The 55,655-nt window shown below is 72.5% G+C and carries 51 protein-coding genes and 9 tRNA genes (2 of these 60 cut by a window edge); 42 read left to right on the top strand and 18 right to left on the bottom strand.

The genetic code is table 11. From position 1 onward, the window contains the following. The 4 genes from argB to ACH427_RS25645 all read left to right on the top strand — a co-directional run. Positions 1-277, top strand: partial view of an acetylglutamate kinase gene (gene argB / locus ACH427_RS25660; RefSeq protein WP_398872938.1) — the final stretch only. Its footprint begins 668 nt before the window's first position; the window shows 277 of its 945 coding nt (coding positions 669-945); its start codon lies beyond the left edge, outside the window; the stop codon is at positions 275-277. Continuing rightward, positions 274-1,458, top strand: a complete 1,185-nt coding sequence (locus ACH427_RS25655; protein WP_398872936.1) for an acetylornithine transaminase — start codon at positions 274-276, stop codon at positions 1,456-1,458. The genes argB and ACH427_RS25655 overlap by 4 nt, the downstream gene beginning before the upstream one ends. A 68-nt stretch (positions 1,459-1,526) precedes the next feature. Then, entirely contained in the window at positions 1,527-2,069 is a 543-nt protein-coding gene (locus ACH427_RS25650; RefSeq protein ID WP_398872934.1) for an arginine repressor, read from the top strand. A 162-nt stretch (positions 2,070-2,231) separates the two neighbouring features. Continuing rightward, positions 2,232-3,404, top strand: coding sequence for an amidohydrolase family protein (locus ACH427_RS25645; RefSeq protein WP_398872932.1), 1,173 nt, complete (start codon positions 2,232-2,234; stop codon positions 3,402-3,404). A gap of 85 nt (positions 3,405-3,489) precedes the next feature. On the opposite strand, the gene ACH427_RS25640 is transcribed toward ACH427_RS25645, so the two are convergent. Then, a tRNA-Pro gene (locus ACH427_RS25640) sits at positions 3,490-3,563 on the bottom strand. Between the two features lie 179 nt (positions 3,564-3,742). Between ACH427_RS25640 and ACH427_RS25635 the strand changes: the two genes are divergently transcribed. The 5 genes from ACH427_RS25635 to ACH427_RS25615 all read left to right on the top strand — a co-directional run bounded on the left by ACH427_RS25635 (position 3,743) and on the right by ACH427_RS25615 (position 9,718). Then, complete coding sequence (locus ACH427_RS25635) at positions 3,743-4,936, top strand: argininosuccinate synthase (protein ID WP_398872930.1); 1,194 nt, start codon at positions 3,743-3,745, stop codon at positions 4,934-4,936. Positions 4,937-5,024: 88 nt separating this feature from the next. Continuing rightward, complete coding sequence (gene argH / locus ACH427_RS25630) at positions 5,025-6,461, top strand: argininosuccinate lyase (protein ID WP_398872928.1); 1,437 nt, start codon at positions 5,025-5,027, stop codon at positions 6,459-6,461. A 73-nt stretch (positions 6,462-6,534) separates the two neighbouring features. Beyond that, on the top strand, positions 6,535-7,083 hold the full coding sequence (locus ACH427_RS25625) for a TetR/AcrR family transcriptional regulator (protein WP_398872926.1): 549 nt from the start codon (positions 6,535-6,537) through the stop codon (positions 7,081-7,083). Beyond that, positions 7,080-8,657, top strand: a complete 1,578-nt coding sequence (locus tag ACH427_RS25620; protein WP_398872924.1) for an MFS transporter — start codon at positions 7,080-7,082, stop codon at positions 8,655-8,657. The genes ACH427_RS25625 and ACH427_RS25620 overlap by 4 nt, the downstream gene beginning before the upstream one ends. Positions 8,658-8,890: 233 nt before the next feature. Beyond that, complete coding sequence (locus ACH427_RS25615) at positions 8,891-9,718, top strand: alpha/beta fold hydrolase (RefSeq protein WP_398872922.1); 828 nt, start codon at positions 8,891-8,893, stop codon at positions 9,716-9,718. 29 nt (positions 9,719-9,747) lie between these two features. Here the strand turns inward: ACH427_RS25615 and ACH427_RS25610 are convergent, their stop codons facing one another. Beyond that, positions 9,748-10,425 carry a lysophospholipid acyltransferase family protein gene (locus ACH427_RS25610; RefSeq protein WP_398872920.1) on the bottom strand — a complete coding sequence of 226 codons (678 nt, stop codon included), beginning with the start codon at positions 10,423-10,425 and terminating at the stop codon, positions 9,748-9,750. 232 nt (positions 10,426-10,657) lie between these two features. On the opposite strand from ACH427_RS25610, the gene ACH427_RS25605 reads away from it, so the two are divergent. From ACH427_RS25605 to ACH427_RS25595, 3 genes are all read left to right on the top strand, one after another. Next, positions 10,658-11,857 (top strand): glycerophosphodiester phosphodiesterase, encoded by a 1,200-nt coding sequence (locus ACH427_RS25605; RefSeq protein ID WP_398872918.1) that lies wholly within the window; start codon positions 10,658-10,660, stop codon positions 11,855-11,857. Between the two features lie 105 nt (positions 11,858-11,962). Further along, a complete protein-coding gene (locus ACH427_RS25600) occupies positions 11,963-12,487 on the top strand; it encodes a sigma-70 family RNA polymerase sigma factor (protein ID WP_398872916.1) in 525 nt (174 codons plus the stop codon). 82 nt (positions 12,488-12,569) lie between these two features. Then, complete coding sequence (locus ACH427_RS25595; RefSeq protein ID WP_398872914.1) at positions 12,570-13,067, top strand: GNAT family N-acetyltransferase; 498 nt, start codon at positions 12,570-12,572, stop codon at positions 13,065-13,067. Positions 13,068-13,135: 68 nt separating this feature from the next. Here ACH427_RS25595 and ACH427_RS25590 read toward each other — a convergent pair whose 3' ends face one another. Together ACH427_RS25590 and ACH427_RS25585 are read right to left on the bottom strand one after the other, a co-directional pair. Beyond that, positions 13,136-13,567: a hypothetical protein gene (locus ACH427_RS25590; RefSeq protein ID WP_398872912.1), complete on the bottom strand. Its 432-nt coding sequence runs from the start codon at positions 13,565-13,567 to the stop codon at positions 13,136-13,138. Between the two features lie 2 nt (positions 13,568-13,569). Further along, the gene (locus tag ACH427_RS25585; protein ID WP_398872910.1) at positions 13,570-13,929 is read right to left on the bottom strand and encodes a hypothetical protein; all 360 of its coding nucleotides are present in this window, start codon (positions 13,927-13,929) and stop codon (positions 13,570-13,572) included. A 614-nt stretch (positions 13,930-14,543) separates the two neighbouring features. Between ACH427_RS25585 and ACH427_RS25580 the strand changes: the two genes are divergently transcribed. From ACH427_RS25580 to ACH427_RS25545, 8 genes are all read left to right on the top strand, one after another. After that, the gene (locus ACH427_RS25580) at positions 14,544-15,593 is read left to right on the top strand and encodes a methionine ABC transporter ATP-binding protein (RefSeq protein WP_398872908.1); all 1,050 of its coding nucleotides are present in this window, start codon (positions 14,544-14,546) and stop codon (positions 15,591-15,593) included. Next, the gene (locus ACH427_RS25575) at positions 15,590-16,372 is read left to right on the top strand and encodes a methionine ABC transporter permease (RefSeq protein ID WP_398872906.1); all 783 of its coding nucleotides are present in this window, start codon (positions 15,590-15,592) and stop codon (positions 16,370-16,372) included. Before ACH427_RS25580 ends, ACH427_RS25575 begins: the two co-directional genes overlap by 4 nt. 88 nt (positions 16,373-16,460) lie before the next feature. Next, entirely contained in the window at positions 16,461-17,327 is an 867-nt protein-coding gene (locus tag ACH427_RS25570; protein WP_398872904.1) for a MetQ/NlpA family ABC transporter substrate-binding protein, read from the top strand. 190 nt (positions 17,328-17,517) lie between these two features. Continuing rightward, entirely contained in the window at positions 17,518-18,159 is a 642-nt protein-coding gene (locus tag ACH427_RS25565) for a GNAT family N-acetyltransferase (protein ID WP_398872902.1), read from the top strand. Positions 18,160-18,322: 163 nt separating this feature from the next. Beyond that, positions 18,323-19,576: a precorrin-6y C5,15-methyltransferase (decarboxylating) subunit CbiE gene (cbiE, locus tag ACH427_RS25560; RefSeq protein WP_398872900.1), complete on the top strand. Its 1,254-nt coding sequence runs from the start codon at positions 18,323-18,325 to the stop codon at positions 19,574-19,576. 218 nt (positions 19,577-19,794) lie between these two features. Next, positions 19,795-23,643, top strand: a complete 3,849-nt coding sequence (gene cobT / locus ACH427_RS25555) for a nicotinate-nucleotide--dimethylbenzimidazole phosphoribosyltransferase (RefSeq protein WP_398872898.1) — start codon at positions 19,795-19,797, stop codon at positions 23,641-23,643. A 528-nt stretch (positions 23,644-24,171) separates the two neighbouring features. After that, the gene (cobA, locus tag ACH427_RS25550; RefSeq protein ID WP_398872896.1) at positions 24,172-25,422 is read left to right on the top strand and encodes a uroporphyrinogen-III C-methyltransferase; all 1,251 of its coding nucleotides are present in this window, start codon (positions 24,172-24,174) and stop codon (positions 25,420-25,422) included. A gap of 31 nt (positions 25,423-25,453) precedes the next feature. Further along, the gene (locus ACH427_RS25545; protein WP_398872894.1) at positions 25,454-26,272 is read left to right on the top strand and encodes a TrmH family RNA methyltransferase; all 819 of its coding nucleotides are present in this window, start codon (positions 25,454-25,456) and stop codon (positions 26,270-26,272) included. A gap of 16 nt (positions 26,273-26,288) precedes the next feature. Here ACH427_RS25545 and ACH427_RS25540 read toward each other — a convergent pair whose 3' ends face one another. Then, the gene (locus ACH427_RS25540; protein WP_398872892.1) at positions 26,289-27,569 is read right to left on the bottom strand and encodes a protein kinase; all 1,281 of its coding nucleotides are present in this window, start codon (positions 27,567-27,569) and stop codon (positions 26,289-26,291) included. 611 nt (positions 27,570-28,180) lie between these two features. On the opposite strand from ACH427_RS25540, the gene ACH427_RS25535 reads away from it, so the two are divergent. Beyond that, on the top strand, positions 28,181-28,387 hold the full coding sequence (locus ACH427_RS25535; protein ID WP_398872890.1) for a hypothetical protein: 207 nt from the start codon (positions 28,181-28,183) through the stop codon (positions 28,385-28,387). Between the two features lie 211 nt (positions 28,388-28,598). Here ACH427_RS25535 and ACH427_RS25530 read toward each other — a convergent pair. The 6 genes from ACH427_RS25530 to ACH427_RS25505 all read right to left on the bottom strand — a co-directional run bounded on the left by ACH427_RS25530 (position 28,599) and on the right by ACH427_RS25505 (position 29,131). Further along, positions 28,599-28,670, bottom strand: a tRNA-Val gene (locus tag ACH427_RS25530). A gap of 23 nt (positions 28,671-28,693) precedes the next feature. Next, a tRNA-Val gene (locus ACH427_RS25525) sits at positions 28,694-28,765 on the bottom strand. 14 nt (positions 28,766-28,779) lie between these two features. Continuing rightward, positions 28,780-28,851: transfer RNA gene (locus tag ACH427_RS25520), tRNA-Val, on the bottom strand. Positions 28,852-28,871: 20 nt separating this feature from the next. After that, a tRNA-Val gene (locus ACH427_RS25515) sits at positions 28,872-28,946 on the bottom strand. 1 nt (position 28,947) lies between these two features. Next, positions 28,948-29,021, bottom strand: a tRNA-Cys gene (locus ACH427_RS25510). A gap of 37 nt (positions 29,022-29,058) precedes the next feature. Beyond that, positions 29,059-29,131, bottom strand: a tRNA-Gly gene (locus tag ACH427_RS25505). A 175-nt stretch (positions 29,132-29,306) separates the two neighbouring features. On the opposite strand from ACH427_RS25505, the gene ACH427_RS25500 reads away from it, so the two are divergent. The 3 genes from ACH427_RS25500 to ACH427_RS25490 are packed head-to-tail and all read left to right on the top strand — an operon-like array spanning position 29,307 to position 32,036. Next, positions 29,307-30,350, top strand: coding sequence for a chorismate-binding protein (locus tag ACH427_RS25500; RefSeq protein WP_398872962.1), 1,044 nt, complete (start codon positions 29,307-29,309; stop codon positions 30,348-30,350). Further along, positions 30,347-31,168 carry an aminotransferase class IV gene (locus ACH427_RS25495; protein ID WP_398872888.1) on the top strand — a complete coding sequence of 274 codons (822 nt, stop codon included), beginning with the start codon at positions 30,347-30,349 and terminating at the stop codon, positions 31,166-31,168. The genes ACH427_RS25500 and ACH427_RS25495 overlap by 4 nt, the downstream gene beginning before the upstream one ends. Positions 31,169-31,208: 40 nt before the next feature. Then, positions 31,209-32,036, top strand: a complete 828-nt coding sequence (locus tag ACH427_RS25490; protein WP_398872886.1) for a GNAT family N-acetyltransferase — start codon at positions 31,209-31,211, stop codon at positions 32,034-32,036. Between the two features lie 251 nt (positions 32,037-32,287). Here ACH427_RS25490 and ACH427_RS25485 read toward each other — a convergent pair whose 3' ends face one another. Further along, positions 32,288-32,803 (bottom strand): DsbA family protein, encoded by a 516-nt coding sequence (locus ACH427_RS25485; RefSeq protein ID WP_398872884.1) that lies wholly within the window; start codon positions 32,801-32,803, stop codon positions 32,288-32,290. Between the two features lie 190 nt (positions 32,804-32,993). Between ACH427_RS25485 and ACH427_RS25480 the strand changes: the two genes are divergently transcribed. Next, on the top strand, positions 32,994-33,455 hold the full coding sequence (locus ACH427_RS25480; protein ID WP_398872882.1) for a hypothetical protein: 462 nt from the start codon (positions 32,994-32,996) through the stop codon (positions 33,453-33,455). 173 nt (positions 33,456-33,628) lie between these two features. Here ACH427_RS25480 and ACH427_RS25475 read toward each other — a convergent pair whose 3' ends face one another. Continuing rightward, a complete protein-coding gene (locus ACH427_RS25475) occupies positions 33,629-34,195 on the bottom strand; it encodes a CGNR zinc finger domain-containing protein (protein ID WP_398872880.1) in 567 nt (188 codons plus the stop codon). A gap of 199 nt (positions 34,196-34,394) precedes the next feature. Continuing rightward, positions 34,395-34,808: an SsgA family sporulation/cell division regulator gene (locus tag ACH427_RS25470; protein ID WP_003959770.1), complete on the bottom strand. Its 414-nt coding sequence runs from the start codon at positions 34,806-34,808 to the stop codon at positions 34,395-34,397. Positions 34,809-35,000: 192 nt separating this feature from the next. On the opposite strand from ACH427_RS25470, the gene ACH427_RS25465 reads away from it, so the two are divergent. The 4 genes from ACH427_RS25465 to ACH427_RS25450 all read left to right on the top strand — a co-directional run bounded on the left by ACH427_RS25465 (position 35,001) and on the right by ACH427_RS25450 (position 36,284). Continuing rightward, positions 35,001-35,468 carry a TIGR02611 family protein gene (locus ACH427_RS25465; protein WP_398872878.1) on the top strand — a complete coding sequence of 156 codons (468 nt, stop codon included), beginning with the start codon at positions 35,001-35,003 and terminating at the stop codon, positions 35,466-35,468. Positions 35,469-35,528: 60 nt separating this feature from the next. Then, positions 35,529-35,600 (top strand) — tRNA-Val (locus ACH427_RS25460). A 67-nt stretch (positions 35,601-35,667) separates the two neighbouring features. After that, positions 35,668-36,150 (top strand): SRPBCC family protein, encoded by a 483-nt coding sequence (locus ACH427_RS25455; protein WP_398872876.1) that lies wholly within the window; start codon positions 35,668-35,670, stop codon positions 36,148-36,150. 62 nt (positions 36,151-36,212) lie between these two features. Then, positions 36,213-36,284 (top strand) — tRNA-Val (locus ACH427_RS25450). Positions 36,285-36,372: 88 nt separating this feature from the next. On the opposite strand, the gene ACH427_RS25445 is transcribed toward ACH427_RS25450, so the two are convergent. Further along, positions 36,373-37,095 (bottom strand): 3'-5' exonuclease, encoded by a 723-nt coding sequence (locus ACH427_RS25445; RefSeq protein ID WP_398872874.1) that lies wholly within the window; start codon positions 37,093-37,095, stop codon positions 36,373-36,375. A gap of 169 nt (positions 37,096-37,264) precedes the next feature. On the opposite strand from ACH427_RS25445, the gene ACH427_RS25440 reads away from it, so the two are divergent. The 6 genes from ACH427_RS25440 (at position 37,265) to ACH427_RS25415 (ending at position 44,006) form a co-directional block, all read left to right on the top strand. Continuing rightward, positions 37,265-37,915, top strand: coding sequence for a DUF4365 domain-containing protein (locus tag ACH427_RS25440; protein ID WP_398872872.1), 651 nt, complete (start codon positions 37,265-37,267; stop codon positions 37,913-37,915). Then, positions 37,915-39,096: a hypothetical protein gene (locus tag ACH427_RS25435; protein WP_398872870.1), complete on the top strand. Its 1,182-nt coding sequence runs from the start codon at positions 37,915-37,917 to the stop codon at positions 39,094-39,096. The genes ACH427_RS25440 and ACH427_RS25435 overlap by 1 nt, the downstream gene beginning before the upstream one ends. 121 nt (positions 39,097-39,217) lie before the next feature. Continuing rightward, positions 39,218-41,194 (top strand): threonine--tRNA ligase, encoded by a 1,977-nt coding sequence (thrS, locus tag ACH427_RS25430; RefSeq protein ID WP_398872868.1) that lies wholly within the window; start codon positions 39,218-39,220, stop codon positions 41,192-41,194. Positions 41,195-41,330: 136 nt separating this feature from the next. Next, positions 41,331-41,894 carry an HIT family protein gene (locus ACH427_RS25425; protein ID WP_398872866.1) on the top strand — a complete coding sequence of 188 codons (564 nt, stop codon included), beginning with the start codon at positions 41,331-41,333 and terminating at the stop codon, positions 41,892-41,894. Between the two features lie 103 nt (positions 41,895-41,997). After that, complete coding sequence (locus ACH427_RS25420) at positions 41,998-42,786, top strand: polysaccharide deacetylase family protein (RefSeq protein WP_398872864.1); 789 nt, start codon at positions 41,998-42,000, stop codon at positions 42,784-42,786. Beyond that, complete coding sequence (locus ACH427_RS25415; RefSeq protein WP_398872862.1) at positions 42,783-44,006, top strand: hypothetical protein; 1,224 nt, start codon at positions 42,783-42,785, stop codon at positions 44,004-44,006. Before ACH427_RS25420 ends, ACH427_RS25415 begins: the two co-directional genes overlap by 4 nt. Before the next feature lie 57 nt (positions 44,007-44,063). Here the strand turns inward: ACH427_RS25415 and ACH427_RS25410 are convergent, their stop codons facing one another. Beyond that, the gene (locus ACH427_RS25410; protein ID WP_398872860.1) at positions 44,064-45,716 is read right to left on the bottom strand and encodes a hypothetical protein; all 1,653 of its coding nucleotides are present in this window, start codon (positions 45,714-45,716) and stop codon (positions 44,064-44,066) included. A gap of 165 nt (positions 45,717-45,881) precedes the next feature. Next, the gene (locus ACH427_RS25405; RefSeq protein WP_398872858.1) at positions 45,882-48,089 is read right to left on the bottom strand and encodes an elongation factor G-like protein EF-G2; all 2,208 of its coding nucleotides are present in this window, start codon (positions 48,087-48,089) and stop codon (positions 45,882-45,884) included. Positions 48,090-48,393: 304 nt separating this feature from the next. Here ACH427_RS25405 and pgsA point away from each other — a divergent pair, with 304 nt between their 5' ends. The 3 genes from pgsA to ACH427_RS25390 are packed head-to-tail and all read left to right on the top strand — an operon-like array spanning position 48,394 to position 51,163. Then, a complete protein-coding gene (gene pgsA / locus ACH427_RS25400) occupies positions 48,394-49,065 on the top strand; it encodes a phosphatidylinositol phosphate synthase (protein WP_398872856.1) in 672 nt (223 codons plus the stop codon). Then, positions 49,062-49,994: a phosphatidylinositol mannoside acyltransferase gene (locus ACH427_RS25395; RefSeq protein WP_398872854.1), complete on the top strand. Its 933-nt coding sequence runs from the start codon at positions 49,062-49,064 to the stop codon at positions 49,992-49,994. The genes pgsA and ACH427_RS25395 overlap by 4 nt, the downstream gene beginning before the upstream one ends. Continuing rightward, positions 49,991-51,163: a glycosyltransferase family 4 protein gene (locus ACH427_RS25390; protein WP_398872852.1), complete on the top strand. Its 1,173-nt coding sequence runs from the start codon at positions 49,991-49,993 to the stop codon at positions 51,161-51,163. The genes ACH427_RS25395 and ACH427_RS25390 overlap by 4 nt, the downstream gene beginning before the upstream one ends. Positions 51,164-51,222: 59 nt before the next feature. Here the strand turns inward: ACH427_RS25390 and ACH427_RS25385 are convergent, their stop codons facing one another. Continuing rightward, positions 51,223-51,900, bottom strand: coding sequence for a VC0807 family protein (locus ACH427_RS25385; protein WP_398872850.1), 678 nt, complete (start codon positions 51,898-51,900; stop codon positions 51,223-51,225). Between the two features lie 171 nt (positions 51,901-52,071). Here ACH427_RS25385 and ACH427_RS25380 point away from each other — a divergent pair, with 171 nt between their 5' ends. The 4 genes from ACH427_RS25380 to ACH427_RS25365 form a co-directional block, all read left to right on the top strand. After that, a complete protein-coding gene (locus tag ACH427_RS25380; protein ID WP_398872848.1) occupies positions 52,072-52,614 on the top strand; it encodes a hypothetical protein in 543 nt (180 codons plus the stop codon). An 896-nt stretch (positions 52,615-53,510) separates the two neighbouring features. Beyond that, positions 53,511-54,422: a pyridoxal 5'-phosphate synthase lyase subunit PdxS gene (pdxS, locus tag ACH427_RS25375; protein WP_361522429.1), complete on the top strand. Its 912-nt coding sequence runs from the start codon at positions 53,511-53,513 to the stop codon at positions 54,420-54,422. A gap of 77 nt (positions 54,423-54,499) precedes the next feature. Then, entirely contained in the window at positions 54,500-55,147 is a 648-nt protein-coding gene (gene pdxT / locus ACH427_RS25370; RefSeq protein WP_398872846.1) for a pyridoxal 5'-phosphate synthase glutaminase subunit PdxT, read from the top strand. A gap of 86 nt (positions 55,148-55,233) precedes the next feature. Beyond that, a protein-coding gene (locus ACH427_RS25365; RefSeq protein ID WP_398872844.1) for a YebC/PmpR family DNA-binding transcriptional regulator crosses the window boundary here: on the top strand, positions 55,234-55,655 show its 5' portion. The gene runs 331 nt beyond the window's last position; the window shows 422 of its 753 coding nt (coding positions 1-422); its start codon is at positions 55,234-55,236; the stop codon falls past the right edge of the window.

Here is a 55,655-nt window from a genome sequence, read left to right as displayed (position 1 = left end):
GGTCCTCACCGATGTCGAGGGTCTCTATGAGGACTGGCCCCACAGCGACGAGGTCATCAGCCGGCTCACCGCGAGCGAGCTGGAGCGGCTGCTGCCCGAGCTGACCAGCGGCATGGTCCCCAAGATGGAGGGCTGTCTGCACGCCGTGCGCAACGGCGTCACCACCGCCCGCGTCATAGACGGACGGGTCCAGCACTCCATCCTGCTGGAGATCTTCACCGACGAGGGCATCGGCACCATGGTCGTAGCCGACGAGCCCCAGGAGAGGGAAGCATGAGCAACGCCGAGCTCACCCGGCGCTGGCAGGGCGCCCTGATGGACAACTACGGCACCCCCCGCGTCCCGCTCGTGCGCGGCGCGGGCAGCACCGTCTGGGACGCCGACGGCCGGGCCTACCTCGACCTCGTCGGCGGGATCGCCGTCAACGCCCTCGGCCACGCCCACCCGGCCGTCGTGCGCGCGGTGTCCGAGCAGATCGCCACCCTCGGCCACGTCTCCAACCTCTTCACCGCCGAGCCCACCGTCGCCCTCGCCGAGCGCCTGCTGGGCCTCGCCGGCCGCCCCGGCCGCGTCTACTTCGCCAACTCCGGCGCGGAGGCCGTCGAGGCCGCGTTCAAGATCGGACGGCGTACGGGCCGTACGCACACGGTCGCGGCCGCCGGCGGCTTCCACGGCCGCACCATGGGCGCCCTCGCCCTCACCGGGCAGCCCGCCAAGCAGGAACCGTTCCTGCCGCTGCCGGGGGACGTCACGCATGTGCCGTACGGGGACACCGAGGCGCTCCGGGCCGCGGTCACCACCGACACCGCGCTCGTGGTGCTGGAGCCGGTCCAGGGCGAGAACGGCGTCGTCGTGCCGCCCCGGGGCTATCTGGCCGCCGCCCGCGAGATCACCCGGGCCACCGGGACGCTGCTCGTGCTGGACGAGATCCAGACAGGTATCGGCCGCACCGGGCACTGGTTCGAGCACCAGGCGCAGGGCGTCGAGCCCGATGTGGTCACCCTCGCCAAGGGGCTCGGCGGCGGTCTGCCGATCGGCGCGACCCTGGCCTTCGGCCCGGCCGCCGACCTGCTGACGCCCGGTCAGCACGGCTCGACCTTCGGCGGCAACCCCGTCGCCTGCGCCGCCGCCCTGGCCGTCCTGGACACCCTTCGGACCGAGGGAATCCTGGACCGGGTGAAGCGCACGGGGGAGCGGCTGCGTGACGGGATCGCTGCGCTCGCGCACCCCCTCGTCGACCACGTCCGTGGCTCCGGCCTGCTGCTGGGTATTGTCCTTTCCGAGCCACTCGCACCGAAGGTGCAGCAAGCGGCACAGGACACCGGGCTCCTGGTGAACGCGGTCGCACCCGACGTGGTGCGGCTGGCCCCACCGCTGATCATCACCGAAGATGAGGTGGAAACGTTCCTCCGGGCCCTGCCCGGGGTCCTGGACACCGCCGCCGGCGGCGGTGCCTGACGCGGGGCGACACGTGCGGCCGGCCGACGGGGGCCAAGGGAACGACGAATGCGGAGACTGACGAGACGATGACCGAGGCGCAGCAAGCCGAGCCGTTCCACGGCGGACAGGCCGTACCGCAGACCCGCACCGCCCGCCACCGGCGGATCGTGGACATCCTGGGCAGGCAGCCGGTGCGGTCGCAGAGCCAGCTCGCGAAGCTGCTCGCCGACGACGGACTGTCCGTCACCCAGGCGACCCTCTCCCGGGATCTCGACGAGCTGGGCGCCGTGAAGATCCGCAACACCGGCGGTGAGCTGATCTACGCGGTCCCCTCCGAGGGCGGCGACCGCACCCCCCGCGCCCCGCTGGGGGAGTCCGCGACGGAGGCCCGCATGGGCCGCCTGGCGGGCGAGCTGCTGATCTCGGCGGAGGCGTCCGCCAACCTCGTCGTGCTGCGCACCCCGCCGGGCGCCGCGCAGTTCTTCGCCTCGGCCATCGACCAGGCCGGCGTGCACGAGATCATCGGCACCATCGCGGGCGATGACACGGTCATGCTCATCAGCCGGGACCCCAAGGGCGGCCAGGCCCTGGCGGACCACCTGTTGAGGCTGGCGCAGAAGGAACGCTGACGCGAGCACTGACGCGAGCGCTGACGTGAAGGAGCGCGGGCCAATCCGCCGGCCCGCGCTCCTTTGTGCCCGGCCGGGGAAATCTTGCTGACGTCCGGCGTAACGGCGTGCTGCCGCAGGGAAGCTGATGGTGGGTCACCCATCACCCTGACAGGAGGAGCCATGCTCGCCTTGCGCGCACGCACGCTGTTCGACGGGGTCGGGCCGGAGCTCGTGGAGCGGCCGCTGGTGCTGGTGGAGGGCGGGCGCGTCGTCGACGTCCGCGCGGGCGGCCGGGCGCCCGCCGGCGCCGAGCTGATCGACCTCGGCGCGGTCACGCTGCTGCCCGGCTTCGTGGACACCCACGTCCACCTGGCCTTCGACGCGAGCGACGACGTGGTGGGGCGGCTGCGGAGCGCCGACGACGAGGAGCTGCTGACGCGCATGCGGGCGGCGGGCCGGGCCGCGCTGGCGGCCGGCGTGACGACCGTACGGGACCTCGGCGACCGCGGCTACCTCGCGCTGCGGCTCCGCGACGAGACCGCGAAGGACCCCGCCGCCGGGCCACGGGTGCTGGCCTCGGGCCCGCCGGTCACCAGGCCCGGCGGGCACTGCTGGTTCCTCGGCGGCGAGGCCGCGGGCGTCGAGGGGATGTGCGCGGCGGTGCGCGAGCGCGCGGAGCGCGGCGTCGACGTGGTGAAGGTGATGGTGACCGGCGGTGACCTGACCCCCGGCTCCGACCCGTACCGCGCGCAGTACGGTCACGCCGAGCTGCGCGCGGCCGTACGGGAGGCGCACCGGCACGAGCTGCCGGTCACCGCGCACGCCCACGCGGCGTCCGGCATCGCCGACGCGGTGGCCGCCGGGTTCGACTCGGTCGAGCACTGTTCCTTCGTCACCGAGGACGGCGTGGACGACCACGACCGCCGGGTGATCGACGAGATGGCCCGCGTGGGCGTCGCCGCCTCCCTCACCCTGGGCTCACTGCCCGGCGGCCCCCCGCCGCCGGAGCCGGCCGCCCGGCGGCTGCCTGGCCTGGCCGCGGGGCTGGCGGAGATGCGGCGGGCAGGCGTGATCATGGCCTGCGGCAGCGACTCCGGGATCTTCCCGGCCAAGGCCCACGGCGGCTACCCCTACAGCGTCACCGCGATGGCCGGCCTCGGCTTCACCTCGCTGGAAGCGCTGCGCGCGGCGACCTCGACGGCGGCCCGCGTGTGCGGCGTGGCCTGCCACAAGGGCTGCATAGCCCCCGGCTATGACGCGGACCTCGTCGCGGTGGCCGGAGACCCGCTCGCCGACATCACGGCCGTGTACGCGGTGACGGCGGTCTTCCGCGGAGGCGTGCGGGTGGTGTGAGGGGGCGGGCGGAGAAGGCGGGCGGGCAACGACGAAGGGCCCCGGAAGCGGGATCTCTCCCGGCTCCGAAGCCCTTCGTCACGTGTCGGGACGGCGGGATTTGAACCCACGACCCCTTGACCCCCAGTCAAGTGCGCTACCAAGCTGCGCCACGTCCCGTTGCCCGTTTCCCTCCGGTGTGTTCCCGGCGGGGCGTGCAAGAAGAAAATAGCCTGTTTGCCGCCGTGATCCAAATCCGGGTCCGGCCGGTCCCGGCGCCTTGCCCACCGGCTATTGACGAAACATACGGAGCAGTGCATAGTTATACCCATCACCGCATGCACCGTAAGGAGAAACCCGTGACCGAGCGCGTCGTACTCGCCTACTCCGGCGGCCTGGACACCTCCGTCGCCATCGGCTGGATCGCCGAGGTGACGGGCGCCGAGGTCATCGCCGTTGCCGTGGACGTCGGCCAGGGCGGCGAGGACCTGGACGTCATCCGCAAGCGCGCGCTCGCCTGCGGTGCGGTGGAGGCGGAGGTCGCCGATGCCAAGGACGAGTTCGCCGAGGAGTACTGCCTCCCGGCGATCAAGGCCAACGCCCTCTACATGGACCGCTATCCGCTGGTCTCCGCGCTCTCCCGGCCGACGATCGTCAAGCACCTCGTCGCCGCCGCCAAGAAGCACGGCGCGAGCACCGTCGCCCACGGCTGCACCGGCAAGGGCAACGACCAGGTGCGGTTCGAGGCGGGCATCTCCTCCCTCGCGCCGGAGCTCACCTGCATCGCCCCCGTCCGGGACTACGCCATGACCCGGGACAAGGCCATCGCCTTCTGCGAGGCGAAGCAGCTCCCGATCGCGACCACCAAGAAGTCGCCGTACTCCATCGACCAGAACGTCTTCGGCCGCGCCGTGGAGACCGGCTTCCTGGAGGACATCTGGAACGCCCCGATCGAGGATGTCTACGACTACACCGCGAACCCGGCCACCCCCCGGGAGGCCGACGAGGTGATCATCACCTTCGAGCAGGGCGTCCCGGTCGCCATCGACGGCAAGCCCGTCACCGTGCTCCAGGCCATCCAGCAGCTCAACGAGCGGGCCGGTGCCCAGGGCGTCGGCCGGCTCGACATGGTCGAGGACCGGCTGGTGGGCATCAAGTCCCGGGAGATCTACGAGGCGCCCGGCGCGATCGCGCTGATCACCGCCCACCAGGAGCTGGAGGCCGTCACCGTCGAGCGCGAGCTGGCCCGCTACAAGCGGCAGGTCGAGCAGCGGTGGAGCGAGCTGGTCTACGACGGCCTGTGGTTCTCGCCGCTCAAGCGGGCGCTGGACGGCTTCATCGCCGAGGCCAACGAGCACGTCACCGGCGACATCCGGATGACGCTGCACGGCGGCCGGGCCGTCGTCACCGGCCGGAAGTCCGAGCAGTCGCTCTACGACTTCAACCTCGCCACCTACGACACCGGCGACACCTTCGACCAGTCGCTCTCCAAGGGCTTCATCGAGATCTTCGGCCTCTCGTCGAAGATCGCTGCCAAGCGTGACCTGGTCTGAGCCCAGCGGTTGAGCCCCTGCACGGAGCCGCCTCCCCGCCAACGCGGCGGGGAGGCGGCCGCACACCACCAGCCTTGAGGAGCAGCAAGTGAGCAACGGCAACAGCGGCGGCGACGTACGGCTGTGGGGCGGCCGCTTCGCGGACGGACCCGCCGAGGCACTGGCCAAGCTCTCCGCCTCCGTCCACTTCGACTGGCGCCTCGCCCCGTACGACATCGCGGGCTCCCGCGCGCACGCGCGCGTGCTGCACAAGGCCGGTCTGCTGACGGCCGACGAGCTCCAGCGGATGATCGACGGCCTCGGCCTGCTGGAGGCCGATGTCGCGGCGGGCACCTTCACCGGCACCATCGCCGACGAGGACGTGCACACCGCCCTGGAGCGCGGCCTGCTGGAGCGGCTCGGCCCCGACCTCGGTGGCAAGCTGCGCGCCGGGCGGTCCCGCAACGACCAGGTCGCCACGCTCTTCCGGATGTATCTGCGGGACCACGCCCGGATCATCGGCGGGCTGCTCGCCGATCTCCAGGAGGCGCTGGTCGGCCTGGCCGAGGCGCACGCGGACGTCGCCATGCCGGGGCGCACGCACCTCCAGCACGCCCAGCCCGTGCTCTTCGCCCACCATGTGCTCGCCCACGTCCAGGCGCTCGGCCGGGACGCGGAGCGGCTGCGGCAGTGGGATACGCGCACGGCCGTCTCGCCGTACGGCTCGGGGGCACTCGCCGGTTCCTCGCTCGGCCTGGACCCGGAGGCGGTCGCCGCCGACCTGGGATTCGAGCGCGGCTCGTCCGGCAACTCCATCGACGGGACGGCCGCCCGGGACTTCGTCGCGGAGTTCGCCTTCATCACGGCGATGATCGGCGTGGACCTGTCGCGGATCGCCGAGGAAGTGATCATCTGGAACACGAAGGAGTTCTCCTTCGTGACCCTCCACGACGCCTTCTCCACCGGCTCCTCGATCATGCCGCAGAAGAAGAACCCCGACATCGCCGAGCTGGCACGGGGGAAGTCCGGCCGGCTCATCGGCAATCTGACCGGCCTGCTGGCGACGCTCAAGGCGCTGCCGCTCGCCTACAACCGCGACCTCCAGGAGGACAAGGAGCCGGTCTTCGACTCCTGCGACCAGCTGGAGATCCTGCTCCCGGCCTTCACGGGGATGATGGCGACCCTCACGGTGAACCGCGCCCGGATGGAGGAGCTGGCCCCGGCGGGCTTCTCGCTGGCCACCGACATCGCGGAGTGGCTGGTCAAGCAGGGCGTGCCGTTCCGGGTGGCGCACGAGGTCGCGGGGGAGTGCGTCAAGGAGTGCGAGGCCCACGGCATCGAGCTCGACCAGCTCACGGACGAGCAGTTCGCCGCGATCTCGCCGCACCTCACCCCCGAGGTCCGTACGGTCCTCGACGTGCCCGGCGCGCTCGCCTCGCGCAGCGGGCGGGGCGGCACGGCCCCCTCGGCGGTCGCGGTGCAGCTGGGCGAGGTCAAGGCGGATCTGGCGGTCCAGCGCGAGTGGGCCGAGGCCGGGCGCGGCTAGACACACACGCCGATCATGAGACGCCGACCACCCGAATGAGACGTGACTGTCTCATTCGGGTTATGGTCGTCTCATGAGTGTCGAACCGGGCCATGTGCTCGAAGCAGCCGCCGGGCTGCTCACCCGCAAGGCGACCGCGTCCATGGACGAGATCGCCCGGGCCGCGGGGATCAGCCGCGCCACCCTCCACCGCCACTTCGCCGGGCGCGACGCGCTCGTGCGCGCGCTGGAGGACCTCAGCATCCGGCAGTTCGAGCACGCCCTGGACGAGGCCCGCACCGAGGAGGGCGACGCGGCCGACGCGGTCCGCCGCCTGATCGCGCGGACCGAGCCGGCGGCCGGGCTGATGGCCTTCCTCTTCACCGAGAACCAGCTCTACGAAGCCGGGGTCAACGAGGGCTGGAACCGGCTGGACGCCCGCGTCACCGCCCTCTTCCTGCGCGGCCAGGAAGAGGGCACCTTCCGGCTCGACCTCTCGCCCGCCTGGCTCACCGAGGCGCTCTACGGCCTGATCGGCTCCGGGGCCTGGGCCGTGCAGGAGGGCAGGGTCGCGGCCAAGGACCGCACCCGAATGGTCGCCGAGCTGCTGCTCGGCGGAGCGGGGCGGAGGGTTGAACCATGACCGGTCACACCGCCACCCCACAGCAGGCCGTCGCACCGGAGGCGCCGCGTCCCGGCCGCTGGCTCGCGCTGACCGTCCTCGTCCTGGCCGTCCTGCTGGTCGCCGTCGACGCGACCGTGCTGGGCCTCGCCACCCCCTTCCTCAGCGAGGACCTGCGCCCCTCGGGCACCCAGCTCCTGTGGATCGGTGACATCTACTCCTTCGTCATCGCCGGCCTGCTCGTCTCCATGGGCAGCCTCGGCGACCGCATCGGCCGCAAGAAGCTGCTGCTCACGGGCGCGGTGGCGTTCGGCGGTGTCTCCGTGCTCAACGCCTACGCGAGCACCCCCGAGATGATGATCGCCGCCCGCGCCCTGCTGGGTGTGGCGGGCGCGACCCTGATGCCCTCGACGCTGGCCCTGATCCGCAACCTCTTCCACGACCCCAGGGAGCGCAGCCTCGCCATCGGCATCTGGGGCGCGATGGCCTCCGCCGGCGCGGCCGTGGGCCCGGTGGTGGGCGGCTTCCTGCTGGAGAACTTCTGGTGGGGCTCGGTCTTCCTGATCAACCTGCCGGTCATGGCCGTCCTCGTCCTCGTCGGCCTCAAGCTGCTGCCCGAGTCCAAGGACCCCTCGCCCGGCCCCTGGGACCTGCTCAGCGTGGCCCTGTCGATGGTCGGCATCGTGGCGGTCGTCTACGCGGTCAAGGAGGCGGCGGCGTACGGCTTCCGCTGGAACTATCTGCTGGCCGGGGTCGTGGGACTGCTGGTGATGCTGTGGTTCGTGCGGCGTCAGCTCAAGTTGCCCAAGCCGCTGCTGGACATGCGGCTCTTCCACCACCGCGGCTTCTCCGGGGCGGTGCTCGCCGACCTGCTGACCATCCTGGGCCTGTCCGGGCTGGTGTTCTTCCTGTCGCAGTTCCTCCAACTGGTCCAGGGCCGCGGCCCGCTGGAGGCCGGGCTCGCCGAACTGCCCGCCGCCGTGGGCGCGGTAACCGCGGGCCTGCTCGCCGGACGGGCCGCCCGGCGCTGGTCCGTGCGCTCCGTGGTGGCGGGCGGCCTCGCGGCGATAGCCGTCGCGCTCGCCGCGCTCGCCTGGCTGCACGCGGACACCGCCTACCCGGTGCTGGGCGCGGTGCTGCTGATGGTCGGCGTCGGCGCGGGCTTCTCGTTCACCGTCACCGCCGATGTGATCCTCTCCAGCGTCCCCAAGGAGCAGGCGGGCGCCGCCTCGGCGGTCTCCGAGACGGCGTACGAGCTGGGCGCCGCGCTCGGCATCGCCCTGCTCGGGTCGATCGTCACCGGCGTCTACCGCGGCTTCCACGCGCCGGCCGCGGTGCCGGACCGGGCCGCGGCCGAGGCCCACGACTCGCTGGGCGGCGCGGTCGAGGCCGCGGCCGGGCTGCCGGGCGGGACGGGCGACGCCCTGCTCTCCTCGGCGCGGGAAGCCTTCGTCGAGGGCTTGCGGATCGCCTCCGGGATCGGCGCGGCGGTGCTGCTGGCGACGGCGGCCGCGGCGTGGTTCCTGCTGCGCGGCCAGCGCCTGGAGGAGGGCTCCGGAGGTCATGAGGCGCGGCCGGACGGTCTCGCACCGTGACGGCCGGGCGTTCCCCGCTGCCGCGGCGCGTGAACTCCGGGCAGTGCTGAGCGCGGCAAAGCTCAATTGAGCAGCAAATCGCACACGGGCCGGGGCGGCAAGCCTCGGCCCGTGTGACATTTCCCGGAAATATTTGCCCTTGACGTGATCCTTATGCGCAGGCAACCATCTCGTCCACTGGTCGACATTGTCGAACATGGTTCGGACGAGAGTCCCGTGCTTAAGGACCCCCCATGCGTCTGCGCAGAACTGTCAGGCTCCTCCTGGCCGCCGCGGCCACCGCGACCCTCGGCCTCGCGGGGCTCGCGACCCCCGCCTCCGCCTCCGTCCTCGACATCCCGCCGCGCGGTGCCAACGACTGGTCGTGCAAGCCGGATTCGGCCCACCCCCAGCCCGTGGTGCTGGTCAACGGCACCTTCAAGCTGATGGCCGAGAACTGGGCGGCGCTCTCCCCGAAGCTGAAGGAGGCGGGCTACTGCGTCTTCGCCTTCAACTACGGGCACATGGAGACCGACCCGATCCCCCAGGCGGCCGCCGAGCTGCGGGACTTCGTCGAGGCCGTGCGGGGCGCGACGGGTGCCGCCAAGGTCGACATCGTCGGCCACAGCCAGGGCGGCATGATGCCGCGCTACTACGTCAAGTTCCTGGGTGGCGCGGACAAGGTCGACGACCTCATCGGCATCGTGCCCTCCAACCACGGCACCAAGAACCCGCTGGCGATCCCCGCGGGCTGGACCTTCTGCCCGTCCTGTGTGGACCAGCAGGTCGGCTCCGACCTGATGAAGAAGCTCAACGCGGGCGACGAGACCCCGGCCGGTCCGGACTACACGGTGATCACCACCCGGCACGACGAGGTCGTCGTCCCCTACACCAGCGCGCTGCTGACCGGGCCCGCGGAGCACCTCACCAACGTCGTGCTCCAGGACAAGTGCCCGCTCGACCCCTTCATGCACGACCAGGCGACCAAGGACCCGGTCGTCGCCCAGTGGGTGCTCAACGCCCTGGCACGCAAGGGCCCGGCCGACCCGGGCTTCCAGCCCGCGTGCTTCGGCCGGGCCTAGGGGGATCCCGGGTCAGGAGTGACGGTGTGTCAGGCGGCCTTGGCCTCACGGGCCTTGGTGGCGTACATGTCGACGTACTCCTGGCCCGACAGCTCCATCACCTCGGTCATCACCTCGTCGGTGACGGCCCGCAGGACGTAGCGGTCGCGGTCCATGCCCTCGTAGCGGGAGAAGTCCAGCGGCTTGCCGAAGCGGATCGTCACCGGGGCGACGCGCAACTTGCCCTTGCCGCCCGGCTGGACCTTGTCCATCCCGAGCATCGCGAACGGCACCACCGGCGCGCCCGTCATCAGTGTGAGGCGGGCGATGCCGGTCCGGCCGCGGTAGAGGCGGCCGTCGGGGGAGCGGGTGCCCTCGGGGTAGATCCCGAAGACCTTGCCCTCGTCCAGGATCCGGCGGCCGGTCATCAGCGCGGCGACGCCGCCGTGACCGCCGTCGCGGTCCACCGGGATCATCCCGGAGCTGCCGAAGAACCAGGCCATCAGCCGGCCCTTGATCCCCTTGCCCGTGACGTACTCGTCCTTGCCGATGAAGAACACCTGGCGCTTGACCACCAGCGCGAGGAACAGCGAGTCGACGAAGGTGACGTGGCTGCCGGCAAGGATCACCGGGCCGCTCTCGGCGATGTGCTCCGCGCCCTCGACCTTCGGGCGGTACAGGACGCGCATGAGCAATCCGAGAAACGCCTTGAGCAAGATGCGGGACAACGGGCCCTCCGGTCGTGGTGGTCGAGGTGGCGCACTCCTGCGCAAGGGCTGACCATACTCGCCGGTACCTCGGGCGCGCACGCCGGGTTCACCGACCTGATACGCAGTGTTGACGTGACTTTGCACCCTGTTTGACCTTCGTCTTCCCATCGGAAAGTCGTACGTGCCTACGATCGGCGCGTCGCACAGGTGCCGGACAGGCACCGAAAGCACCACATCGCTAGGAGTGTTCATGGAGCAGGAGCAGCGGCCGGGCAGGCGCACCCTTCTGGGGGCCGCGGCGGCCCTCGGGGCGGGGGCGGTCGCCCTCGGCGGCACGGCGGGCACGGCGGCCGCCGCGCAGCGCGGGCCGGGCACACCGTCCGGCGGGACTCCCGCGGCGTACGGGCGCGGGCACGGTGACTCCGGCTCGTACAAGGACCTGCCGACACCGGTCGTCATCGGCCACCGCGGCGCCTGCGGCTACCGCCCGGAGCACACCTTCGGCTCCTACGAGTACGCCCTCGCGGGCGGCGCGGACGTCATCGAGCAGGACGTCGTGCCCACCAAGGACGGGCACCTGGTCTGCCGGCACGAGAACGACATCACCGCCACCACCGATGTCGCCACGCGCAAGGAGTTCGCCTCCCGCAAGACGACCAGGACGGTCGACGGCGAGGCCCACACCGGCTGGTTCACCGAGGACTTCACGCTGGCCGAGCTCAAGACGCTGCGGGCGATCGAGCGCATCCCGGGCACCCGGCAGCACAACACCCTCTACGACGGCCGCTGGGACGTGCCCACCTTCGAAGAGGTCCTCAAGTGGGCCGACGAGCAGGGCCGCAAGCGCGGGCGCAAGATCTGGCTGCACGTCGAGACCAAGCACCCCACGTACTTCCGCAAGGCCGGTCTCGGCCTGGAGGAGCGCCTCGCCAAGCTGCTGCGCCGCTACGGCCGGGCCGGCCGCAACGGGCACACCTTCCTCCAGTCCTTCGAGCCGAGCAGCCTCCAGCGGCTGGGCAAGCTGGGCGTGGACTGCCCCAAGGTGCTGCTGCTCGACGACCTGCCCACCCGCCCCTGGGACTTCGTCGAGGCCAAGGACCCGCGCACGGTCAAGGACCTCATCACGCCCCAGGGCCTGAAGTGGATCGCCGGCTTCGCGCAGGGCATCGGCCCGTGGGTGAACCAGATCATCCCCCGCGACAAGAACGACCGGCTCATGAAGCCGACCACTCTGGTCCACGACGCGCACGCGCAGGGCCTGTTCCTGCACCCCTACACCATGCGCAACGAGAACAGCTTCCTGCCCGCCGACTTCCGGCGCGGCACGGACCCCAACGCCTACGGCGACGCCTTCGGCGCGTTCAAGGCGTACTTCGCCACCGGCATCGACGGGATCTTCTCCGACAACTGCGACACGGCGGCGCTCGCGGCGGCGGACTTCCGCAAGTAACGGCGCACAGCGGTCAACCGTAAGTACGGCGCGCGATCTCACCCGCGAGGGTGAGCGCGCGCCCCGGTGGCAACCGGCGGGCGGGCCGGTCACGTCCCGCCCGTCATGACACCGAACGATCTTCTGACCGCACTGCGGCCGCTGCTGGCGGCCGAGTGCGCGGCGGAGGCACCGGCCGCGGGCATCGAGGCAGCCGACCTCGAACAGTCCGTCTGGGTACGGCTGCTGAGCGACCGGCGCGCCGCCCGCGGCCGGTGGTCCGTCTCCGCGCTGCGGCTGCGCGCGGCCGTACGGGCCGAGGCCCGCGTCGCGCGCCGCCGGGCCCGCCGTGAGGTGCTCTACGACCCGACCATGGAGGAACCGGCCGGCGAGTCCTGCGTGGAGCAGGCGGTGCTAGCCGCCGAGGAGAGCCGCGCCTTGCGTGCCGTCGTACGCCGCCTGCCCGGCAGATGCCCCGGGCTGCTGGGGGCCCTGCTCTCGCGCAGCGACCCGACCTACCGGGAAATCGCAGGTGAGTTGGGTATCTCACAAGGATCTTTGGGGCCCGTGCGTTCCCGTTGCCTTGGTTGTCTGCGCAGAATGCTCACGGCGGAGGTTGCGGCTCCTGAACGTGGGGGAAAGGAGCGTTAGACAGCCGGCGCCATGGAGGCGGCGTTCCACGCGACGGCTCCTGTCAGGGCGGACCGAACCGACATAGGGGAGGCGTGCGCACATGGGCATGAGCGTGACCATCTCTGCGGCGACCGAAGACGATGCCGAGCAGATCCTCAAGCTCCAGTACCTCTGTTACCAGGGCGAGGCCGAGCTCTACGGCGACTATTCCATCGAACCCCTCACCCAGACCCTCGACGGGCTCCGCACGGAGCTGGCCGGCGGCTGTGTGCTGGTGGCCCGGCTCGGCGACGAGGTCGTCGGCTCGGTGCGCGGCTCGGTCGACGGGGACGGCACGGCGTCCATCGCGGGCCTGATCGTGCACCCCCGGATGCAGCGGCACGGGCTGGGCGGACGCCTGCTGGGCGCGGTCGAGGACCGGCTCGCGGACGAGTGGTCGGCGCGGCGCTTCCGGCTGGCGACGGGCCACCGCAACGAGGGCAATCTGCGGCTGTACCGCAAGTGGGGTTACGCGCAGACGGGCACGGAGCAGGTGACCCGCAAGCTGGTCCTGGTGACGCTGGAGAAGCCGGTGCCGGCGCTCGTGGCGAGCGCCTAGAGAACGCGACGGACGGGCCGGGGACGACCAGCATCGGTCGTCCCCGGCCCGTCCGTCTGCCGAGGGTCTCAGCCGCGGCCCGGCGGGGCCGCCCGGCGGAGCCAGATCATCGCCGTCACCGGGAGGATGACCGGGATGAAGAGGTAGCCCATGCCGTAGTCCGACCACACCGTCGCGTCGGGGAAGGCCGAGGGCGCGGCCAGGGTCCAGGTCCCGACGACGAGCACGCCGGCCAGCTCCGCCGCGCAGCACACCAGCGCCGCCTTGCGGGCGGCGGGCCCGCCGCGCACCAGCGAGTACGTGATGAAGGCGTAGACCACCGCGGCCACCGCGGACAGGACGTAGGCCAGGGGCGCCTTGCCGAAGTTCAGGAGCATCTGGACGATCGAGCGGGAGGCCGCCGCGACGGTGAAGACGCCGTAGAGCCAGACCAGCAGTCGGCCGGGCCCCTGGCCGAGGTCGAAGGCCGCCTTGGCGGACGGCTCGGTGGAATCGGTCATGGTCAGCCTCCCCAGATGTCGTAGAGCCGGACTTCGAGCACGGCCAGGATCACACCGCCGGCCGCCACGGTCGCCGAGCCCCAGCGCGTGCGCTCCACGAGCGACATGAACCCGGCGGCGGGGACGGCCGCGGCCGACCCGATCAGATAGGCGACGAAGATGGCCATGCCCTGCGCGGGCTTGTCGCCGCCCGCGAGCCGCACCACGCCGACGACGAGCTGGACGAGGGCCAGGACGGACACCACGGCCATGCCGATGAAGTGCCAGTCCTTGGTGGTCTGGTCGCGGGAGAAGGCGAAGCCGCACCAGGCGGCGAGCGCGAGGGCGGTCAGGCCGACCGCGAGCGTCAGCGCGTCGATCACCGCGGCCGCCGGGCGGCGCGGGCGGGCGGAGGGGGCTGGACAAGCATGGGACGACTTTAATGGCCCGCCGCGGGTGCGCCGGGACCGGCCCCCGGCCCCGTCCCCCCGGAGGGAGGCCGTGGTCTTGGCCACACACGGCGGGCCGCCGCCCCCTCCGTCGTACCCGGCGGACGCGCCCGTGGTCCGTGTCCGCGCAGGCCACGGGGCAACCCGAAGATCATCCGGAATCGGCCGGTGACGTCCACGCTTCGGCCAGTCGCGTCCGCTATTCGGACAGGCTTGGCCGACTCGCACGCGCTTCTGTTTTACTTTCCCGCATGACCACGACGAGCAGCCGCACCCTTGCGACCGAGGCGATGATGACGCCCGGTGCTCGTTGCATGTGTCGAATGTGTGACCGCTGAGGGCCCCCGTTCTGTGCCTCGCGCCCCGAAGCGAGACCCGTAGAGCCCGATCCGGATCCAGCAGGACCGGACCGGAGCTCCGCCCCGCGTCACCAGGACCCCGAAGCCGCGCGACCACGCGCCCGCCGGGGATCACCGATGCCGCGTTCCGCAATGAATTCCCGTGCCGGCACCACCCGCGCCGCGCACTCGACAGTGACGGAATCCCCTGTGATCACCACTACGGGCCTGACAAAGGTCTATCGCTCGCGCGGCCGCGAGGTCACCGCCCTCGACGGCGTCGACCTGCACGTGCGCGAGGGCGAGGTGTACGGCGTCGTCGGCCAGAGCGGCGCCGGCAAGTCGACCCTCATCCGCTGCGTCAACCTCCTGGAGCGCCCCAGCTCCGGCACGGTCACCGTGGCCGGCCAGGACCTCACCGCGCTCGTCGGGCGCGGCCCGCGCGCGGGCGCCGAGCTGCGCAAGGCCCGCAGCCGCATCGGCATGGTCTTCCAGCACTTCAACCTGCTCTCCTCGCGCACCGTCCAGAGCAACATCGAGCTCCCGCTCGAGATCCTGGGCGTCTCCGGCAGGGAACGCAGCCGCAAGGCCCTCGAACTCCTCGACCTCGTCGGCCTCGCCGACAAGGCCAAGGCGTACCCCGGCCAGCTCTCCGGCGGCCAGAAGCAGCGCGTCGGCATCGCCCGCGCCCTGGCCGGCGAACCCAAGGTGCTGCTCTCCGACGAGTCGACCTCCGCGCTCGACCCGGAGACCACCCGCTCCATCCTCACTCTGCTGCGCGACCTCAACCGCGAGCTCGGCCTGACCGTCCTCCTCATCACCCACGAGATGGAGGTCGTCAAGACCATCTGCGACTCCGCGGCCCTCATGAAGGGCGGCCGCGTCGTGGAGTCCGGCACCGTCTCCGAGCTGCTCGCCACCCCCGGCTCCGAGCTGGCCGCCGAGCTCTTCCCCGTCGGCGGCGAGCCCTCCGGCGAGGACCGCACCGTCGTCGACATCACCTTCCACGGCGAGGCCGCGACCCAGCCGGTCATCTCCCAGCTGTCGCGCACCTACAACGTCGACATCTCGATCCTGGGCGCCGCGATGGACACCGTCTGCGGCAAGCAGATCGGCCGGATGCGCATCGAGCTCCCCGGCCGCTTCGAGGACAACGTCGTCCCGATCGGCTTCCTGCGCGAACAGGGCCTCCAGGTCGAGGTCGCTCCTCTCAAGACCCCGGCGCCTGCCGACGAGCTCCTCAAGGAAGGTGCCAAGTGACCTGGTCCGAAATGCAGCCCTTGCTGCGCGACGCGTGTCTCGACACCCTCTTCATGGTGTGGTGGTCCACGGTCTACGCCATCGTCGGCGGCCTGCCGCTGGGCATCCTGCTGGTCCTCACCGACCGCGGGGCACTGCTCCAGAACGTCGTGGTGAACAAGGTCATCGGCGCGGTCGTCAACCTCGGCCGCTCACTGCCCTTCATCATCCTCCTCGTCTGGCTGATCCCCTTCAGCCGCTTCGTCGTCGGCACCTCCATCGGTCCCAGCGCCGCGGTCGTCGCCCTCGCCGTCGGCGCCATCCCCTTCTTCGCCCGCCTGGTGGAGACCGCCGTGCGCGAGGTGGACCACGGACTGGTCGAGGCCGTCCAGTCGATGGGCGGCGGCACCTGGACCGTCGTGCTCAAGGTGCTGCTCCCGCAGGCGCTGCCCTCGATCGTCGCGGGCCTGACCACCACCGTGATCGCCCTCATCGGCTACTCCGCCATGGCCGGCGCCGTCGGCGGCGGCGGGCTCGGCAACCTCGCCATCTCCTACGGCTTCCAGCGCCACGAGACCGGCCTGATGAACATCACCATCGTGCTGCTCATCGTCATCGTCACCGCCGTCCAGCTCGCCGGCGACCTCGTCGTACGCCGCATCGCCGGACGCGGCGCCCGCCAGGCGGCCACCGTCGGACTGCGCGGCCTCCTGCCCTCCGCCCGCAAGCCGGCCCCCGCCGGGACCCCGGACGCGGCCGCGGCCGTGCCCGAGGCCCCCGCGCTCACCGAGACCCGCTGAGGCCCCGCGCCCCACGGACGACAACCCCACGAGCCCGGACCCTTTGCCGGGCGGCAACACCTCGTGAGACAAGAAAGAGGCACTCTTCGTGCGTACCACCATCAAGATCACCACCGCGGCCGCCGCGGCCGCCCTCACTCTCGGCCTGGCCGCGTGCAGCGCCCCGTCCGACACCTCCTCCGGATCGGGGAAGAAGGGCAAGGACGCCGACCCCGAGGCCACCCTCACCGTCGCCGCCAGCCCCACCCCGCACGCCGACATCCTCAACTTCGTGCGCGACAACCTCGCGAAGAAGGCCGGCCTCAACCTCAAGGTGCGGGAGTTCAACGACTACGTCCTGCCCAACACCGCCACCCAGAACGGTGAGGTCGACGCCAACTTCTTCCAGCACAAGCCCTACCTCGACGACTTCAACAAGAAGAACAAGACGGACATCGTGCCCGTCGTCGACGTCGAGCTCGAGCCGCTGGGCCTCTACTCCAAGAAGGACAAGAAGGTCTCCGACCTCGGCAAGGGCGACACCATCGCCGTGCCCAACGACGCCACCAACGAGGGCCGCGCCCTGAAGCTGCTGGCCGACAACGGCGTCATCAAGCTCAAGGACGGCGTGGGCTCCGGGGCCAGGCTCTCCGACGTCGAGGACAGCAAGGGCGTCGAGTTCACCGAGCTCGCCGCCGACCAGATCCCCTCCCGCCTCGACGACGTCGCCGCCGCCGTGATCAACGGCAACTTCGCCATCGGCGCCAAGCTCAACCCGGCCAAGGACTCCATCGCCCTGGAGAAGGCCCAGGGCAACCCCTACGCCAACTTCCTCGCGGTCAAGAAGGGCAACGAGGACGACCCGCGCATCGTGAAGCTCGCGGGGCTCCTCAACTCCGACGAGGTCAAGAAGTTCATCGAGCGGAAGTTCAGCAACGGTGCCGTCCTGCCCGCCTTCGGGCCCGTGAAGGGCTGATCCCCACCCCCTCCACCGGGGCACCCGCCCCCGCCCGTACGGCCGCAGGCCCGCGCACCCTCGCACGCGCGGGCCTGCGGCCGTGCCGGGTCGCGCTTGGCGCACCCGCGCACCCATGCTGCATGCTGGTGCACTCGAAGCCCGGACCGAGACCGTCCCGAGCCCATCCTCACCGGCGTTGGAGCAGCGCATGACATCCACCTTCCCGGACATCTCCATCAGTACGGACCGGCTGGTGCTGCGCCCGTTCGACGCCCAGGACGTGCCCGCGCTCGCCGAGATGATGAGCGACGAACTCGTCACCGCCTGGACCTCCGCGCCCCACCCCTACACCACCGCCGAGGCCCGCGACTGGGCACTGCGCCGGGCACCCGCCGAGCGCACCCAGGGCCGCGGAATCGTCTTTGCGGTCACCGAGTTCCTCACCCACCGCCTCGTCGGCTGCGTGCATCTGCACCACACCGACTGGCGCACCCTCTCCGCCGAGGTCGGCTATGTCGTCGCCCCCTGGGCCCGCGGTGAGGGCTACGCCTGCGAATCCGTGCTCGCGGTCGCCGAATGGCTCTTCCGCGACCAGCGGTTCGAGCGCCTCGAACTGCGCACCGCCGCCGACAACACCGCCTCCCAGCAGGTCGCCCAGAAGATCGGCTGCATCAGCGAGGGAGTCCTGCGCAACGCCTGGATAGGCCGCGGCCGCACGGCCGACGGCGGCTGGACGGAGATCCGCAGCGACCTCATCGTCTGGAGCCTGCTCCCCGAGGACCTCGACGAGGTCCGCGAACAGCACGCCGGCGGCCCCGGCTACGCGGGCGCCTTCCACGACTGGCGCTGAACCGGCGCGCGGCCCGGCCGGACACACCGGCCCGTACGACCGCACGCGCCCGCCCCGAACCGTCCGCGCGCCCTTGGGCCCGGACCGGGCGGGGTAACCTCACCCTGCCCACGCGTGTGTGGGCCCCGACCCGCGACAGACGAGCCCCAGGAGACTGACGACGATGGCCGACCGGGTCACGGTGATCGGGTGGGACGGCTCACCGCTGACGGACACGGCCCGATCGGCCCTGGCCGCCGCCACCTTGGTGGCAGGCGCGGGACACCACCTGGCACTGCCCGAGATCCCGCCCACGGCCGAGCGCGTCAGGCTCGGCAGCGTCGACCTCGCCGCCCGCCGCATCGCCGGACACCGCGGCTCCGCCGTGGTCCTGGCCGACGGCGACCCCGGCTTCTTCGGCGTCGTACGCGCCCTGCGCGCCCCCCAGCACGGCCTGGAGGTCGAGGTCGTGCCCGCTGTCTCCGCCGTCGCCACCGCCTTCGCCCGCGTGGGCATGCCCTGGGACGACGCCCAGGTCGTCGTCGCCCACAGCCGCGACCTGCGGCGCGCCGTCAACGTCTGCCGGGCCCACACCAAGGTCGCCGTCCTCACCTCGCCCGGCGCCGGACCCGCCGAACTCGCCCTCCTCCTCGGACCCGTCCACCGCACCTTCGTCATCTGCGAGGAACTGGGCACCGCCCGCGAGCAGGTCACCGTCCTCACCTCCGACAAGGTCCCCGACCACACCTGGCGCGACCCCAACGTCGTCATCGTCATCGGCGGTGCCGGCCCCGGCACCGCCGAGCCCGCGGGCCAGGGCTGGGGCGTCACCCGGCAGCGCACCGCGGGCGGCTGGATCGCCGGCCGCGACCCCGGCTACCCCCCGGCCGTGCGCGGCTGGGCCCTGCCCTCCGACGCCTACGGCACGGACCTCGGCGAAGGGGAGTCCGCCGAACTGCGCGCCGCCCAACTGGCCCGGCTCGGGCCCCGGGTGGGCGACCTCGTCTGGGACATCGGCTCCGCGAGCGGCGCCGCGTCCGTCGAGGCCGCCAGGTTCGGCGCCGCCGTCATCGCCGTCGACCGCGACCCGGACGCCTGCGCCCGCACCACCGCCGCCGCCCGCCGCTACGGCGTACAGCTCCAGGTCGTCCACGGCACCGCGCCGCACGTCCTGGAGGGCCTCCCCGAGCCCGACGTCGTCCGCGTCGGCGGCGGGGGAGCGCCCGTCGTCGCCGCGTGCGCCGCCCGCAGGCCCGAGCGGATCGTCGCCCACGCCGCGACCCGCGACGAGGCCGAGGCCATCGGCCGGGCGCTCGCCGAAGGCGGTTACGCGGTGGAGTGCGCGCTGCTCCAGGCCGTCGAGCTCGACACCGCCGCCTGGACCGAGCGCGAGCGCGCCGTGGCCTTTCTCCTGAGTGGCCGCCACACCCACCTGTGAGCCCCGCTCGCCGGGCGGAGGGTAGGGTTGCGGATCGTTGTACCGCCCTTCGGTGTCCGACACCACAGTCGTCAATGTCCCGAACGTTCCCTCCTTTTGGCGGGAGCACGGCAAGGTAGGGGCGGGCGACATGCAACGTGCCGCGAGGCACGGACGCTCGTTCTTGACTATGGGCGTGAGCGGTTGGAAGGAGCACTACCGATGGGCGAGGGGTACGCATGACCGACACCGGCCAGTTCCCGGGCGAGGGACAGCCGGAGAACGCAGGCGAGCTTCCCGGCCCCTCGTTCCCCGCGGATCCCGTCGCCCCCGCCGACCCCGGCGCCCCGGCCGCCTACACCTTCCTGGACCACGGGGGTGAGGCGGACGGCGCCGAGGAGGACGACCTCCTGCTGATGCCGGGCGCCCAGGGCGCCTGGATGGAGCAGCCCGCGGTCCAGGGCGGTACGCACGAGAGCGGCGGCCGCGACACCGGCTCCGTCGACTACGGCGATGTCAGGCAGCCGCCCGCGCCCGCCGCTCCGGCGGCCCCCGCGGCCCCGCGCCGCCCCCTGCACATGGGGCCGCCCGTGCCCGACCCCACCGGCGGCGTCGTGCGCTCCCTCGCCGACCGCGGCCCGGCGGCCCCGCACCAGGCACCCGCGCCGGGCCGGGCCGTGCCGCCCGTGACGCCCGGTCAGGGCCCCGAATACCTCGACGTCCCGCAGGACGGCGCGGACCTCCCGCAGGTCCCGCGCCTCGGCGAGGTGCCGCAGCAGCAGCCGGGCACCTGGGACGCGCAGCCGCAGCACATGACCGCGCAGCCCCCGGCCGCGTCCGCCGCCGAGGCCGTCGCCGAACCCGCGGCCCAGGCCGCGCCCGCGCCCGTCGCGGAGCCCCTCGCGGCTCCCGCCGTCGCCTTTGTGCCGGCGCAGAGCACCGCCACGCACCCGGCCGACACCGGTCACGGGATAGTCGCCGACGGCTCCGGACACACCGCGCCGGGCACGGAGGCCACCGCCGCCGAGCAGACCCCCGCCGAACACCCGGTCGTCACCCCGCAGCAGGCCGCCGCCCCGGCGGTGGCACAGGACGAGCCCGTGGCCGCCCCGGCACCCGTCGAGGTGTCTGCCGAGGCGCCGGCCGCCCCGCCTGTCGAGGCGTCCGCTGATGTGACGTCAGCCGCCGTGGCCCCGCAGCCGGCCGCCGAGCCGGAGGCGCCCGCTCCCCAGGCCGCTCCCCAGCCCGTCGTCACCGCTGTCGCGGAGGCCGCGCCCGCGCCGGCGGAGACGCCCCAGGCCGCGCCCGCCGAGGCGCACTTCACGCCCGAACCGCAGCCGGCGGCGCCCGTGGAGCCCGTCCAGGAGGCCGCGCGGCCCGCGCCCGTACCGCAGGAGCAGCCGCCCGCCGAGGCCCACCAGGCGTTCGCGAACCCTGGTTCCGGCGAGCAGATCCCCGCCGCCGCGGCGCCGGTTGCCGACAGCGCGCAGCCCGCCCCGGCCGCCGCCGAGGGCACTGCCGTCCCCGAGGCTCCTGTTGTCGCCGAGCACGCCGCCGCAGGGAACGCTGTGGCCGAAACCGCCGTGGCCGAAACCGCTGTCGTCACCGAGGCGGCCGCGGAGCCGACCCCGGCACCGGAGGCTCCGGCCGGGGTCGCGCGGCCCGCGCCGGTCGTCGTGGACGCGCCCGCACCCGCAGACGCCGGTTTTGGACAGCAGGTTCCCCTCGCGGCCCCGCTTTCCGAGGAGGCCCCGGCCGCAGCTCCCGAGCAGCAGGTCCAGGAGGCCCCCGTCGTCGCCGAGGCCGTGGAGCCCGCCCCGGCCGCTCCCGTGCCGGCCGTCGCCCCCGAGCCACAGGCGGCACCGGCCGAACAGGCCGCACCGGCCCCCGAGCCCGCTGTCCAGGAGCCGCGGCCCGCCGCGGCCGAGGCGCCCGTCGAGGCCGTCGTCCAGCAGGCCCCCGCGCCCGCGCAGGACGCCGCGCCGCAGGAGCAGGTCTCCGAGGACGTGCTCCTCGTCCCCCGCCCGCAGGACACGCTGGTCACGCAGACCACGGCCGTCGCGGAGGACACGGCGGTCACGCACGTCGCCGTCCCCGCGCCCGCCGAGCCGCAGCCCGTACCGGCCGAGGCCCCCGCGCCCGAGGCCGCGGAGCCCGTAGCCGCGCAGGAGGAGCAGCCGGCGCCCGCCGCCGTGCACATCCCCGCCCCGCAGCAGGAGCCGGTCCCCGCCGCCGAGCCCGTGGCCGTCCCCGCGCCGCGCACCGCCGACGCCGAGGCGGCGCACGCCGACCCCGCGCGGCCCGCTCCGGCCTCGGAAGAGGCACCGGAAGAGGTGTACGAGGAGCCCGCGGGCCCCGCCGCCGTCGGCTACGGCGACGCCGAGCGCGCCGCCGTGCACCGCGTGATGCGGGAACGGCGCGACATCCGCAAGGGCTTCCGCACCGACCCCGTCCCGCACGAGGTGCTGCTGCGCGTCCTGGAGGCCGCGCACACCGCGCCGAGCGTCGGGCACTCCCAGCCCTGGGACTTCGTCGTCATCCGCTCCGCCGAGACCCGGCAGGCGATGCACGAGCTGGCGGCGCGTCAGCGCGACGCGTACGCGAAGTCCCTCCCCAAGGCGCGGGCCAAGCAGTTCAAGGAACTGAAGATCGAGGCCATCCTCGACACCCCCGTCAACATCGTCGTCACCGCCGACCCCACCCGCGGCGGCCGCCACACCCTCGGCCGGCACACCCAGCCGCAGATGGCGCCGTACTCCTCCGCGCTCGCCGTCGAGAACCTCTGGCTCGCCGCGCGTGCCGAAGGACTCGGCGTCGGCTGGGTCAGCTTCTTCGACGAGCGGGAGATGGTGCGCGAACTCGGGCTGCCCGAGCACCTGGAGGTCGTCGCCTATCTGTGCGTCGGCTACGTCGACGAGTTCCCCGACGAGCCCGAACTGATGCAGGCCGGCTGGTCCAAGCGCCGCCCGCTGTCGTGGGTCGTGCACGAGGAGACGTACGGGCGGCGCGCGCTGCCCGGCGAGGACCCGCACGACCTGCTCTCGGAGACCCTGCGCGGCATCCGGCCGCTGGACGCCAAGGCGCTCGGCGAGGCGTGGGAGCGCCAGAAGCGGATGACCAAGCCGTCCGGCGCGCTCGGCATGCTGGAGATCATCTCCGCGCAGCTGTGCGGCCTCTCCCGCAAGTGCCCGCCGCCGATCCCGGAGCCCGCCGCCGTGGCGATCTTCGCGGGCGACCACGGGGTGCACGCCCAGGGCGTCACGGCGTGGCCGCGGGAGGTCACCTCGCAGATGGTCGCCAACTTCCTGGGCGGCGGCGCCGTGTGCAACGCCTTCGCCAACCAGGTCGGCGCGGAGGTCTGCGTCGTCGACGTCGGCGTCGCGGGCGACCTCCCCAGCACCCCCGGCCTGCTCCCGCGCAAGATCCGGCCCGGCACGAGCGACTTCACGACCGGCGCCGCGATGACCCGAGAAGAGGCGCTGCGCGCCGTCGAGGTGGGCATCGAGACGGCCCGCGACCTCGTCGCGGCGGGCAACAAGGCGCTGCTGACGGGCGAGATGGGCATCGCCAACACCACCGTGTCGGCCGCCCTCATCGCCGTCTACACCGAGGCGGACCCCGCCGAGATCACCGGCCGGGGCACGGGCATCAACGACGAGATGCACGCCCGCAAGGTCGACGTCGTCCGGCGCGCACTCGAACTCCACCAGCCGGACCCGAAGGACCCGATCGGCGTGCTCGCCGCGGTCGGCGGCCTGGAGCACGCCGCGCTCGTCGGCCTGATCCTGGGCGGCGCGTCGCTGCGCACGCCGGTGATCCTGGACGGCGTGAGCGCCGGGGCGGCCGCGCTGGTGGCGCGGGCCATCGCCCCGGAGGCGCTGGCCGCCTGCATCGCGGGACACCGCAGCGCGGAGCCGGGCCATGTCGCGGCCCTGACCAAGCTGGGCCTGCGCCCGCTGGTCGACCTCGACCTCCGCCTCGGCGAGGGCACGGGGGCGCTGCTGGCTCTGCCGGTCGTGCAGAGTGCCGCGCGGGCGATGCATGAGGTGGCCACCTTCGATACGGCCGGGGTCACCGAGAAGGGCTGAGCTCTTTCCCGGGGCTGTGCGGGCGCTCCGCGGTGCGGGGCGCCCCACGGGGATGGGGCTTGAGCCCGTCTGGCGGCTGTCGGTTGTGTGTGGCTGCTCGCGCAGTTCTCCGCCCTCCTGGCGGTGCTTGGCGCGTGCCGCTGGTCGTGCCCACCGGGGTGGGACATGAGGGCGGGGCGCGTCTGCGGGGTGTGTGTGGTTGCTCGCGCAGTTCCCCGCGCCCCTGACGGTGCTCGGCGGGTGCCGGGGGGTGCGCCGACTCGGGTGGGGTGTGAGGCCGGCTCGCGTCCGTCAGTTGTGTACGGCTGGTCGCGCCGCTCCCCGCGCCCCCTATGGGGCGCGGTACCCCGAACAGCTCGTCCGGCGCTTGCGGACGCGGCCGGAGGCCCCCGCACGCGGCAATGGCGGGGCTCGCAGGCGGCCTCCGCCGTTGGCTGTGACACAGGGGAAACCGGAGCGCGGCCGAGCGCCGATGGGGGAGCCCATAGAGTGTCACCAGCACTCTGACCAGCAGCTCCGGAGGAGATCATGGCCCCGCACGCGCGCAGCGAAAGCGCATACCCCGTCGGACTGCGCCTCTCCGGCCGACGCGTCGTCGTCCTCGGCGCGGGGCAGGTCGCCCAGCGCCGGCTCCCCGCCCTCCTCGCGGCCGGCGCGGACGTGCTGCTGATCTCCCCGTCCGCCACCCCCTCCGTCGAGGCGCTGGCCGAGACGGGCGGGTTCCGCTGGGAGCGCCGCCGCTATCAGGACGGCGACCTGGACGGCGCCTGGTACGCCCTGATCTCCACCGACGACCCCGCCGCCAACGAAGCGGCCTCCGCCGAGGCCGAGGCCCGCCGCGTCTGGGCCGTCCGCAGCGACGACGCCGACGCGGCCACCGCCTGGACCCCGGCCACCGGCCGCAGCGAAGGCGTCACCGTCGCCGTGCTGACCGGCCAGGACCCGCGCCGCTCCGCCGCCGTGCGCGACGCCATCGTCGAGGGCCTGCGCGACGGCTCCCTCGCCGCCCCGCACTACCGCGCGCCCGCCGCCTCCTCCGGCGGCACCGGCAGCGTCGCCCTCGTCGGCGGCGGCCCCGGCGACCCCGACCTGATCACCGTGCGCGGCCGCAGGCTGCTCGCGGAGGCGGACGTGGTCATCGCCGACCGCCTCGGCCCCCGCGACCTCCTCGACGAACTCCCGCCGCACGTCGAGGTGATCGACGCGGCGAAGATCCCGTACGGCCGGTTCATGGCCCAGGAGGCCATCAACAACGCCCTCGTCGAGCACGCCCGCGCCGGGAAGAACGTGGTCCGGCTGAAGGGCGGCGACCCCTACGTCTTCGGCCGCGGCATGGAAGAGGTCCAGGCGCTGGCCGACCAGGGCATCCCCTGCACCGTCGTACCCGGCATCTCCTCCACCATCAGCGTGCCCGCCGCCGCCGGGATCCCGGTCACCCACCGGGGCGTGGCCCACGAGTTCACCGTCGTCAGCGGCCACGTCGCCCCCGACGACGAGCGCTCCCTCGTCGACTGGGCCGCCGTCGCCAAGCTGCGCGGCACCCTCGTGCTGCTGATGTCGGTGGAGAACATCGGCGCCATCGCCGCCACCCTCGTCCAGCACGGCCGACCCGCCGGGACTCCCGTCGCGGTGATCCAGGAAGGCACCACCGCCGCCCAGCGCCGCGTCGACGCGACCCTCGCCACCGCGGGGGAGCGGATCGCGGCGGAGGGCATACGCCCCCCGGCCGTCATCGTGGTCGGCGACGTCGTGACGGTCGGCCCGGAACCCCGCGGCTGACCCGCGGCACCAACGAGGACCAGGACACAGCATGGCCGAGCTCATCACCATCGACGACCCCGCCGACCCCCGGCTCCACGACTACACGGGCCTCACCGACGTCGAGCTGCGCCGCAGGCGCGAGCCTGCCGAGGGGCTCTTCATCGCCGAGGGCGAGAAGGTCATCAGGCGCGCCGGGCAGGCCGGATACGCGATGCGGTCCATGCTGCTCACGGCCAAGTGGGCGGACGTCATGCGGGACGTCATCGAGGCCGCCGACGCCCCCGTCTACACCGTCACCCCCGAACTCGCCGAGCGGGTCACCGGCTACCACGTCCACCGCGGCGCCCTCGCCTCCATGGCGCGCAAGCCGCTCCCGGACGCGGGCACGCTGCTGCGAGGCGCCCGGCGCGTCGCGGTCCTCGAAAGCCTGGTGGACCACACGAACATCGGCGCGATCTTCCGCAGCGCTGCGGCACTCGGCATGGACGCCGTCCTGCTCTCCCCGGACTGCGCCGACCCGCTCTACCGGCGTTCCGTGAAGGTCTCCATGGGCGCCGTCTTCTCCGTGCCCTACGCCCGCCTGGAGAGCTGGCCGCAGGACCTGGAGACGGTCCGGGCCGCCGGGTTCAAGGTGCTGGCCCTCACCCCGGCCGAGAAGGCCGTCTCGATGGACACCGCCGCCCCGCACCGCCTCGACCGGGTGGCGCTCATGCTCGGCGCGGAAGGTGACGGCCTGTCCGCCCGGGCCCTGCGGGCCGCCGACGAGTGGGTCCGCATCCCCATGGCCCACGGCATCGACTCCCTCAACGTCGGCGCGGCCGCGGCCGTGGCCTTCTACGCCGTGACGGCGGGCCGTCCGGAGAGCTGACTCCCCGGACGGGACGTCAGGAAGAGCCCGGAGCCGACGGCACGTCACCAGGCGGCACCGCCGGGCCCTGTGACGTCACGGGCACCCGGGGGAGCTCACCCATGCTGTGCGCGGGGGCCTGGCAGCTCTGCGCCAGCGCGATGCCCAGCGTGACCAGCAGCGTCACCACGACGAAGACCGTCAGGCGCTGTCGCAGCAGCCGCCGGTCCGGCCCCGGCCGCCGGGCGCCGGACCCCGTCCGCGCACCGGGCCGCGCCCCGCCGCGCGCGGTGCCACGCGGCCCGCCCGGCCGGCCCGCCGGCCGCGGGACCGCGGGGCGCGCCGGACCGCCGGACTGGCGTGGCGGCTGCGGGCGCGGCGTGTGTGCCTGGACCGTACGCCGCTCGGTGCGCTGCTCCGCGTACTCCGCGGCCCGCCGGCCCGAGGGGCGCTCGGGCTCCCGCCGCACCGGCGGATGCCTGCCGTCCGTCACGCCGTGCGCCTCGCGTGCCGCGATCTCCTTCAGCCGCAACGACAGCTGGAGCGTGCTCGGCCGTTCCTCGGGATCCTTGGCCAGGCACGCGTGCACCAGCGGCGCCAAGGCGTCCGGCACGGCCATGAGCTGCGGTTCCTCGTGCACGACGCGGTAGAGCATGACCTCCGAACTGCCCTGGCCGAACGGCGAGTCCGCCATCGAGGCGTACGCGAGCGTCGCCCCCAGCGCGAAGACGTCCGTCGCGGGCGTCACGGCGGCGCCGCGCACCTGCTCGGGCGCCAGGAAGCCGGGCGAGCCGACCGCCGTACCGACGTGCGTCAGCGTGCTCGCCCCGGTCGCCCAGGCGATGCCGAAGTCGATGATGCGGGGGCCCTTGGGCGACAGCAGGATGTTCGACGGCTTCAGGTCGCGGTGCACCACCCCCGCGTCGTGCACGGCCAGCAGACCTTCGGCCAACGCCGCCCCGATGGAGGCGGTCTGAGCCGCCGACAGCGGCCCCTCCTCGTTCACCTTGTCGTGCAGCGAGGGGCCCGGTACGTACTGCGTGGCGAACCACGGGCGGTCCGCGTCCAGATCGGCGGCCACCAGCCGTGCCGTGCACCCGCCGCGGATCCGCCGGGCCGCCTGCACCTCGCGCGCGAACCGCGACCGGAACTCCTGGTCCTCGGCCAGGTCCGGCCGGATCACCTTGAGCGCCACCCGCTGCCCGCGCCGGTCGGAGCCGAGGTACACCACGCCCATGCCGCCCGCGCCCAGCCGGCGGTGAAGCCGGAACGAGCCGACGACACGCGGGTCCTCGCGCCGGAGCCGCATCATCGCCATCTTCATCCCCGCTGCCCGGTCCGTCTGACGTGCCCAGCTTACGGATTGCCGGGCGCACGCGCTGATAGGCCGCGCATGCGTCGGCGACCGGTTTGCCGGAGACCCGGGGAATCCCCGACGCCCGGTCCCAGGGAGCGGGTTGCTTCCCGCCAAGGTGGTCGCGATCCCCCAAGCGGCGGCCGGACAGCGGGGATTGGGCGGCTTGCCGGCCCGTCGGACGCGGTCCCCGCGGGCCCGGCGGACGCGGCCGGGGCGTGCGTGGCGGCCACCGGCGGGGGAGGGGAAAAAATGAAGATCAGTCAGCTGTGGCACGCATCGGAAGTGAGCGAAGTCACGCCCACGGCGGGCGTGCGGGCCCCGCGCGCCCCTTCCGGGAAGACCCTGGGGCCCGGCCCGCCGGTCTCCAACCAGAGGAGTAGCCGCCCCGGGCCGCTCATCCTCCGGGAGGCCCGCCAATCGGTACGAGGGCATGACGCTCCCGCGGCCCCCCGCGCCTAGGGTTTGAGGAAGAGCGGCGGGTGTTGCACTCGTCCCCCGAGGTCAGACGCCCGCCGCTCGTCGATCACGGCAGGCGTGACCGGCGGCAGAGGGACGCACGGCGGGAGAGGGTCATGGCGGAGACCGCGGGACGTTCGGTCATCCGGGCACACGCCCAGCGGGCCGTCGACGCCTTCGGCCCCCGTCCGTCCGGCACCCGCCACCCCCTCGTCGCGGCGGCCATGGTGCTGCCCCTCGCGGGATTCCTCGCCGTGATCTTCGGCGGCTGGGACGCCGTCGTCGTACAAGCGTCGTCCGTGGCCGGAATGCTGGGGCGCTGAGGCGCCCCGGGCCCGGGAGAGCGGCCCGGGCCGGGGACAGGACCGGCTGATCAGCCCCGTGGGGACGGGGGAACGGCGGACGGCACGAGGGGCCGGGCACCTGGGGAGGTGCCCGGCCCCTCGCGCGTTCCGGCAGGGAAATCAAGAACACGAGAGCACGGAAAACGGCCGGAGGCCGGAGCTCGAAGCCCCGGCCTCCGGCCGATCGGTGTGCGCGATACTGGGATTGAACCAGTGACCTCTTCCGTGTCAGGGAAGCGCTCTCCCGCTGAGCTAATCGCGCGGGGAGATCCATGCGGATCTCGGTGGACGATACTGGGATTGAACCAGTGACCTCTTCCGTGTCAGGGAAGCGCTCTCCCGCTGAGCTAATCGTCCGGGATGCTGCTGCGTGCGCGATACTGGGATTGAACCAGTGACCTCTTCCGTGTCAGGGAAGCGCTCTCCCGCTGAGCTAATCGCGCGGGAAGGTCCGTGCGGACCTTGGTGGACGATACTGGGATTGAACCAGTGACCTCTTCCGTGTCAGGGAAGCGCTCTCCCGCTGAGCTAATCGTCCTTGGAGGTGGAGACGGGATTTGAACCCGTGTAGACGGCTTTGCAGGCCGTTGCCTCGCCTCTCGGCCACTCCACCAGGAGTGCGGGGGTTCGGGAAGATCCCCCAGACTGCGAGCGGACGACGAGACTCGAACTCGCGACATCCACCTTGGCAAGGTGGTGCTCTACCAACTGAGCTACGTCCGCAGTGTCTGTCCGTTTCGCTTCCGCGTCCCGGCGACGTGTTGAACTCTAGCGGATTCCAGCGCCAGCTCAAATTCCGTTTCCGCAGCGTGCTGCGCTGATTGTCCGCCCAGGCCACCCGGCGTGGCCCCGCCATAGACTCGTTGACGTGCACAGCTCCCCTCCGGTGTCCCTCCCGATGGCCCGCTTCGGCGGCCTCCTAGCCACCGATCTCCGCGATGTCACCCGTGACCCGGCAGCCCTGGACTCCACGGGCTGGTGGGCGGTGGTCGCGGACTTCGAGGGAGGACTGCTGTGCGCCCGCTTCGCGGACGTACGGCCCGCCCCCGTCCCCACGGCGGTCCCGGGCCGCTGGCACGGCCCCGCGCGCGAGGACTGGACGTCCTCCCTGGACCGGGCCGCCTACGTCGCGGGCGTGCGCCGCGTCCGCGAGCACATCGCGGCCGGCGAGGTCTACCAGGCCAACCTCTGCCGCGTCCTCAGCGCGCCCCTGCCGGAGGCCGCCGACGGCACCCCCGCCGACATCGACGCCCTGACCGCCCTCCTCGCCCACGGCAACCCCGCCCCCTACGCGGGCACCATCCGCCTCCCCGCCCACGGCGTGGAGGTCGCGACCGCCTCCCCGGAGCTCTATCTGCGCCGCAGCGGCCGCACGGTGGAGTCCGGGCCGATCAAGGGCACCGGCCGCACCGCGGCGGACCTGCTGGAGAAGGACCACGCCGAGAACGTCATGATCGTGGACCTCGTCCGCAACGACCTCGGGCGCGTCTGCGCCACCGGATCCGTGACCGTGCCCGCGCTCTGCGCGGTCGAGCCGCACCCCGGCCTCGTCCACCTCGTCTCCACCGTCCGCGGCACCCTCGCCGACGGCGCCGGATGGGCCGGGCTCTTCGCCGCGACCTTCCCGCCCGGCTCGGTCACCGGCGCCCCCAAGTCCAGCGCCATGGACATCATCCGGTCCCTGGAGACCGCGCCCCGCGGCCCCTACTGCGGCGGCGTCGGCTGGGTCGACGCCGACCGCGGCACCGGGGAACTCGCCGTGGGCATCCGCACCTTCTGGATCGACCGCACCACCCGCCCCACCCTGCGCTTCGGCACCGGCGCCGGGATCACCTGGGGCTCCGACCCCGAGCGGGAGTGGGCCGAGACCGAACTGAAGGCGTCCCGCCTGCTCGCGATAGCGTCGGGCACACACCAGCCGCTCGGAGGGACGAAACGGTGACGATCTGGCTCAACGGTTCCCTGCACGACGAGGACAGTGCCCGCGTCTCGGTCTTCGACCACGGGCTGACGGTCGGCGACGGCGTCTTCGAGACGCTCAAGGCCGTCCACGGGCGCCCCTTCGCCCTGACCCGCCACCTCACCAGGCTGACCGCCTCCGCCCGCGGCCTCGGCCTGCCCGCACCCGACCTCGACGAGGTGCGCCGGGCCTGCGCGGCGGTGCTCGACGCCAGCCCCATGCCGCTCGGCAGGCTCCGGATCACCTACACCGGCGGCCTCGCCCCCCTCGGCTCCGACCGCGAGGACACCACCCCCACCCTCGTCGTCGCCCTCGGCCCGGTCACCCGGCGGGCCGACACCACCACCGCCGTCACCGTCCCCTGGACCCGCAACGAACGCGGCGCGCTCGCCGGGCTCAAGGCCACCTCGTACGCCGAGAACGTCGTCGCCCTCGCCCGCGCCCGCGAACACGGCGCCACCGAGGCCCTCTTCGCCAACACCGTCGGCGACCTCTGCGAGGGCACCGGCTCCAACGTCTTCGTCGTCCTCGACGGGGAACTCCACACCCCGCCCCTCGCCTCCGGCTGCCTCGGCGGGATCACCCGCGCCCTCGTCCTGGAGTGGGCCGGCGCCAAGGAGACGACCCTGCCCGCCGACGTCCTGGACCGCGCCGAGGAGGTCTTCCTGACCTCCACGCTGCGGGACGTCCAGGCCGTCAGCGCCGTCGACGGCCGGTCCCTGCCCGCCGCCCCCGGCCCGGTGACCGCCAAGGCCGCGCGGATCTTCGAGGAGCGGTCGGCGGCGGACATCGATCCGTAAAGCCCGTGACGTAGGGGCGCGGGGCAGGTACAAAAAACCCGTGACCACCACCCTGCGCCCCACCGCACCCGAACAGCGCACCGCCGCCGGAGTCCGGTCCCGGTCGTACGAGGTCTGTGTCAACAGCAGACCCGTCGGCCGCATCGACCTGGCCACCGACGACCGGTTCGGTCCCCGGGCCGGCCGGATACTCCGGCTGGGGATCGACGAACGGGACCGGCACCGCGGGCGCGGCACCGTGGCCGCCCTCGCCGCCGAGGAGGTCCTGCGCGGCTGGGGATGCGAAAGCGTCGAGGTGTCCGTACCCGCGGACGCCGGGGTGGCCCTCGGGCTCGCCGGCGCGCTGGGCTACGCCGAGCGCAACCGCAACATGACCAAGGCGCTCACCGCCACCGCGCCCCGGCTGCCCGAGGGCGCCGAGGGGCGGCGGATGACCGAGGCCGAATTCAGGCCCTGGGCCGAGCGCGGGCGGGAGCACTACGCGCAGAGCTGGATCGACCGCGGCGTGCCCGCCGACCTGGCGCACGCCAAGTCCCTGGCCGACCACCGCAAGCTCCTCCCAGACGGCCTGGACACCCCGGACGCGGCGCTGCGGGTCCTCACCCACCGCGGCACCCCGGTCGGCACGCTCTGGGTCGGCCGCCTGCGCGAGCCGGAAGCCTACGTTTTCGACGTCGAGGTCGCCGAGGACCACCGGGGGAGGGGGCACGGCCGCTCACTCATGCTGCTGGCAGAGGCGGAGGCGCTTGCCGCCGGGGCGGCGGCACTGGGTCTGAACGTCTTCGCGGGCAACGCGGTCGCTTTGCGGCTGTACGAGTCGCTGGGCTACCGGAACACGGAGCTCCACTTCTCGAAGCGGTTGCTGTAGCGGGTGCGAGGGCTCTCTGCCGGCCGTTGCCGCCCGCGGCGCTTTGTTCCCCTGCCCCGCCCCTTCCCGGCTGCGTCCGATATGCGGCCGCCGTGTGAGGGGCAAGCCCCCAGACCCCCAGCAGCGCGTGAAGGTCGCTCCTGCCGCAGGCGGCAACGGCGGGTCAGCCGGGGGGCTGGGGCACGAGCCCCAGTTCGGGAAGGGGCGGGGCTGGGGAAAAGCCCGCCGCGGGCGCCGGCGCGCCCTCGCCGCTAAGCCGCGAGCAAGCCGTCCACGATCTCCTCGACCCGCGCCCGCAGCCCCTCCTGCGACTTGCTGCCATCCAGAAGCTCGCCACCGATGACATACGTCGGCGTGCCCTTCACACCGATCGCCTTGCCCTCCGCCTGGTCCGCGTCGACGATCAGCAGGTGGCGGCCGTCGATCAGCGCCGTGTCCACCTCGTCGGCGTCCAGGCCCAGCTCGCCCGCCACCTCGACGAGCAGCTCGTCGCCCCGGGCGGCCAGCTCCTCCGCACGGGCCAGTACCGCCTCCGCGTACGGCCAGCCCTTACCCTGCTCGGCGGCCTCCTCGGCGGCCTGCGCGGCCGCGTAGGAGTGCTTGTGCTTCTCCAGCGGGAAGTGCCGCAGGCGGATGTCCAGCCGGTCGCCGTAGTGCTCGCGCAGGGCGAGCAGGTCGGTGAGGGCCGTACGGCAGTCCGGGCACTGCAACTCGCACCAGACGTCGAGGGTGGCACGCGCGGTGGTGCCGGTGTCGGTATCGCTCATGGGGCCAGTCTCCCAGCCGGGGTGGCCCCAGGGCGCGTCAGCCCTGGGGAGGAGCGCGCCCCCGAGATGCCCCCCAGATCTCCCGGAGTCCCCGGCCGGCCGTGGCCGATGCGGCGCGGCCCGGTGCAGGATGGAAGGAGGCGCCCCGCCCGGGGAGCCCCCGCGCAGCGCGAGAAGCAGGAGGAGCAGGATGCTGGCCTCGACGATCTGTGCCACGGCGGTGTCCGTGGCCGGCCTGGGCATCGCGGCGCTCACGGCGTACCGCAAGCGCTTCCTCGCCGCGACCCGAATAGCAGCGTTCGCCCTCGTCCCGGTCGGCCTGGCCATGACGGGGATCCTGCGGTGGCTCACCGGCCTGGTCTTCGACCCCGGCGTCTGGCTGGGCTTCGGCGTGCTGGCGCTCTCGGCCGTGCTCTTCATGATCACCAGAGCGGTGGAGCAGCGGCGCGGGGCCGACGGCGGCAAGGCCGGCCGCAAGGAGCGCAAGGCCGCCGCGGCGGCCGCGAGCCGCGAGGCACTGGCCCCCGGCGCCTCCGCTCCGTCATTGGACCCGTCGCGCACGGTGACCCGACCTCAGGCCAAGGGCGAGCGGGCGGGCGGAGCTGACGACTTCTCGGATATCGAGGCCATTCTGAAAAAGCACGGCATTTAGCGAACCCGCCCCGGCCGCCGCCCACTTGTCGATCCGTCAGATATGGATGCTCCGGGCGACGGAATCCGGACCCGGTGAAGCGGGTTTTCGCGCCCGCTCCCCAATTCCCCGACCCGATTTTCCGTGCGTTATTCCGGCCTTCTTCGCACGCCTCTACGGAAGGGGCGCCTCCGTCAGCCCGTGGCTTCCTTGCGGCGGGCCCGGTACGCCGCGACGTGGAGCCGGTTCCCGCAGGTGCGCCCGTCGCAGTAGCGGCGCGAGCGGTTGCGGGAGAGGTCCACGAAGGCGCGCCCGCAGTCCGGCGCCTCGCAGCGCCGCAGCCGCTCCCGTTCGCCCGCCACCACGAGGAAGGCCAGTGCCATCCCGCCGTCCGCCGCGAGGTGATCGGCCAGGGAGGCGCCCGGCGCGAAGTAGTGCACATGCCAGTCGTAGCCGTCGTGATCGGTCAGCCGGGGCGTCGTGCCGGCCTCGGCCACCAGGGCGTTCAGCAGCTCCGCCAGCGCCGTCGAATCCTCGGCCGCGAAAGCCAGTGCGAATCGCTCCCGCAGTGCCCGTACGGCCGCCAGATCCCGCTGCCCGAGTGCGCCGACCCCGCTGATGTCGTGCCGCTCGACGAACTGCCGCAGCTCCGCGAGGCCGGCGAGCGTGTCCGCCGGCCCGCCCTCGGGCCCCGCGATCGCGGTGTTCACGAGGTCCACCACCGCGTCGAGCGCGCACCGGGTGTCGTGGTTGATCAGCACGGTTCGTTCGCTCCCTGGCCGAGGGGGGTTGGGGCGGCATGTGTTCGATCGGAGGACCGACTCTAGCGGCTCCACAACGCGACGGCGCCGTCGCCCGCGGTGGATCCGCGGTGACGGCGCCGTACGGCCCGCACTGTGCGAGGTTGCGCACCCGACCCCCCGAGTGGGCGGGCGCGCCGGTGTCAGCCCCGGCCCGGGCTCAGCTCTCGGCCAGGATGTGCGAGAGCTCCGTATCCAGGTCGAAGTGACGGTGTTCGGTGCCCGGCGGCACCGCGGCGTCGGTCCGCTTCAGGAACGACTCCAGGGCCCGCGCCGGGGCCTCCAGCAGGGCCTCGCCCTCGGGCGAGCTCAGGGCGATGCAGACGACGCCCTGACCGTGACTGCGGGACGGCCAGACACGGACGTCTCCGGTGCCGGTGGGCCGGTGCAGGCCCTCGGCGAGCAGATCTCTGGCGAAGACCCACTCGACCGTCTCTTCGGCTCCGGTGTGGAAGGTGGCGTGCACGGCATACGGATCGGCCGTGTCGTACCGCAGGCCTGCGGGAACAGGCAGTGAGGATTCGCTCGACACGACGAGGCGCAGGTGCAGCTCGCAGCTGACCGTGGTGTTCATAAGCGCCAGGGCCTTTCGCTCAGTGTGCGCTCGGGGATTCGCACGTCGGCGAAATCGACATGCCACCTACGGTGCCGTTGTAAACCCCTCTGACCGATTTAGGAGTGTTCGGATACCTCGTACGGCGGAGCCGTTCCCCGGCGAATACCGCCATTCCGGTGAGATCTGGTTCGGTCCGGTACGTTGGGGAGTATGAATGCGGAGAGTGACGAGCGGCGGCCCCGCGCGACGACGGCCGGCGATCGGGCCGAGGCACCCGCGCCCGGGGAGCGGACCACGGACCGGCCGCCGGCCCTCGGCTCCCGGGCCCCGCACTTCATCAGGCGCTCCCGCGCCCTGCACCTCAGCTGGCAGGCCGGGGTCTTCGTGGCCGGCCTCGCCGTGGTCGTGGCCGGCGTCATCATGCTGCCCCTGCCCGGCCCCGGCTGGCTGGTGATCTTCGCGGGCATGGCGATCTGGGCCACCGAGTTCGTCTGGGCGCAGCTCGTGCTTCGCTGGACCAGGCGCAAGGTCACCGAGGCAGCCCAGCGCGCCCTCGACCCCGCCGTCCGCAGACGCAATATCGCGCTCACCGTCACCGGACTCGCCGTCGCCGGCGTGCTCCTGGGCGTCTATCTGTCGCGGTACGGCATGACCATGCCCTGGAACGCCCGCCGCTGAGCCCCCGCCCCAGCCGGTACCGAACACCGTCTGACATGCGGTAATGTTTGCGGTGCGCCCGGGCGATTAGCTCAGCGGGAGAGCGCTTCGTTCACACCGAAGAGGTCACTGGTTCGATCCCAGTATCGCCCACACAGGACCGAGGGTCCGCGAGGTTCACCCCTTGCGGACCCTCGGTTTTTAGGTGTGTCCTGAGCCCATGCCCCTGCCGTCGGCACTGGCCGCCCCGAATCGGTACCGCTTCCGCGCCACGTGGACCTTCGCCGTCACCCCCGACGTCCTCTACGCCTGCCTGGAGATCCCGGAGGACTATCCCTCCTGGTGGCCGCAAGTGCGGGAGGCCAGGCGCGTCGGTGCCGACAGCGGCACCTTCCGGATCCGCTCCCTCCTGCCGTACGAGCTGGTCTTCACCGCCCACGACGCCAGCCGCGACCCCCTCGCGCGCACCCTGGAGATGACCATGGGCGGCGACCTGGAGGGCTGGGCCCGCTGGACCGTCCTGCCGTACGGCCGCACCGGCAGCCAGGCCCGCTTCGAGCAGGACGTCGAGGTGCGCAAACCCCTGATGAGGCGCTTCGCCATACCCGCGCGGCCGCTCTTCCTCGCCAATCACGCCTGGATGATGCGCGCCGGGCGGCGCGGGCTGCGCACCCGGCTGGAGGCCGGAGCCGACCGAATTTGATGAAGCGCCGCCACGGCCTGTATTGTTCAACCCGTTCCCGGGGGAGACCCCGAGACACACTCGGGCGATTAGCTCAGTGGGAGAGCGCTTCGTTCACACCGAAGAGGTCACTGGTTCGAACCCAGTATCGCCCACCCCGAGCAGGCCGGTGCGTCAACTGACGCACCGGCCTTGTGCGTTGACCGGCGGCCCGGCGACGGCTTGAGCGGCCCCCGCCGCCCCTCACGCCGCGGCGGGCAGCTCCGGCCGCAGCGGCCACGCCGGGTCGCACGCCTCCTCCGAGCCGTTGCGGGCGAACCACGCCTGGAGCCCCCGCGCCTGTGCCGCGTGCCACACCGCCTGCCGCTCGTGCAGCTCCGCCGGCGTCAGCCGCTCCAGCCGCGCCGCGAAACGACGGCCCACCGCCCGCACGAGCTCCAGCGAGGCCAAAGCGTCCGCGGCCGCGTCGTGCGCGCCCTCCAGCTCCACCCCGTAGTGCGCGCACAGATCCGTCAGCGTGCGACGGCCCTTGCGATAGCGGTCCAGATGCTTGTCCAGCACCCACGGATCCAGCACACACAGCGCGTTCGGCCCCAGATACCTCGCCAGTGTCGACGCCCGGTGCCGCCGCAATTCCCGGTCCAGCAACGTCAGATCGAACGGCGCGTTCATCACCACCAGGGGTATGCCGTGCGCCGACTGCTCGGCCAGGGCCCGCGCCACCTCCTCCATCACCGGCGCCGGCCAGCGCCCGTTCCGCTGGAGGTGCTCGTCCGTCAAACCGTGTATCGCTATAGCCCCCGGCGGCACAGGAACCCCCGGATCCACCAGCCAGCGCGTCACCAACGGCGTCGCCCCCTCCGACGACTGCACCACCAGCGCAGCCGAGACGATCCGGTCGTGCTCGACATCGACTCCCGTGGTCTCGGTGTCGAAAGCGGCGAGTGGTCCCTCGAACCAGCACATGTGCACAACTCCTCGCGCTTGTCTGCCGAATGGCGTGTTTTGGCCCTCCCCGCGAGGTGATACCCGGGTAATCCGCCACGCGAACCGCCCTTGTTTGCAGTGGAGTTGCAAAGGAGACAACACAGATGTACGGACCGCAGGGTCCGACGACGCCCGGAGGGATTCGGACATGGCCTTCCCGCAGCCCGAACGGGGCGGGCTGTCCCCCGCGAACGGGAGGCGAGACCGGCCGGAACCGTCCGCCCCCACGCGCGGCGCACTCGCCACCACCGCCTGCATGGAAACGCTCCAGGTCGGCTATCTGCACGCCGTCGCCGCGGCCGCCGGCTGCTCCCTGGCCCAGCCCTTCCCCGACTACGGCATCGACTGGCACGTCAGCCACAGCGCCCCCGGCCACACCGTCGACGACGAAGTCACCATCAAGGTCCAGCTCAAGGCCACCTACCAGCTGGCCCCCCGGCCCGCCGCCCGCCCGGCCAGACCTCCGGGCACCCGCCCCACCGACCTGCAGGGCGCCCGCCCGGCCGCCCCCACCTTCGCCTTCACCCTCGACAACGACCACCTGGCGAAGCTCGCCCGCACCCCCGTCTCGGTGCACAAGATCCTCGTCGTGATGATCGTGCCCCGCGCCCGCGACGACTGGCTCCGCGCCGAACACGAGGGCCTCGAACTGCGGCACTGCTGCTACTGGACCAACCTCGCGGGACACCCGGTGACCGGCAGGAACAGGACCACCGTGCGCATCCCGACCACACGCATCTTCGACGACCGCGCGCTCTGCGAGATCATGACGCGCGTCGGGGCGGGAGGGAGACCCTGATGCACCGGCCGAGCCACCGCTCCGCACGACCCCCCGTCCCGCCCGACCCCGCCGTCCTCGGCGCCCTGCTCGCCCGTCACGGCTGGCGGCGGCGCGGCGGCACCCCCGGCGCGTACAGCCGCTGGACCCCGCCCGACGGCACCGGCACCAGCCTGCTGCTCCCCGAGAGCCGCGGCTACCCCGACAGCGCCGACCTGCTCACCGAGGCACTCACCGCACTCGAACGCAGCCCCGACCCCTCCGCGCGCGACATCCTCCTCTCCCTGCGCGTGCCGGGCGACGAGATCCGCTGGCAGCGCGAGGTGCCCGACCCCGGGATACCGGCCGCCGTCTGGGCGGCCCAGGAGCGCTTACGGGCAGGGGCGCGCGCGATGCTGCTCGCCGCGGCCCTCGCCGCCCACGAACCGGCCGGCTATCACGGGGCCCGCCACCGCCGCCGCGCCGAGGCCGCCCTGGACCGGCTGCTCGTCGGACCCGCGCCCGGCGGCCGGGAGCTGACGGTCTTCGTCCCGGTCGGACCCGACGAACGGGACCGCACCGGCCGACCGGTCACCACCGCACTGCTCCGCGCCCTCTACGCGACCCGCGACGCCACCGACTACCAGCGCGCCACCGGCGGCCGGGAGGCGTTCGAGTCCGCCGTCGAGGCGGGGGTGTGCCAGGAGCTGACCGAGGCGATCATCACCCTGGTACGCGGCTCCGAGGGCATCCGGATGGATCTGCACTGGTCACCGGCGGCCGGTCCGCCCGAGGGCTTCGCCGCGCACCCCGAGCCGGTGGAGTTCTCGCCCGGCGACCTGCCCGTCCTCCGCGAGGCGGGCGCCCGCTACATCCGGAACGAGCCCTCGGTGCCCGTGCGGCTCACCGGCACCGTGGTGCGCATGCGCCGTGACCGGCCCGGTGGCGCGGGAGTGGTGCGGCTCCGGGTGCTCACGGGAGCGGAGGTGACCCAGGTGCGGATCGCGCTCGGCGAGGACGACTACCGCATCGCCGGCCACGCGCACCTGCTGGGACTGCCGGTCCGGGTGAGCGGGCGGCTGGAGAGCCGCGGCGGATTCCGGCGGCTGGCCGACGCCGCGGGCGTCATGCCGCTGACCGTGGACGACGCCGAGCGGGACCGCCTGCTGAAGACCTTGCAGGAGAATCCCGACTTCTTCGAGGAGGGCTGCGGGGACGGCTGACCGGACCGATTCCGGTCCCTCCCGCCCGCGGCGCCAAACCGTTTCGCGACCAGGGGGCCGGGCTCGGTACGATTCAGGCGCGCAGTGTCCACTGTCGCGCCCCTTCAGTCAGGAGAGACCGGTGTCAGACGTCCGTGTGATCATCCATCGCGATTCCGAGCGGGAAGAGCGCGTGGTGACGACGGGCACTACGGCCGCCGACCTGTTCGCCGGAGAGCGCACCGTCGTCGCCGCGCGCGTCGCGGGCGAGCTGAAGGACCTCGCGTACGTCGTCGCCGACGGCGAGGAGGTCGAGCCCGTCGAGATCTCCTCCAAGGACGGCCTGGACATCCTGCGCCACTCCACCGCGCACGTCATGGCGCAGGCCGTGCAGGAGCTCTTCCCCGAGGCCAAGCTGGGCATCGGCCCGCCGGTCAAGGACGGCTTCTACTACGACTTCGACGTCGAGAAGCCCTTCCACCCCGATGACCTCAAGGCCATCGAGAAGCGCATGCAGGAGATCCAGAAGCGGGGCCAGAAGTTCTCCCGCCGCGTGGTCACCGACGAGGCCGCCCGCGAGGAGCTCGCGGACGAGCCGTACAAGCTGGAGCTGATCGGCCTCAAGGGCTCCGCCTCGCACGACGACGGCGCGGACGTCGAGGTGGGCGCGGGCGAGCTCACCATCTACGACAACCTGGACCCGAAGACGGGCGAGCTGTGCTGGAAGGATCTGTGCCGCGGCCCGCACCTGCCGACGACCCGGTTCATCCCGGCGTTCAAGCTGATGCGTAACGCTGCCGCGTACTGGCGCGGCAGCGAGAAAAACCCCATGCTCCAGCGCATCTACGGCACCGCCTGGCCGTCGAAGGACGAGCTGAAGGCGCACCTGGAGTTCCTGGCCGAGGCGGAGAAGCGCGACCACCGCAAGCTCGGCAGCGAGCTGGACCTCTTCTCCATCCCGGACGAGATCGGCTCGGGTCTCGCGGTCTTCCACCCGCGCGGTGGCATCATCCGCCGGGTCATGGAGGACTACTCCCGGCGGAAGCACGAGGAGAACGGCTACGAGTTCGTCTACACCCCGCACGCCACCAAGGGCGCCCTCTTCGAGAAGAGCGGCCACCTGGACTGGTACGCCGACGGCATGTACCCCCCCATGCAGCTCGACGCGGGCACGGACTACTACCTCAAGCCCATGAACTGTCCGATGCACAACCTGATCTTCGACGCGCGTGGCCGCTCGTACCGTGAGCTGCCGCTGCGTCTGTTCGAGTTCGGCACGGTCTACCGCTACGAGAAGTCGGGCGTCGTGCACGGCCTGACCCGTGCCCGTGGCTTCACTCAGGATGACGCGCACATCTACTGCACCCGCGAGCAGATGGCGGAGGAGCTCGACACGACGCTCACCTTCGTGCTCGACCTGCTGCGCGACTACGGTCTGACCGACTTCTACCTGGAGCTGTCCACCAAGGACGAGGAGAAGTTCGTCGGCTCCGACGAGAGCTGGGAGGAGGCCACCGAGACCCTGCGCAAGGTGGCCGAGAAGCAGGGCCTGGAGCTCGTCATGGACCCGGGCGGCGCGGCCTTCTACGGCCCGAAGATCTCGGTGCAGGCGAGGGACGCCATCGGTCGTACGTGGCAGATGTCGACCATCCAGCTCGACTTCAACCTGCCCGAGCGCTTCGACCTGGAGTACACCGGTGCCGACGGCACCAAACAGCGTCCGGTCATGATCCACCGTGCGCTCTTCGGTTCGATCGAGCGGTTCTTCGCGGTGCTGCTGGAGCACTACGCGGGCGCGTTCCCGGCGTGGCTGGCCCCGGTGCAGGCGGTCGGCATCCCGATCGGCGACGCGCACGTCGAGTATCTGCAGGAGTTCGCCGCCGAGGCGAAGAAGAAGGGTCTGCGGGTCGAGGTCGACGCCTCGTCGGACCGCATGCAGAAGAAGATCCGTAACGCTCAGAAGTCCAAGGTGCCGTTCATGGTCATCGCGGGTGATGAGGACGTCGCGAATGGTGCGGTGTCGTTCCGCTACCGCGACGGGTCGCAGGAGAACGGAATTCCCCGTGACCAGGCGCTGGCGAAGCTCGTTGACGTGGTGGAGCGTCGCGTGCAGGTGTGATCTGTTGCCCGCACAGGCGGGAGTGGCCCCAGCTTTCCCTTGGCTGCATGTGGGGTGTACACGTTGGTCCCCGCATCTGCGGGGTTAGAGGGGCGGCCCGCCAGGGCCGCCCCTCTCCGCATACCCGCCGAGGAATATGCTGGCCCGCATGACGACTGAGCCAGAACAGCAGATCGGAGTAGGGTCCCCGGACGCCTTCCAGCGGCTGTGGACGCCCCACCGGATGGCGTACATCCAGGGGGAGAACAAGCCGAGCGGTCCGGGTGCCGGTGACGGCTGTCCGTTCTGTTCGATTCCGGCCAAGTCCGACGAGGACGGCTTGATCGTCGCGCGGGGCGAGCGCGTCTACGCGGTGCTGAATCTGTATCCGTACAACGGCGGACACCTCATGGTCGTCCCGTTCCGCCACGTCGCCGACTACACCGAGCTCGACGAGGCCGAGACGCTGGAGCTCGCCGACTTCACCAAGCGGGCGATGGCCGCGCTGCGCACCGCCTCCGGGGCGCACGGTTTCAACATCGGCATGAACCAGGGCGACGCCGCGGGCGCGGGCATCGCCGCTCACCTGCACCAGCACGTGGTTCCGCGCTGGGGTGGCGACACCAATTTCATGCCGGTCGTCGGCCACACCAAGGTGCTGCCCCAACTGCTCGCGGACACGCGCAAGATGCTCGCGGACGCGTGGCCCGCCGCTGTCTGAGATCGGCCGGGTTCACCCGTATACCCGGGCGGACGATGACACGCGTCCGTGAAAAGCGGGCAAATCTCCCAAAGTCTTAATAACAAGAAGTTCTAATGGTGCGGTGACTTTCCTTCACCGCCGTACCGTGTTGCGCGCGGCCGCCGGAGGCGCCCTCGCCGGGGCCGCCGTGGGCTGCGGCCGGGACGACGGGTCCCCCGGCCCCCGGGCCGCCGACCCGTCCGTACGGTCGACGGCGCCGCCCCGGCCGTCCGGATCGCCGCCCGCCCTGGCCGCGCTACCGGCGGGGCTGCCCGTCCAGATCGAGCACGGGCCCCGTACGGGCAGCGGCGTGGCGCTCACCTTCCACGGCCAGGGCGACCCGCGGTCCGCGACCGGGCTGCTGGGGGAGGCCGAGCGGGCCGGGGCCAGGGTGACCGTGCTCGCGGTCGGCGAATGGCTCGACGCCTATCCCGAGATGGCGCACCGGATCCTTGACGGCGGTCATGAGCTGGGCAACCACACCATGCGCCACCTCGACATCTCGGCGATGGGCGAGGCCGACGCCTATGCGGAGATCACCCGGTGCGCGGACCGGCTGCGCCGGCTGACGGGCGGGATCGGGCGCTGGTTCCGGCCGTCGCGCGCGCAGTTCGCCACGGACCGGGTGGCCGGGCTGGCGCGCAAGGCGGGCTATGAGCACGTCCTCTCCTACGACGTGGACTCCCTCGACTACACCGACCCGGGCGCGGAGTCGGTCCGGCGTACCGTGCTGGGCGCGGCGCGGCCGGGGTCGGTCGTGAGCCTGCACTTCGGGCACGACGGCACGGTGGCCGCGCTGCCCGCGATCCTCGACGGCCTGCATCGCCGCGGTCTGCGTGCGGTGACGACTACGGAGCTGCTGACCCGATGATCCAGTCCTCGTACGACCGACTCTGCCGTCGCTCTTCTCGCTCCCTTCGCCGTTCGCGTCTGCGACTGGCGCTGCTGTGCGCCACCGCCGGTGCCCTTCTGGTCTCCGGTTGCGGCGGGGACTCCGGTGACGAGGCGGCGGGTGCGCATCCGCGTGAAGGGACGCATCGCAAGGCGCAGGCGGCTCCGCAGGGGCTGCCCGGGATGCCGCCGCTGCTGGATCCGCACGATCTGTACGCGGCGGACCGGCCGAATCTGCTCTCGCCGGTGGTGAAGGACTTTCCGTCGCGGGTGTATGTGCCCAATACGGAGTCGGATTCGGTCAGTGTCATCGACCCCAAGACGTACAAGGTGATCGAGACGATCCCGGTGGGTGCGCAGCCGCAGCACGTGGTGCCCTCGTGGGATCTGAAGACGCTGTGGGTCAACAACGACCGGGGACACACGCTGACGCCCATCGACCCGGCGACCGGCAAGGCGGGGAAGCCGGTCGACGTGCACGATCCGTACAACCTCTATTTCACGCCCGACGGGAAGTACGCGGTGGTGATGGCGTCGATGGACCGGGAGCTGGTCTTCCGTGACGCGCACACCATGCGGCGGAAGAAGACGGAGCCGGTGAAGTGCAAGGGGGTCAACCACGCGGACTTCTCGCCGGACGGGAAGTATTTCATCGTGTCCTGCGAGTTCTCGGGGGAGCTGCTCAAGGTCGACACGGCGAAGATGAAGGTGATCGGGCAGCAGAAGCTGCCGTTCGACGGGGCCATGCCGCAGGACGTGAAGATCTCCTCGGACGGTAAGACGTGGTACATCGCGGACATGATGGCGGACGGCATCTGGGTGCTGGACGGTGACAAGTTCACGGAGCCGTGGCTGATGCCCACGGGCAAGGGCGCGCACGGGCTGTATGTCAGCCGGGACTCGAAGTCGATGTACATCTCCAACCGGGGCGAGGGTTCGATCTCGGTGCTGGACCTGCCGAGTCGCAAGCTGGTGGAGAAGTGGGAGCTGCCCGGTGGCGGCAGTCCGGACATGGGCGGGGTGTCGGCGGACGGCAAGGTGCTGTGGCTGTCGGGGCGTTATGACTCGGAGGTGTACGCGATCGACACCAGTGACGGGCATCTGATCGCCAAGATCCCGGTGGGCGCGGGGCCGCACGGGCTGGCGGTCTATCCGCAGCCGGGGCGGTATTCGCTGGGCCACACCGGGATCTTCCGGTGAGGCCGGGCGGCTGACGGTGGGTCGGGGCGTCCCTTCGGGAGCGCCCCGTTCTTCGGGTCAGGCGTTGTAGACGTCGGCGGCGCGCGGCTGGGGGTCCTGGACGGCGCCGCTGAGGTTCATGGCGCGGCCGGCGAAGCGCTCGGTGTTCACGCCGTTCTCCGCGAGGACGCGGAGGGCGGCCTCGTGGACGACGCGGAGGACCGGGGTGGTGGCGCGCAGGGCGTCGTCGGCCATGAAGCGGTGGCGCCAGGGTTTGTCGGCCCAGGCGTGGCGCAGGCCGAAGGGCTCGGGGAGGACGAGCTTGCCGCCCCAGAACTCCAGCAGGGGCGGGTACCAGGTGAGGGGGGCGCGGGCGGCGAGCCGGACGACCTCCTTGGCGGGCACGATGGACAGGTTCCGGGTGCGGGTCTCCCAGAATTTGACGGTCTTGGTGACGGTCTTCGTGCGGGGTGAGGGCTTGCCCATGAAGAGTCCGTGGACGGGGCCGAGGGCGTGGCCGGTGACCTCGATGCGCAGGGTCTTGTGCAGGACGGTGACGGTGATGAGGAGGGTGATGACGAGCTGGCCGTCCCAGAGGACGAACTGCACGCCGAGGTAGTGCCTGCTGCCGGCGCCGAACTGCTGCTCGTTGCAGATCTTCTGGAGCTCCGCGCCCCGTATCTGGAAGCCGTCGGTGCCTTCGGGGCGGGAGACCGCGCCCGCGCCCTCGCCGACGGGGGAGACGACCCAGTGCTCGACGGCGGGGGTGGGGAAGCCGCCGGTGTGCAGGGGGCTGCGCTCCAGGAGGCGGAGCTGGTCGTGGATGGCGCGGATGACGTCCCAGCTGCGGAAGGGGTTGATCTCCTTCTCGGGGTCGGCGGGGACGAGTTCCTCGGCGAGCTGCCAGCTGCCCCAGCGGGTGCCCATGCCGAGTATGCCCTTGGGGCCGGCGTAGAAGACGACATTGCTGTGCTGTTCGGCGGCGAGCCGTTCCAGGGACTGGCGCAGGCGCTCGGCGGCGGTCTCGCCGGGGTTCTTGGGGACGGCTTCGGGGATCTTGGCGCCGATGCCGCCGCCGGAGAGGAGTCCGGTCCAGCGGTCGCGGAGGTCCTTGGCGGTGTTCTCGCAGACGCGGTGGGCGAGGAAGCCGCCGATGAGGGGGGCGATGAGCATGGCGCGGAGATAGATGCCCAGGAAGCCGTGGAAGGGCAGCTTGACCATGAAGATGACGCCGCCGATGGCGAGGGCGGCGAGGAGGGCCATGCCGAGGGCGCCGGCCCGCTTGTTCTGCGCGCCCGCGAGGGAGCGGCGCAGCTGGAAGGCGCCCAGCCAGAGGAGGACGCCGGGGAGGAAGAGCACTCCGGCGACGAGCATGATGACGGTGAGGCGGATGTCGCGCTGTTTGCGGATGCGGCTGGCGGCGAGGCAGTGTTCGACGACGGGCTGGGGGTCGAGGCCGAAGGACTGGATGAGGGGCTTGCGGCCGCCGCCGAGGACGCGGAGCTGCACGGCGCGGGAGAACGCTTCGCCGAGGTTGGGTTCGAAAAGGGAGATGCGGGGTGGTTTGACCTCGGAGGTGGCCCAGTCGGAGTTGGCCTTGAGGAGTTCGTCGACGGGGCCGTCGCGGTAGGCGGCCGAGGCGAGCGCCTGGGTCGCGGCGGTCTGCCCGGAGGAGCCCGAGAGCGGGATCTGCGCCCCCGGGCTGAAGTCGAACGGATCCCCTGCTGCCACTGCTGCCCCCAATGCCGCGCATGCCCGATTATGCTGCCGCTTCCGACGGCCGCCCGTGTCATACGTGTTGGTCCGCGTATCCAGCGTATCCGGGCGGGGTGCCGGCTGTCGCCGGAGATCGCAAAGCCGCCCGTCCCTGTGGAGTTGGGGCGGGCGGCTTGCGAACTATGCTCCGTTCTCGGTGAGTTCACCGATGCGCTCGGCGAGCTGCGGGGGCATCGGTTCGTGGCGGGCGTAGGCCCGGGTGAAGCGGCCGGTGCCGTGGGAGAGGGAGCGCAGATCCACGGCGTAGCGCCCGATCTCGATCTCGGGGACCTCGGCCCGTACGAGGGTGCGGCCGCTGCCGGACTGCTCGGTGCCGACGACGCGCCCGCGGCGGCCGGAGAGGTCGCTCATGACGGGGCCGACGTAGTCGTCGGAGACGAGGATCTCCATCTCGGCGACGGGTTCGAGGAGGTGGATGCGGGTGTCGGCGGCGGCCTCGCGCAGGGCGAGGGCGCCGGCGGTCTGGAAGGCGGCGTCGGAGGAGTCGACGGAGTGGGCCTTGCCGTCGAGGAGGGTGACGCGGACGTCGACCAGGGGGTACCCGGCGGCGACGCCGCGGGCGGCCTGGGCCCGTACGCCCTTCTCGACGGAGGGGATGAACTGGCGGGGGACGGCGCCGCCGACCACCTTGTCGACGAATTCGATGCCGGAGCCGCCGGGGAGCGGTTCGACCTCGATCTCGCAGATGGCGTACTGGCCGTGGCCGCCGGACTGCTTGACGTGGCGGCCGCGGCCGGTGGCCTTGGAGCCGAAGGTCTCGCGGAGGGACACCTTGTGCGGGACGGCGTCGACGCGTACGCCGTAGCGGGTGCGCAGGCGCTCCAGGGCGACGTCGCGGTGGGCCTCGCCCAGGCACCACAGGACGACCTGGTGGGTGTGCTGGTTCTGTTCGAGGCGCATGGTGGGGTCTTCGGCGACGAGGCGGGCGAGGCCCTGGGAGAGCTTGTCCTCGTCGGCCTTGCTGTGGGCCTCGATGGCCACGGGCAGCAGGGGGTCGGGCAGTTGCCAGGGCTCCATGAGGAGCGGGGTGCTCCGAGTGGAGAGGGTGTCGCCGGTCTCGGCGTGGCCGAGTTTGGCGACGCAGGCGATGTCTCCGGCGATGGCCTGGTTGAGCTGGCGCTGGTGTTTGCCGAAGGGGGAGGAGAGGGCGCCGACGCGTTCGTCGACGTCGTGGTTCTCGTGGCCGCGGTCCTCCAGGCCGTGGCCGGAGACGTGCACGGTCTCGTCGGGGCGCAGGGTGCCGGAGAAGACGCGGACGAGGGAGATCCGGCCGACGTAGGGGTCGGAGGAGGTCTTGATGACCTCGGCGGCGAGGGGGCCGGCGGGGTCGCAGGTCAGGGGGGCGTGGGGGCGGCCGTCGGGGGTGGTGACGGCGGGGGCCGTGCGCTCCAGGGGGGTGGGGAAGCCGCCGGTGATCAGTTCCAGCAGTTCGACGGTGCCCAGGCCCTGGCGGGCGCCTTCGGCGGCGGGGGCCGCGGCGAGGACGGGGTGGAAGGTGCCGCGTGCGACGGCGCGTTCGAGGTCCTCGATCAGGGTCTTGACGTCGATCTCCTCACCGCTGAGATAGCGGTCCATGAGGGTCTCGTCCTCGCTCTCGGCGATGATCCCCTCGATGAGCCGGTCGCGGGCCTCCGCGATGAGCGGGAGCTGGTCGGGGCCGGGGGCGGCCTCGGTGCGTTCGCCGGAGGAGTAGTCGAGGACGCTCTGGGAGAGGAGGCCGATGAGGCCGGCGACGGTGCGGTGGCCGTCGGGTCCCTCGGGGCCGTGGAGGGGGAGGTAGAGCGGGAGCACCCGGTCGGGGGAGTCGTCGCCGAAGGCGGTGCGGCAGGTCTCGGTCATCGCCTCGAAGTCGGCGCGCGCGGCCTCCAGGTGAGTGATCACGATGGCGCGGGGCATGCCGACGGCGGCGCATTCCTCCCAGACCATGCGGGTGGCGCCGGTGATGCCCTCGGTGCCCTCGGCGGCGGAGACGACGAAGAGGGCCGCGTCCGCCGCGCGCAGACCGGCCCTCAGCTCGCCGACGAAGTCGGCGTAGCCGGGTGCGTCCAGGAGGTTGATCTTGATCCCGGCCCATTCGACGGGGACCAGGGACAGCTGTACGGAGCGCTGCTGGCGGTGCTCGATCTCGTCGTAGTCGGAGAGGGCGCCGCCGTCCTCGACCCGGCCCGCCCGGTTGACGGCTCCGGTGGCCAGGGCCAGTGCTTCCACGAGTGTGGTCTTTCCGGAGCCGCTGTGGCCGACCAGCACCACGTTGCGCACCTGGCTCGGCCGGTCGGCCGCTACCGCCCTGCCCGCGGCCCCTGGGTACGTGCCCGTCTTCTCGCCCATGTGTGTCCCGCCTCCCGGTCGACACCTGCGGTACTTCGAGCTTTCCACTGCGGTAACGCTGCGTCCATACATCGCACACGCAGGCGTATACCGGAAGCCGTTCTTCGGCGGCGGGCGGGTGTGGCCGGAAACGGCCCGGGAACGGGCGGGGAACGCGCCGTGACGGTGTCGTGGCGCGGCCGTGGCGAGGGGGCCGGGGGCCGGGTGGAGTGATGCGTGCGCGGCTGCCCCCGGCCGCCTGGCTACGATGGGCCAGCCGGTGGCCTCCTGACCACGCGGCCCGCCACGACCCTCCGGGAAGGCCATGCTGAACAAGTACGCGCGTGCGTTCTTCACGCGTGTTCTCACGCCGTTCGCCGCCCTGCTCATCCGCCTGGGCGTCAGCCCCGACGCGGTCACCCTCATCGGGACCGGCGGTGTGATGGCGGGCGCGCTGGTCTTCTACCCCCAGGGCGAGTTCTTCTGGGGCACGGTCGTCATCACGCTGTTCGTCTTCTCCGACCTGGTCGACGGCAACATGGCCCGCCAGCTCGGCCGGTCCAGCCGCTGGGGCGCCTTCCTGGACTCCACGCTCGACCGGGTGGCCGACGCGGCGATCTTCGGCGGCCTGGCCCTGTGGTACGCCGGGCGGGGCGACAGCCTCACCCTGTGCGCGGTCACGATCTTCTGCCTGGCCAGCGGCCAGGTGGTCTCCTACACCAAGGCGCGCGGTGAGAGCATCGGCCTGCCGGTGAACGTCAACGGCCTGGTCGAGCGCGCCGAGCGGCTCGTCATCTCGCTGGTGGCCTGCGGCTTCGCCGGCCTGCACAAGTTCGGCGTGCCCGGGATCCAGTACCTGCTGCCCGTCGCGCTGTGGATCGTGGCCGCCGGCAGCCTGGTGACGCTGGTGCAGCGCGTGGTGACCGTGCGCCGGGAGGCCGCCGAGGCGGACGCCCTCGCCGCCGCCACGGAGGACCGGGGGGACGGCGCCGCGTGAGGGAGAAGCTGACCGACGCTCTGTACGGGCTCGGCTGGGCCACGGTCAAGAAGCTTCCGGAGCCCGTGGCCGTCGCGCTGGGGCGGCGGATAGCGGACACGGTCTGGAAGCGGCGCGGCAAGGGCGTGCTGCGCCTGGAGGCCAACCTCGCCCGGGTGCTGCCCGACGCCGGCCCGGGGCGCCTCGCCCAGCTCTCGCGCGCGGGCATGCGCTCGTACATGCGCTACTGGATGGAGTCCTTCCGGCTGCCTGCCTGGAGCGCGGAGCGTGTCCGCGACGGCTTCTCCCCGGAGGACCTGCACCGGCTCGAGGAAGGGCTGGCCGGCGGCCGCGGTGTGGTGCTCGCCCTGCCCCACATGGGCAACTACGACCTCGCGGGCGCCTGGGTCACCAGCCGTCTCGGAGTCCCCTTCACCACCGTCGCCGAGCGGCTCAAGCCCGAGTCGCTCTACGACCGCTTCGTGGCCTACCGCGAGGGACTCGGCATGGAGGTGCTCCCGCACGCGGGCGGCAGCGCCTTCGGGACGCTCGCGCGGCGGCTGCGCTCCGGGGGGCTGGTCTGCCTGGTGGCCGACCGTGACCTGTCCTCCTCCGGGATAGAGGTCAAGTTCTTCGGCGAGGCCGCGAAGATGCCGGCGGGGCCCGCGATGCTGGCGGTGCAGACAGGCGCGCTGCTGCTCCCGGTGACCCTCTGGTACGACAGCTCGCCCGTGATGCGCGGGAAGATCCACGCCCCGGTGGAGGTGCCCGAGACGGGCACCCGCGCGGAGAAGGCCGCCGTCATGACCCAGCAGCTCGCGGACGCCTTCGCCTCCGGCATCGCCGAGCATCCCGAGGACTGGCATATGCTCCAGCGACTGTGGCTCGCCGACCTCGGCCGGCGCGATGATGAGCCCACCGACAAGAGCTCCGGAACGGAGAAGCCTTGAGGATCGGGATCGTCTGTCCTTATTCGTGGGACGTCCCCGGCGGCGTCCAGTTCCACATCAGGGATCTGGCCGAGCACCTCATCCGGCTGGGCCACGAGGTCTCCGTACTGGCCCCGGCGGACGACGAGACGCCGCTGCCGCCCTTCGTCGTCTCGGCGGGCCGCGCCGTGCCGGTGCCCTACAACGGCTCGGTGGCCCGGCTGAACTTCGGCTTCCTGTCGGCCGCGCGGGTGCGCCGCTGGCTGCACGACGGCGACTTCGACGTCATCCACATCCATGAACCCACCTCCCCCTCCCTGGGACTGCTGACCTGCTGGGCCGCGCAGGGCCCGATCGTGGCGACCTTCCACACCTCCAACCCGCGCTCGCGCGCCATGATCGCGGCCTATCCGATCCTCCAGCCGGCGCTGGAGAAGATCAGCGCGCGGATCGCGGTGAGCGAATACGCCCGCCGGACGCTCGTCGAGCACCTGGGCGGCGACGCCGTCGTCATCCCCAATGGCGTCGACGTGGACTTCTTCGCCCGCGCCACGCCCAAGGAGGAGTGGCAGGGCACTGCCGAGGCCCCGACGATCGGCTTCGTCGGCCGCATCGACGAGCCCCGCAAGGGCCTGCCCGTCCTGATGCGCGCCCTGCCGAAGATCCTCGCGGAGTGCCCCGGCACCCGGCTCCTGGTGGCCGGGCGGGGCGACGAGGAGGAAGCCGTCGCGAGCCTGCCCCGGGAGATGCGGGACCGCGTCGAATTCCTCGGCATGGTCAGCGACGAGGACAAGGCACGGCTGCTGCGCAGCGTCGACGTCTATGTGGCGCCGAACACCGGCGGCGAGTCCTTCGGCATCATCCTCGTCGAGGCGATGTCCGCGGGCGCGGTCGTCCTCGCCAGCGACCTGGACGCCTTCGCGCAGGTCCTCGACCAGGGGTCGGCGGGCGAGCTGTTCGCCAACGAGGACGCGGACGCGCTGGCCGCCGCCGCCGTACGGCTGCTGGGCGACCCCGCGCAGCGGGCCGGGCTCAGCGAGCGGGGCAGCAAGCACGTACGCCGCTTCGACTGGTCGCGGGTCGGCGCGGACATCCTTGCCGTCTACGAGACGGTGACGGCCGGCGCGGCCTCGGTCGCCGCCGACGAACGCACCGGCCTCTTCGCCCGCTTCGGGCTGGCGAGGGACTGACCGGACCGCCCCGACCGGCCCGGTGGCGGGGCGCCGGCGCACCGGGACCCCGCCCGTGCTCAGGCGTTGCCCGGAGCCTTTTCCAGGCGCTCCCGGGAGGCGGATCCGGCCGTGCCGAACAGACCCTGCCCGTGCGCGGACCGGAAGCGCCTGCTGCGCCGCACCGTGGCCACGACCACCAGGCCCAGCAGGGTGAGGGACTCTATTCGCCCGATCAAGGGCACCACGTCGACCGGCAGTGTCAGCGCCAGCACCGTGCTCAGGGCCGCGTCCAGCAACTGCACACAGCCCCAGAGGGTGGTCAGCCCGCGCAGCGCCGTCCGGTACGCCGGCATCTCGTGCCAGGCGCGCTCGGCGTCCGCCGCCGCGGCTCCGGTGCGCAGCCGCTCGCCGAGCCGGAAGGCGAAGGGCCGTGCCGTGGAGAGCGTGGCCAGGATCCATATGCCTAGCAGCGCCGGCAGCGCGGCGTCTTTCAGGAGCAGCACCCGTGGATTTCCGCTGATCAGTGAGGTCGCGGCGGAGAGGGCGAGCAGCCCGACGACGAACAGGTCGAAGAACTCCACGCGCCGGCGGACGACGGCCGTGCCGAGCGCGTGCGCGGCCGGGACCGCACCGCTGATCAGGAGGGCCTGCCACTGGGCCGCTCCCTGAGCCCGCATCACGTAATACAGCGCGAGCGGGAGCGCGATGTCGATGGTCAGGGGGACGAGCAGGGCTCGCTTGGAGCGCGGTTCCATGGGTGCCTCCGTGGGTGCGGCGTCCTGATCCCGAAGTTAGGCGCGGCCCGGGTGGAGGCGGATCGGCGCCAGGGTCGAGGTCCGGGTGGATGTCCGCGCGTGGCCGGGTCCACCCGTGGGTGGAGGCCGGGCGCGGAGCCGGGCCTTCGGCGAGCGGTAACGTGGGCCGGCGTGACCACTGTGATCTGGATCGTCGCCGCGCTCGTCGTCATCGGCGTCTATCTGAGCTGGACCGCCGGCCGGCTGGACCGCCTGCACAGCCGTATCGACGCCGCGCGCGCCGCTCTGGACGCCCAGTTGTTGCGGCGCGCCTCGGTCGCTCAGGAACTGGCCACGGCCGGGGTCCTCGATCCGGCCGCCTCGATCGTGCTCTACCAGGCCGCGCACGCTGCCCGGCAGGCCGAGGAGGAGCACCGCGAGGTCGCCGAGAGCGAGCTGAGCCAGGCGCTGCGGGCGGTCTTCGCCGAGGTGCCGCAGGTCGAGGCGGTACGGGCGGCGCCGGGCGGCGAGGAGTCGCTCGGCGAGCTGACGGCGGCCGTCCGCAGGGTGCCCATGGCGCGGCGCTTCCACAACGACGCCGTCCGCGCGGCCCGGGCGGTCCGTACGCACCGGGTGGTGCGGTGGTTCCGGCTGGCGGGCCACGCGCCGTTCCCCCTCGCCTTCGAGATGGACGACGAGCCGCCGGTCGCCCTGGGCGACGGAGCGCACGACTGATCGGGGGCGCCCCGATCAGTCGGCCGACCCGGCCGCCCGCTGCTGGTCCGGGGATGCCTGTGCGCTGTGCGCGCCCGGCCGGGGCCGCTGCGCCTGCCGGGGGTTGATCCGGGCCGGCGCCCGCGCCTCCGGGCCACCCGGGCAATGCCCGAGGCAACCGTCGGCCGCCGAACCCGATGTAGTCCGTACGCGCCGCCGAGCCCAGCCCGGTTCGTGCGGCCGGTCCGACGGGGTCGCCCGGGCAACGTCCGAGACCACCCGTCGAACGCCCCGCGACCGACTGCGCGCCTTTGCGGCCGCCGAGCCTGGCGTAGCCCGCACGCCCGCCGCGCTCAGCACGCCCGGGGCAGTCAGGCAACGGCCGGGGCTGCCCGTCACCCGCCCCGCCCGGACTGGTCCGTGCCAGGCTCAGCCCCTGGCTGCCCCCAGCCCGCGCCCGCAAGGGTGCCCCGGGCAATGCCCGCCCGTCGGCGCCGAGGCCCGGCCCGTACGCCTGGCACGCCCCCGGGTGCAGCCCGCACGCCCCGCCGTACGCCCCCCCCCCCGCTGCGCCCGGCGCCTCCGCCGCGCCCGGCCCGCGCCCTGGAGGGATCGGCCGGGCAATGCCCTCAAGCCCACCCGTCAGCCGCCCAGCCCGGCGTACCCCGCCCGCCCCGCCCGCCGTCCGCCCCGCCTGTACGTCCGCCCTGGCCCGTGCGTTCACCCCGGCATGCGCCCGGCCCGCGCAGTCCGCCCAGCCCCCGCGTCGCACCCGACGCCAACCCCCTGACCTCGGCAAAGCCGACGGCCGCACGGCCCTGACAAGCCACCGTCCTCGAATTGGCCCTTTTTCCCGGGCCCAGGTGGCCGCTTGTATGAGGGAGCAGCTTCACCGCCCTTGATAGCGAGGTCACAACGTGTCCAGCACGTCCCCCAGCCCCACCACCCCCGAGACCGGCACCGCGCGCGTCAAGCGCGGCATGGCCGAGCAGCTCAAGGGCGGTGTGATCATGGACGTCGTCACGCCCGAGGAAGCCAAGATCGCCGAGGACGCGGGCGCTGTCGCCGTCATGGCCCTGGAGCGGGTCCCCGCGGACATCCGCAAGGACGGCGGCGTGGCCCGGATGTCCGACCCGGACATGATCGACGGCATCATCAACGCCGTCTCCATCCCGGTGATGGCCAAGTCCCGCATCGGGCACTTCGTCGAGGCCCAGGTCCTCCAGTCCCTCGGTGTCGACTACATCGACGAGTCCGAGGTCCTCACCCCGGCCGACGAGGTCAACCACAGCGACAAGTGGGCCTTCACCACCCCCTTCGTCTGCGGTGCCACCAACCTGGGCGAGGCGCTGCGCCGGATCGCCGAGGGCGCGGCCATGATCCGTTCGAAGGGCGAGGCCGGCACCGGCAACGTCGTCGAGGCCGTGCGTCACCTGCGGCAGATCAAGGGCGAGATCGCCCGTCTGCGCGGTTACGACAACAACGAGCTGTACGCCGCCGCCAAGGAGCTGCGCGCCCCGTACGAGCTCGTCAAGGAGGTCGCCGAGCTCGGCAAGCTGCCGGTCGTGCTGTTCTCCGCCGGTGGTGTCGCCACCCCGGCCGACGCCGCGCTGATGCGCCAGCTCGGTGCGGAGGGCGTGTTCGTCGGCTCCGGCATCTTCAAGTCCGGTGACCCGGCCAAGCGCGCCGCGGCCATCGTGAAGGCCACCACGTTCTACGACGACCCGAGCGTCATCGCGGACGTCTCCCGCAACCTGGGCGAGGCCATGGTCGGCATCAACTGCGACACCCTCCCCGAGGCGGAGCGCTACGCCAACCGCGGCTGGTAATCCCGTTGTCCTTGAACGGTGGGCGGCCCGCAGCTGCGGGCCGCCCACCGGCCGTCCCGTGTTGAGAGGTATCCACCGTGTCCACCGCCGACAGCCCCGTCATCGGCGTACTCGCCCTCCAGGGTGACGTCCGCGAGCACCTGATCGCCCTCTCCGCGGCAGACGCCGTCGCGCGCCCGGTCCGCCGCCCCGAGGAACTCGACGGCCTCGACGGTCTGGTGATCCCCGGTGGCGAGTCCACCACCATGTCCAAGCTGGCCGTCGCCTTCGGCATGCTGGAACCGCTGCGCGAGCGCGTACGGGCCGGACTGCCCGTCTACGGCACCTGCGCCGGCATGATCATGGTCGCGGACAAGCTGCTGGACGGCCGTGAGGACCAGGAGACTCTGGGCGGCATCGACATGATCGTGCGCCGCAATGCCTTCGGCCGCCAGAACGAGTCCTTCGAGGCGTCCGTCGAGGTGTCCGGCATCGCGGGCGGACCCGTCGAGGGCGTCTTCATCCGCGCGCCCTGGGTCGAGTCCGTCGGCGCGGGCGCCGAGGTGCTCGCCACCTACGACGGCCACACGGTCGCCGTGCGGCAGGGCAACGTGCTCGCGACGTCCTTCCACCCGGAGCTCACCGGCGACCACCGCGTGCACGCGCTGTTCGTGGAGATCGCCCGGAACCACGCCCACGGACGGCTCGTTCCGGACGACGGGGGCGCGTGCGTCACCGCCGCCTGAGGGTGGGCGTTGGGAGACCGGCGGGCCGATCCCGGTAGGATCACAGTCGTTCGTTCAGAATTTGGTTACGCGAAGGAGACAGGCGGATGTCCGGCCACTCTAAATGGGCTACGACTAAGCACAAGAAGGCCGTGATCGACGCCAAGCGCGGCAAGCTCTTCGCGAAGATGATCAAGAACATCGAGGTCGCCGCCCGCACCGGCGGTGCCGACCCGGCCGGCAACCCGACGCTGTTCGACGCCATCCAGAAGGCGAAGAAGAGCTCGGTCCCGAACAAGAACATCGACAGCGCCGTCAAGCGCGGCGCCGGCCTCGAGGCGGGCGGCGCCGACTACGAGACGATCATGTACGAGGGCTACGGCCCGAACGGTGTCGCCGTGCTCATCGAGTGCCTCACCGACAACCGCAACCGCGCCGCCTCCGACGTCCGCGTCGCCATGACCCGCAACGGCGGCTCCATGGCCGACCCCGGCTCGGTGTCCTACCTCTTCAACCGCAAGGGCGTCGT

Origin of the sequence: Streptomyces sp. NPDC020379 (genome assembly GCF_044387105.1) — a bacterium.
Taxonomy (GTDB): Bacteria; Actinomycetota; Actinomycetes; order Streptomycetales; family Streptomycetaceae; genus Streptomyces.
Note: the sequence above shows the minus strand (reverse complement) of the source record. Positions and strands in the feature narration are given on the sequence as shown.

What these genes read in the sequence shown, in the direction of transcription:
- ACH427_RS25485 (WP_398872884.1), bottom strand. Translation starts at nt 32,803, where the DNA reads ATGAGCGATACCGACACCGGCACCACCGCGCGTGCCACCCTCGACGTC.
- ACH427_RS25650 (WP_398872934.1), top strand. Translation starts at nt 1,527, where the DNA reads ATGACCGAGGCGCAGCAAGCCGAGCCGTTCCACGGCGGACAGGCCGTA.
- ACH427_RS25385 (WP_398872850.1), bottom strand. Translation starts at nt 51,900, where the DNA reads ATGGAACCGCGCTCCAAGCGAGCCCTGCTCGTCCCCCTGACCATCGAC.
- ACH427_RS25645 (WP_398872932.1), top strand. Translation starts at nt 2,232, where the DNA reads ATGCTCGCCTTGCGCGCACGCACGCTGTTCGACGGGGTCGGGCCGGAG.
- ACH427_RS25535 (WP_398872890.1), top strand. Translation starts at nt 28,181, where the DNA reads ATGGCGGAGACCGCGGGACGTTCGGTCATCCGGGCACACGCCCAGCGG.
- ACH427_RS25435 (WP_398872870.1), top strand. Translation starts at nt 37,915, where the DNA reads ATGCACCGGCCGAGCCACCGCTCCGCACGACCCCCCGTCCCGCCCGAC.
- ACH427_RS25590 (WP_398872912.1), bottom strand. Translation starts at nt 13,567, where the DNA reads ATGACCGATTCCACCGAGCCGTCCGCCAAGGCGGCCTTCGACCTCGGC.
- ACH427_RS25440 (WP_398872872.1), top strand. Translation starts at nt 37,265, where the DNA reads ATGGCCTTCCCGCAGCCCGAACGGGGCGGGCTGTCCCCCGCGAACGGG.
- cobA (WP_398872896.1), top strand. Translation starts at nt 24,172, where the DNA reads ATGGCCCCGCACGCGCGCAGCGAAAGCGCATACCCCGTCGGACTGCGC.
- ACH427_RS25600 (WP_398872916.1), top strand. Translation starts at nt 11,963, where the DNA reads ATGACACCGAACGATCTTCTGACCGCACTGCGGCCGCTGCTGGCGGCC.
- ACH427_RS25480 (WP_398872882.1), top strand. Translation starts at nt 32,994, where the DNA reads ATGCTGGCCTCGACGATCTGTGCCACGGCGGTGTCCGTGGCCGGCCTG.
- ACH427_RS25605 (WP_398872918.1), top strand. Translation starts at nt 10,658, where the DNA reads ATGGAGCAGGAGCAGCGGCCGGGCAGGCGCACCCTTCTGGGGGCCGCG.
- ACH427_RS25655 (WP_398872936.1), top strand. Translation starts at nt 274, where the DNA reads ATGAGCAACGCCGAGCTCACCCGGCGCTGGCAGGGCGCCCTGATGGAC.
- ACH427_RS25415 (WP_398872862.1), top strand. Translation starts at nt 42,783, where the DNA reads ATGATCCAGTCCTCGTACGACCGACTCTGCCGTCGCTCTTCTCGCTCC.
- ACH427_RS25445 (WP_398872874.1), bottom strand. Translation starts at nt 37,095, where the DNA reads ATGTGCTGGTTCGAGGGACCACTCGCCGCTTTCGACACCGAGACCACG.
- ACH427_RS25625 (WP_398872926.1), top strand. Translation starts at nt 6,535, where the DNA reads ATGAGTGTCGAACCGGGCCATGTGCTCGAAGCAGCCGCCGGGCTGCTC.
- ACH427_RS25465 (WP_398872878.1), top strand. Translation starts at nt 35,001, where the DNA reads ATGAATGCGGAGAGTGACGAGCGGCGGCCCCGCGCGACGACGGCCGGC.
- ACH427_RS25620 (WP_398872924.1), top strand. Translation starts at nt 7,080, where the DNA reads ATGACCGGTCACACCGCCACCCCACAGCAGGCCGTCGCACCGGAGGCG.
- pgsA (WP_398872856.1), top strand. Translation starts at nt 48,394, where the DNA reads ATGCTGAACAAGTACGCGCGTGCGTTCTTCACGCGTGTTCTCACGCCG.
- ACH427_RS25425 (WP_398872866.1), top strand. Translation starts at nt 41,331, where the DNA reads ATGCTGGCCCGCATGACGACTGAGCCAGAACAGCAGATCGGAGTAGGG.
- ACH427_RS25470 (WP_003959770.1), bottom strand. Translation starts at nt 34,808, where the DNA reads ATGAACACCACGGTCAGCTGCGAGCTGCACCTGCGCCTCGTCGTGTCG.
- cbiE (WP_398872900.1), top strand. Translation starts at nt 18,323, where the DNA reads ATGGCCGACCGGGTCACGGTGATCGGGTGGGACGGCTCACCGCTGACG.
- cobT (WP_398872898.1), top strand. Translation starts at nt 19,795, where the DNA reads ATGACCGACACCGGCCAGTTCCCGGGCGAGGGACAGCCGGAGAACGCA.
- ACH427_RS25545 (WP_398872894.1), top strand. Translation starts at nt 25,454, where the DNA reads ATGGCCGAGCTCATCACCATCGACGACCCCGCCGACCCCCGGCTCCAC.
- ACH427_RS25500 (WP_398872962.1), top strand. Translation starts at nt 29,307, where the DNA reads ATGGCCCGCTTCGGCGGCCTCCTAGCCACCGATCTCCGCGATGTCACC.
- ACH427_RS25615 (WP_398872922.1), top strand. Translation starts at nt 8,891, where the DNA reads ATGCGTCTGCGCAGAACTGTCAGGCTCCTCCTGGCCGCCGCGGCCACC.
- ACH427_RS25455 (WP_398872876.1), top strand. Translation starts at nt 35,668, where the DNA reads ATGCCCCTGCCGTCGGCACTGGCCGCCCCGAATCGGTACCGCTTCCGC.
- ACH427_RS25565 (WP_398872902.1), top strand. Translation starts at nt 17,518, where the DNA reads ATGACATCCACCTTCCCGGACATCTCCATCAGTACGGACCGGCTGGTG.
- ACH427_RS25595 (WP_398872914.1), top strand. Translation starts at nt 12,570, where the DNA reads ATGGGCATGAGCGTGACCATCTCTGCGGCGACCGAAGACGATGCCGAG.
- ACH427_RS25405 (WP_398872858.1), bottom strand. Translation starts at nt 48,089, where the DNA reads ATGGGCGAGAAGACGGGCACGTACCCAGGGGCCGCGGGCAGGGCGGTA.
- ACH427_RS25540 (WP_398872892.1), bottom strand. Translation starts at nt 27,569, where the DNA reads ATGGCGATGATGCGGCTCCGGCGCGAGGACCCGCGTGTCGTCGGCTCG.